This window comes from Alcaligenes sp. SMD-FA (assembly GCF_025960365.1).
Classification (GTDB): Bacteria; Pseudomonadota; Gammaproteobacteria; order Burkholderiales; family Burkholderiaceae_B; genus Alcaligenes; species Alcaligenes aquatilis.
Map to the genome: position 1 here is coordinate 3,488,154 of NZ_CP110108.1, position 57,671 is coordinate 3,545,824.

Consider the following 57,671-nt stretch of genomic DNA (forward strand, 5'->3'; position numbering starts at 1 on the left):
GTGATGGTCAGCAGTGGATGCCATGGATACACATTGAAGACCAGGTCGCTCTCATCGACTACCTTTTGCACAATCAAAGCTGTGAAGGCCCCTATAACGCGTGTGCGCCGCAGCCTGTGCGCAATGCGGAGTTCACCCGCATCCTGGCGCAAGAGCTGGGCAAGCCAGCCCTGTTTCATGCCCCGGCCTGGGTGCTACGGCTGGCATTGGGAGAGATGTCTGTTCTGCTGCTGGGCGGACAACGACTGATTCCGCAACGCGCCCAGCAAGCGGGTTTCAGTTGGCGTCACCCTGAACTGTCCGAGGCCTTAAGGGATGTGCTTAACAAAGCCTGAACGGATCGCTTACAGAGGTGGTCTTGCCATCTTGCCCATCAAAAAACGGCGGACGCTAAGGTTCGGACATCGCCTTGGCCCAAGCCGTCCCGAGCAAAATTCACACACCCCCTGTCCGTGACGTCCAAGCGTCCGGCCACGAGACACTGCCGCGCCGTTCGGCGCGGCCTGAGCCTTGCGCGCTTACGTCAGAAAGTTCACAAAGCCGGTGATAATCACGGCGTTGAAAAAATCGATGAACAAGGAGCCCACCAAGGGAATCACAAAAAAGGCCTTGCGCGAGGGGCCATTATCTTCCGTGAAAGCCTGCATATTGGCCATGGCGTTCGGCGTTGCCCCCATGCCGAAACCACAATGCCCGGCCGACATCACAACAGCGTCATAGTCCTTGCCCATGACATTGAAGGTCACATATCGGGCAAAGAAGTACATCATCACGGTCTGGGCAATCAGGATCACCAGCAAGGGACCGGCCACTTGAGCCAGTTCCCACAACTTCATCACCATCAATGCCATGACCAGGAAGAAAGCCAGCGACACGTTGCCGATAATTTCAAACTCTTTTTCCGGCAAGCGGTAACGACGCCAATCAATCACATTACGGATAACGGCTGCCACCAGCATGGACCCCAGGTAGGCAGGCAGCACGATGCCGCGCTCACCCAACCATTCGATGATGACACTGCCCACCCCAATCGCAATGGACAGCAGAACGACCGCGTAGACCGGCATTTCAAAGCCACCATCATCAAGCTGAACGGTTTCTTTAACCTGGGCTTGCATAGCATGGGGTACGTTTGCACCTTCATGCTGGCGACGATGACGACGGTGTGGTGCAGGGCCGTCAATCTTGTGTTTTTTCATCAGGCGTCGGCCCAAAGGACCACCAATGACACACCCCATCACCAGCCCCCAGGTCGACGCGGCAATGGCAGCGGGCAAGGCCCCCACAGCACCTGCGTTCTCCAGCAAGGGGCCAAAAGCGGCGGAGGTCCCGTGACCTCCTGTCATGGCGACCGAACCGGCCGCCAGGCCCAGCAAGGGATTGGCATCCATCAAAGCGGCCAGGGTGACACCCATCACGTTTTGCAGAATAATCAGGACAACCGCACAGCCCAAAAACAGGGCCACTGCCAGCCCCCCCTTTTTCAACAGCTCGAAACTTGCTGAAAAGCCAATGGTGGTAAAAAAGGCCATCAACAAGAAGTTGCGTATATCGTCGTTGAAAGAGAAGTGAAACGAACCCGTCTCGTGACCCACCAGGGCAATCAATGCAAAAACCAAACCGCCAATAATGGGGCTGGGAATGAAATAGCGGGCCAGCACAGCAACGCGATTCTTTATATATTCTCCCAGCACGAGAAAAACAGCCGCTAAACCGACCGTTTGCGCTATATCGAGCTGAATATTCATCTATCCGTTCCTTACATCTTTGGAATAAGGGGCCTGCACCTATGTGTCTGACAGAGGCTTCAAACCAGTTTGTTCAAATAGGCGTGTCTATCGTTGCTACTTCGTCCTTGTGGGACAAAGGCATGACCACCAACAGCGTAGCAAAACCGAGAAAAATAACATGAACAGACGCCTAATGACGCCTATTTCCGTTAATCGGCCCGCCTTATTAAAAAAAAACCCGCCTGCCGGCGGGTTGGGGAAAAGGTGATGCTTAGCGATCGCGTTCGATGGAAAACGCGCACAAGCTGAGCAATACCTGCTTGAATTCGCTCTCAGGCACATCCGCCAGAGCCTGCACCGCCAATTGGGCTTCCGCCTTGGCCGCTTCGCGGGTGTACGCCAACGCGTCAGTTTGCTCAATGGCCTGGGCCACTGCCGCAAAATCCGCATCACCGGTTTCAATGGCGGACTTGATCAACTGGACTTGTTCGGGTGTCCCCACTTCCATGACACGGATCAGTGGCATAGTGGGCTTGCCTTCGCGCAGATCGTCACCCACGTTCTTGCCCAATGCCTGGGCATCACCGGTGTAATCGAGCACATCATCAACCAGTTGAAAGGCCGTACCCAGGTGACGACCATACGCAGCCATGGCCTCTTCCATCTCGGGCGAAGCTCCGGCCACAATCGCGCCAACTTGCGCGGCCGCCTCAAACAGTTTGGCTGTCTTGTAGCGCACGACTTGCAGGTAACGCTCTAGAGAAACGTCCGGGTCGTGTACGTTCAGCAGTTGCAAGACCTCGCCTTCAGCGATCACCGTGGTGGCTGCTGACAACACAGCCATGGCAGGCATGGAGTTCGACTGCACCATCATCTCGAAAGAGCGCGAGTACAGGTAGTCGCCCACCAACACACTGGCTGCATTGCCATAGACGGCATTGGCCGTGTGGCGACCGCGACGCATATCGGATTCATCAACGACATCGTCGTGCAGCAAGGTGGCCGTGTGGATGAACTCCACAACGCCAGCCAGCAAATGATGCGTGTTCCCCTGATAAGCCAGTGCGCGGGCTACCAGCAACAAAAGCGCGGGACGCATACGTTTGCCACCCGCACTAACGATGTATTCGCCGATTGTGCGTATCAGCACCACATCCGAATTCAAGCGCTCACGAATGACGACATCAAGAGCCTTCATGTCGTCGGCAATAGGTTCAATCAGGGTGGACAGGTTCAAAACAGAATTCCGGACGAGTAAGGGAGGGGGCCCGTAGCGGCCAACCATAACTGAGTGATTATACGATCTTGAATCGCTTTGGGCCCATTGTTACGCGTCCAGCACAACAGTGATCGCAGAAAAAGGTGCCAAATTAGCGATAATAAGCGTTTCAACCTGAAACGGAGACCGTCTTGAGCTCGCAAGACCTGAGTACCCTGATCAGCCGGGCCGAGCGGGTTCTCGCTCAATTGGAAGCCTGGCTCCCCCCTGCTCCCCCCCCTGTCAACTGGGATTGCGTGGCATTTCGCTGGCGCACCAATGGTACGCGTGGCTGGTTGGAAGGTGTCTCGCACGTCGCCACCATCCAACCGGACGATCTGCACCATATCGAACGCCAAAAAAGCATTATTGAGCGCAACACCCGCCATTTTCTGGCAGGCAAACCCGCCAATAACGTCTTGATGACCGGTGCGCGCGGGACGGGAAAAAGCTCGCTGGTCAAAGCCATGCTGGCCAAATTTGCCGACCAGGGCCTGCGCCTGATCGAGGTGGACAAGTCCGATCTAGGCGATCTGGGTTACATCATTGACCTGATCAGCAAGCGCCCCGAACACTTCATCATCTTCAGCGACGACCTGTCTTTTGAAGAAGGCGAAGCCGGTTACAAGGCGCTCAAATCCGTGCTGGACGGCTCACTGGCCTCCCCTGGCGACAATGTACTGATCTACGCCACGTCCAACCGACGTCACCTGATGCCTGAATACATGAAGGAGAACCTGAGCACCTCCACTTCCGCAGACGGCGAGATCCACCCCGGTGAGGCCGTTGAAGAAAAGGTATCCCTATCCGAGCGCTTTGGACTATGGTTGTCGTTTTACCCCTTTAAACAAGACGACTATCTGGACATTGTGTATTACTGGCTGGGCGCATTGGGTTGCCCTGCAGAACACATCGAAAGCTCGCGTACGGAAGCCTTGCAATGGGCTCTGGAACGTGGCTCGCGCTCCGGCCGGGTAGCACGTCAATTTGCTAGAGATTGGACCGCTAGACATGTCTAAACCCACGTTGGAAGTGGCCGTTGGCGTTTTACTGAACCAACACGGCCAAGTGCTACTGGGAAAACGCCCAGCCGATAAACCCTGGCCAGGCTGGTGGGAATTGCCTGGCGGCAAGATTGAAGCGGGCGAGAGCGTCGTACAGGCACTGGTACGGGAACTGCGCGAAGAACTCGGCATTGAAACGACCCACGCACACCCCTGGGTCACCTATACACACGAATACCCCAAGAACTTCGTCAAACTCTCTTTCTGTCTGGTGCGGGAATGGGAAGGCGAACCACAGTGCCTGGAAGGCCAGGAGCTTGCCTGGGTCAACCCTAAAGGTCCATTGGAAGTCGGCCCTGTACTGCCTGCTACCGAACCGCCGCTGAAATGGCTGCAACTGCCCGAACGCTATCTGATTAGCAACATCGACGAGCCAGCCCGCTTACCCGCCTATCTGGAACAACTGGAACAAGCTCTGCAACAAGGCCCGGCCCTGGTTCAGTTTCGTGAGCCTGCCTGGGCTGCCCGACCTGATGCCGAGTTCCATTTGCACCAGGCGTTTCTGCAAGTGGTGAACCTGTGCCAGCGTTACCAAGCGCGCTGCCTGGTCAACAGTCTGCACCCCGAGAGCTGGTGGGACCACGCCGATGGTGTGCACTTGCGCGCCAGCGACGCCCAAGCCCTGTCTGCGAAATGCCACGACACCCTGGCGACATTTCCCGCGATCAGCAAAGGCTTGATCGGCATGTCCACGCACAATGAAAGTGATATTGAAATAGCCCGCAAAATCCAGGCGGACTTTCTGGTTCTGGGCCATGTCCTGGAAACCGCCTCTCATCCCGGCGATCCCGGTATGGGCTGGGCCCGTTTTGCCAGTCTGGCCGAACAAGCTGGCCTGCCTGTGTTTGCAATCGGCGGACAATCGGCCAACACTCTGGCTCAAGCCCGCAATCACGGCGCACACGGCATTGCCGGTATACGCCATATGCTGGACAGCGACCCGGTATGATGCCGCAGGTCTCTATTTCGGAACACGAAGGCGTGCGCTACCTGCACCTGGGCTCGGCCTGGGTGCAGGGCGCCATGCGCCTGGATGCTCCCGATCAGTTGGAGCTGCACTACATCCGTCAAATGATGATCTGGAGCTTGTTCCAGACCGATCCGCGCCGTATTGCCCAGCTTGGCCTGGGCGCAGGCAGCCTGACGCGCTTTTGCTACCAGCATTTCCCCCAGGCGCGTATCGACGCGGTGGAAATCAATCCGGAAGTGGTGCAAGCCAGCCGGCTGCTGTTCAATTTACCGCCCGACGACCAACGCTTGAACGTACACACGGTAGACGCGCTGGACTATCTGGACGCGGTATATGGCGAGCTGGATGTGCTGCAAGTTGATGTCTACTCTGATCAGGCCGAGCACCCTGCACTGGAAAGCGAAGCCTTTTACCAGGCCTGCCGCAAAGCTCTGAGGCCGCAAGGACTATTGACGGTCAATTTACTGGGGTCGGAACGGGTACATGCGCGTAATCTGCATGCGTTGCAAGAGAGCTTCTCTGCCGTGGTCTGGCTACCTGAAACCCATGACGGGAATCTGGTTGCCCTGGCCTTTGTGGACCCGCCACAAATTGATTTTGATGATTTGTACCAACGTGCTGAAGAGATCCACGCCCTCTTGGGTTTGGACGACGGCAAGGAATGGGTTGACGGGCTATATGCCTGGATGGACCAGGACTAAGTTCAAAAACCTCAGCCAAGCTTTAAAAAAATACCCCGGAAACTGACTGGCAACTCCGCTCTTGGGGTATTTTTTTGCCTTCGCAACATTCAAAGTCACAGCGAATTGGCTGTCTCCAAGGTCTGGTTCACCTATTCCTGAAACGGGCTTACATGACATAGCAAACCTGCCAGCCCGTCCTGGGCCTTGGGCATCACTCGGCGGCAGGACCTGATGCGTCTGCGACAGACTCTGCCCCATCGGTTTTCTTCATACCCGCTTTTGTAACTTCCTCTGAAGTCAGCCCGGTTTGCGCATCCCAGCCGCCGCCCAAGGCCACCATCAGTTTGACTGCCGCCCGCAAGCGTTGAGACTCCAGATCCAAGGCCTGCCGCTCGGCTGACAGGGCCGTGGCCTGGGTTTGCGCCAGACTCAGAAAATCCACCAGCCCGGCATCAAACTGATTGCGCGTCAGCCGCAAAGACTCGCGGGCCGCCGCCAGAGAACGCGCCTGACTGGCTTGCTCCAGCTCCAGGCCATTACGCTCCGACAAGGCATCTTCCACTTCTTTCAGCGCATCCAGAACCGTCTGGCGGTAAGCCGCCAATTGTTCGTCATAACTGGCCTTGGCCTGCTCGACTTGTGCACGACGCGCTCCAAAATCCAGCAAGGTCAGGGCGAAGGCAGGCCCCAGGGACCAGACACGCGCGGGTGCCGTCAGCCATTCACTTAAATCACTGCTGCTAAACCCCCCGCTGGCTTTCAGGCTCAAGCTGGGAAACCAGGCGGCTTTGGCTACACCAATCTGGGCATTGGCCTGCGCCATACGACGCTCGGCCCGGGCCACATCGGGGCGACGTTCCAGCAGGCTGGATGGCAAGCCCACCGGAATATCCGGAGCCACTGGCCAAGGCGCATGCGGCACCACCTCGAACTGGGACGGCGCACGGCCCACCAACACCGCCATGGCATGCTGATAGGAGGCCTTTTCACGATTCAAAGCCAGGCGCTGAGTACGTGCGTTTTCAAGCTGACTTAAGGCTGCCGCTACGTCTCCCGGGGCCGAAAAACCGGCGTCCAGACGATTCTGATTAATTTGCAAAGAGCGCTCGTACGCGGCCACAGTTTCATCCAGCACGCGTTCGCTGGATTCCACACTGCGGTACTGCAAATAAGTTTGGGCCAATTGCGACTGCAGGCTCAAACGCGTGGCGGCCATATCCGCAGCACTGGCTTGCAGACCTGCGTCACCCGCTTCTACCTGACGGCGAATCCGCCCCCACAAATCCACTTCCCAATTCACGGTGATGCTGGCATCGTAAGCGCTGCTGCTTTGGCTGGTATCACCCGAGCCGCCGCCCCGTCGCGTGGTTCCGACCGAGCTGTCCACTTTCGGAAACAGAGTCGAGCGCGTGTTGGACAAGGTGGCTTGCGCCTGCCGGACGCGTGCCTGTGCTTGCTGCAAGCTAAAGTTCTGCTCGTTCAGGCTTTGCATCAAGGTATTGAGCACGCCGTCATTAAAGCTTTCCCACCAGGGGCCGCGATCCTTCAAGTCAGCCGGTTCAGCCTGCTTCCAGGCCGTGGAACGCACCTTTTCCCGAAAGTGCTCCCCCACTGGGGCCTCAGGCCGCTGATAATCAGGGCCAACGGCACATGCGGACAGGAGCAGCACCATCCCAGCCAGTGCAAAGCGCGGAAACATCGTGGCAGTAGAAATAGGCATATCAGCTTATGTATTCAAGTTTGTCTGGTTCTTGCGGCGCATGAAGCGATGGCGCAAACGATCCAGATAAAGATAAACCACGGGCGTGGTGTACAAAGTCAGGATTTGACTGAGCACCAAACCACCCACAATGGTGACACCCAGCGGCTGGCGCATTTCCACGCCCGGCCCGGAGGCCAGAATCAAAGGAACAGCGCCAAAAATAGCGGACAAGGTTGTCATCATGATGGGGCGGAAACGCACCAGGCAGGCCTCGTAAATAGCCTCACGCGAGCCCATGCCGCGCTCACGCTCCATTTGCAAGGCGTAGTCCACCATCATGATGGCGTTTTTCTTGACGATACCAATCAACAAAAATACTCCGATCATGGCAATCAGATTGAACTCGCCACTGGTCATCATCAAGGCCAGCAAGGCCCCAATCCCAGCCGAGGGCAAAGTGGACAGAATGGTCAGCGGGTGCATATAGCTCTCGTACAACATCCCCAGCACGATGTACAAGGCCACCAAGGCGGCCAGGAACATCAGGGGTTGCTTGGCCAGGGCATCAAGCATCTGCGCCGTATTGCCCTCAAAGCCGGCCTGAATCTCGCGGGTAGGCAACTGAATCCGGGCCATGGCCTGCTCAATGGCCTCTGTCGCCTGACTGAGGGTGACGCCTTCGGCCAAACCAAAAGACACAGACTCGGCCACCAGCAAACCCATGTGGTTAATGCTGCGCGGCGCGGTGCCCGTCGTAAAGCGCGTAAAGGCGGACAAAGGCACGCGCGTGCCATCTTTGGCAACGACCTCAATCTCCTTCAAAGACTCCAGATCCTGAGCAAAACGCGGCTCGACCTCCATGACAACGTGATACTGGTTCAACCGTCCAAAAATTGTGGAAACCTGACGCTGGGAGAAGGAGTTGTTCAAGGTCCCTGCCACCATGGACATATCCACGCCCAGGCGCGTTGCCATATCCCGATCAATTTCCAGTTGAACCAGGCCAGCCTTGTCATCCGTGCCTGTGTCCACGTCTACCAGTTCAGGCAATTCGGCCATGGCCTGCTGAACCTTGGGCAACCAGGTTTTCAGCAACTCCAGGTCGCTCCCCAGCAAGGAGTAGTCATAAGAGCCACTGCGCCCGCCGCCGCCGCTACCGACCGGAATATCTTGCTGAGGCACCATGAACATGCGCGCACCCGGCGTGGTGGATAAAGGATCGCGCAGGCGATTCACAATATCTGTTGTGCTGGCTTTGCGCTCATCCATGGGCTTGAGCTCAACCAGAATGAAGGACGAGGTGCTACCACTACGACCACCGGCAAAGACAGCCACCGAACGGATGTCCGGGTCCTGATTCAGGATGGAACGGAAGTACTCCAGCTTAGGCTCCATGGACTGGAACGAGGTGCCCCTATCGACCCGGAAAAACCCCATCAACTGACCGGTATCCTGCTGTGGAAACAGCCCCTTGGGCACCACCGCATACAGGTACACATTCAACCCTATCGTGGCGAACAAGGAAAACAACATCAGGCGATGATGCTTGAGCGCCCAATCCAAAGAGCGACGGTAAGCACGCCAACTGACACTGCCTATCCAGCCCAGAAAACGACTAAGGGGATGGGTAGACTCATGCTCTTGCGGTCCTGGGCGCAGCAATCGGGCGGACATCATGGGAGTCAGCATCAAGGAGATCACCAGGGACACCAGCACGGCCGTACACAAGGTGACGGCAAACTCCATGAACAGGCGCCCAGCCAATCCCCCGATCAACCACAAGGGAATAAACACCGCCACCAGCGACAGGCTCATGGCCGTGACCGTAAAGCCCACCTCCCGCGTCCCGCGCAAGGCCGCCCGCATAGGGGACAAGCCTTTTTCCAGGTAACGCATAATACTTTCCAGCACCACGATGGCGTCATCCACCACAAAGCCCGTGGCCACAATCAAGGCCATCAAGGAAATGGTGTTCAGCGTAAAGCCGAACAAATGCATGAAAGCAAAGGTGCTAATCAAGGAAGCAGGCACGGCGATAGCGGGGATCAAGGCAGCGCGCCAGTTTCGCAGGAACAGCAAGACCACCAGCACCACCAGGGCCACCGCAATAATCAGCGTCAGTTGGGCCTCTTCCAGCGTGGCGCGGATACTGGGGGTGCGATCCTGCGCCACCGTCAATTGCGCCTGGCTAGGCAGCATTTCCTCGATATCCTGCAAGCGCGCGCGGATAGTATTGACCGTCTCAATAATGTTGGCACCGGCCTGCCGACGCACAATCAGCAAAACAGCTTCCTGGTTATTCCAATACCCCAGGCTGTGAATGTTCTCGACGGAGTCCTCGACCTTGGCGACATCTCCCAAACGGATAACCTGCCCGTCCTGATTCTTCAGAACCAAGGGCTCAAAAAAACGGGCCTGATTGTATTGTTTCCCCGAATTGATCTGCCACTGGCCCTGCTCACCTTCCAGATAGCCGTTGGGACGCAGGCTGTTGGCGTTATTGATCACCGAGCGCACATCATCGAGCGCAATACCGGCCGAGGCCAACGCCTTGGGGTTCAGCCCCACCCGTACCGCAGGCAAAGAGCCACCGCCCACCTCGACCGAGCCCACCCCCGGAATCTGAGCCAGTTTCTGCTGGACAATACCACTGGCCATATCAAAAAGCTGCGCCTTGTTCGCCGTTTGCGACGTCAGCGCCAGCACCATGATAGGCATGGACGAGGGGTTGACCTTCTCGTAGGTGGGCACACTGGACATACCCGACGGCAACATCGGGCGAGCCTGATTGATAGCGGCCTGCACATCACGGGCAGCCCCTTCAATATCTCGGTCCAGATCGAACACCAGTATGATCTGGGTGGAACCCTCGCTACTGCGAGAACTCATCTCAGAGACACCGGCAATGGAACCTAGTGCCTGCTCCAGTGGGGTGGCCACACTGGAGGCCATGGTTTCAGGGCTGGCACCGGGCAAATTGGCCGAGACCGCGATCACCGGAAAATCCATTTCCGGCAACGACGACACAGGTAATAAACGCAGGGCCAAAGCCCCCATGAGCACCATGGCCAGTGCCAGCAGGCTGGAGCCCACTGGCCGGAAGATAAACAGCCCTAGCAAACGCTTCATGACAACTCGCGTACCGACTGAGCACCACGGCGGGTAAAGCGATCAAAGAACAGGTAGATAACGGGCGTCGTAAACAAGGTCAACACCTGGCTGGCTAACAGCCCGCCCACCATCACCAATCCCAAAGGTTGGCGCAGCTCGGCGCCAGAGCCGGTCGCCAGCATCAGTGGAATGGCACTGAACAAGGCGGCCAGCGTTGTCATCAGAATGGGGCGAAAACGCAGCAAGGCGGCCTGATGAATCGCCTCCTGAGGACTCATACCCTGCTCGCGCTGCGCCTCCAAAGCGAAGTCGATCATCATGATGGCGTTCTTTTTCACGATACCAATCAACAGGATGATCCCGATTACCCCCACCATGTCCAGATCCCGTCCGGCCAACAGCAAGGCCAGCAGCGCCCCAATCGCTGCCGAGGGCAAGGTCGACAAAATAGTAATTGGGTGGATATAGCTTTCGTACAACACACCCAGCACGATATACATGGTCAGCACGGCAGCCAGCATCAGCCACAGTGTGCTGGACAAGGAAGCATGAAACGCCTTGGCGGCACCCAGATAGCGGGTATCAATCGAGGTGGGCATGCCAATCTGGTCGGGCACGGTTTCAATCGCTTCAATGGCATCAGACAAGGAATAACCATCGGCCAGATCAAAGGACACATTCACAGACGGGAACTGCCCCAAGCGCTCCACCGATAGCGTGGTTGGCACCAGATCGATCCGCGCCAAGGACGTAATCGGCACGGGTGTGCCTGCTGCCGTCATCACATGGATATTTTCCAGATCCTGCGGGCCTTGGCGGTACTCATCCTTGACCTCCAGCACGACCCGGTACTGGGCAGACTGCGTGTAGATTGTGGAAATCAAACGCTGTCCGAAGGCGTCATACAGCGCATCGTCAATATTGGCTTTGGTCACGCCCACACGAGCCGCCGCATCCCGGTCTATATCCAGCAGAACCTGCAGGCCATCGTTTTGCAGGCTCATGGACGCCTCTTTAATCTGCGGCAAGGCATTGACGGCATCCAGCCAACGCGGCATCCAGGTGGTCAACACCTCCGTCTCTGGGTCAGACAAAGCCATCTGGTACACATTGCGACTGATCTGGTCGTCTACCGTCAGTTCCTGAATGGACTGCTGATACACCGATAAGTCGGGAATATCCTTCAAGCGCTCATTGAGCCTGTCCATGATTTCATTGGCACTGGCCCGGCCCGAGCCAATCGGCTTCAAGGCAATTTGCAAACGGCCATTATTCAAGGTGGCGTTCGTGCCATCTACCCCGATAAATGAGGTGACGGCCTCTACATCCGGGTCTTCCAGCACAATCGCCACAGCTTGCTGCTGCAAATAGCCCATGGCGCGGAACGAGGCGGTTTGCGGCCCTTGGGTAATGGCCTGAATCAAGCCGGTATCTTGTTGTGGAAAAAAGCCTTTGGGCACAATCACGTACAGCAGGCCCGTCAAGACCACCGTCCCCACCGCAACCCACAAGGTCAAGGTCTGGTGACGCAGCACCACAATCAGGCCACGGTCATAAGCCGCAATAATGCGGTCCATCCGGTTCCCCAACCAGGTGGTGAAGCGGCCATACTGGCGCTCGTTCTCGGGTTTGAGCATGCGCGCACACATCATGGGCGTAAGCGTCAGCGAAATGAACAGGGACAGCAAGATGGCGACGGCCAGGGTAATGGCAAACTCACGGAACAGGCGGCCAATAACGTCGCTCATGAACAGCAACGGGATCAGCACGGCAATCAAGGAGATGGTCAAGGACAGCAAGGTAAAACCAATCTGCGCCGCGCCCTTCAAGGCGGCTTGCAAAGCGGTTTCGCCCTTTTCGATGTAACGGGCGATGTTCTCAATCATCACGATCGCATCATCAACCACAAAACCTGTGGCAACCGTCAAGGCCATCAGGGTCAGGTTATTAATACTGAAGCCCCACATCAGCATGATGGCAAAGGTGGCGATCAAGGAAATAGGCACGACAACACTAGGGATCAGCGTGGCGGTCCACGTGCGCAGAAACACAAACGTCACCAGCACCACCAGCACGATGGCCAGCATCATTTCCTTTTGCACATGGTCAACCGAGTCCCGAATGGTCTGGGTCCGGTCCGTGGCCACGGTCACATCCACACCAACCGGCAAGGAACGACGTATTTCCGGCAGCAGGCTTTGAATCTGGTCCACTACATCAATGACATTGGCCCCAGGCTGTCGCTGAATATTCAACAAGATCGCAGGCACGGTGCCCATCCAGGCAGCCTGACGCACATCCTGAGCGTCCCGCACCACCTTGGCCAGCTCTCCCAGGCGTACAGCCGCACCATCCTTATAGCTGACGATCAGGTTTTCGTAATCCTGTACGGTTTTCAACTGCTCGTTGGCGCCGATACTGGTGGAGCGCTGAGGCCCATCCAGATTACCTTTAGGCTGGTTCACATTGGCTGCAACCACGGCTTGCCGCAGATGGTTCAACGTCAGATTACGCACTGCCAACGCGTTGGGATCGGCCTGAATCCGCATGGCCGGCTCCTGGCCACCCGCAATACTGACCAGACCCACACCCGTCACCTGCGAGAGCTTTTGTGCGACCCGTACATCAATCAGGTCACGTACCTCGTGCAAGGGCATATTGGGGGAGGTCACCGCCAGGGAAATAACTGGGGTGTCAGCCGGATTGACCTTGTTATAGATAGGCGGCGCGGGCAAATCATTGGGTAGCATCGTAGAGGCGGCATTAATCGCCGCCTGCACCTCTTGCTCGGCCACATCCAGGGGCAAGCCCAAATCGAACTGCAAGGTAATGCGCGATGCCCCACCCGAACTGGACGAAATCATCTGCGACAGCCCAGACATACTGCCAAAGCGCCGCTCCAGCGGTGAGGTAATCAAGGCCGCCACCACATCCGGGCTGGCGCCCGGATAAAGCGTAACCACCTGGATGGTGGGGTAATCGACCTGCGGCAAAGCGGCCACGGGCAACATGCGATAGGCCAGCAAACCGGACACCAGCAAAGCCACCATCGCCAAGGTGGTAGCCACCGGGCGCAGGATAAAGATACGCGACATGCTCACGGCTTACTCGCTTGCAGGACGTGGACGGCGACCCTCACCCGAACGTGTGTCTTGCTCTGCTTGAGCGCCTGCATCAGTTGGTGCCGGTTTTTCCTTGGCCTGGCCATCTTGCTGCATCACGTCGACCTCCGAGCCTTCGCGCAAACGGTCAGTGCCCTCCACCACCACGCGATCGCCTTCTTTCAGGCCAGTTTTAATCAGCGTCGATTCCAGGGTGGCAGTACCCAGCTCCACCACCTGAATATGAACCTTATCCTCGTCATCCAGGGTGTACACATAGGTCCCTACCGAACCCCGCTGTATCGCATGCGATGGAATCAGCAGACCTTGTTCCTGGCCCAAAAAGACGCGGGCATTGACGAACTGATTGGCAAACAGGGTTTCGTTGTCGTTATCAAACTCGGCCTTCACTCTCAGCGTGCCGGTATTGATATCGATCTGGTTATCCAGAGCCTGCAAGCGGCCTTTATCCGACAAGAGCTGAGCTTTGCTGTCGATCAGGGACACACGCAAAGGCGACTCGCTTTGTTTCATAGCCTCCAGCAGGCTGCTCAATTGGTTCTGCGGCAAGGAAAACTCCACGCCGATGGGATCAACCTGAGTAATCACGACAATCCCGTCGGTATTACCGGCAGAGACCAGATTGCCCTGATCGAGCTTACGCAGGCCCAAGCGGCCATCCAGGGGCGCCGTGATGCGCGTGCGATCCAGTTGCACTTGGGCTCGAGCGACTTCTGCTTGATTGGATTTGATCTGAGCCTGCAACTGCTGAACAGCCGTTTCCTTGGTTTCCAAGGCCTGGCGAGCAATCGAATTCTGTTGGAACAGGACGCGATGACGAGCCAGCTCCTGCTGCGCCCCCTTCAACTGAGCCTGACTCTGTGCCAGTTGTCCCCGGGCCTGATCCAGTTGCACTTGGTAGGTACGCGGATCAATCTCGGCCAACAAATCGCCGGCCTTCACACGCTGCCCATCCTTGAAGTGAATACGCTCCAGCACGCCATCGACCTCACCGCGTACCGCAACTGTCTGCAAGGGCTTGACCGTGGCAATCGCATTGACTGTTTGGTCGATCAAACCCGTCTTAACTGTGGCTACCTGAACCGGCACTTTGGTGGCCCCCATCATGCCGCGCGGCCCGCGCATGGGGGTAGGTGTATCTGAAGGGGAAGACAAGGCGTAATAAACAAGGCCTGCTGTCAGCAGCAGCCCTACCAACACCCAGACATAGAAGGATCGGGACCGCCGACCTTTGCCTGTGTTCAACTCCGACATGAATACTCCCCGGCTAAAACTTAATTGTCTCTATGCACGGTCTAATAAGCGTTTAAGCACTACCTATCGTGACGGCGACACGCATTATGCCGCCAAAACACGATAGCAATTAGCCTGAAACGATCAAGAGATACAAGCGCTGACAAAACAGCCCCCTTGCTAGACCACGCTGGCCCAGCAAGTATAAAAGCGGCTATCTGAACCTTATATGAACAGCGTTGTTAGCCAAAGTTGCAACGGGCTAGCCTAAAGGGGATATCTACCGTTACGGCCTGCGGTTTCAATTGATTGTCTTGCTGCACAAAGCGTATCCAGATGACGTAGCGGTTAGCGCTCATTTCCGGATAGATGCAGGCACCGGCATCCACCCATACTCGCAACAACTGGAAGGTCTTGCCTGCCAGCATTTCTTGATAAGAGCCGTCGCGAGCTAGCAGGTCAGCCGGGTCGCCCGACTGGCGCAGCAAGCGCAAAATCAAGGCCAGACCATGATAGAGCGGCAGGAAAGACTCCGACCAGCGGCGCAGGTCCTGGACACGATCCGTATCGGGCCGCTGCTGCCAGGAATAATAAGAAGGCATGTCCACCTGAGACGTACCGCCGGGCACCGCTACCCGGCCCCGCAAACTGGTCAACCATTCATTGTCGCGCAGGCCCTGCCCCACCCGCCCTTGGGCCGACAGGTCAGCAGCCGCACGCACAATTTGCTCAATCATCTTGTCCAGCGCCTGCAGCTGAACACCGGGGTGCTCGCGCAGCGCAGCCAGCGCCACGCGCTGACGCTCCAGATCCTGAAGAACGGCAGAACGTAAATCGGTCCGATCCGAGATGTCCAGCAAATCAAACAAAGTCGCTACAGCGATCTGATGCGAGTACGCATCCTGGTTGGCTGAAAAATGAAACAGCCTATCGAACAAATACTCGACTCTCAGTAAAGCCCGGACACGCTCATTGCAGGGGTATTCGTATAGAGTCACGCGTTTAAAACCTTTTTTTGTCGACTGTAGGGTCAGACACGTCGTGGTGTCGGGCCGTCAAGGCACACCAGCGTTGGTGTACTGCCCGCGCCCGCTCTTCCAACAGAGGCAAAGTCGTCTGCCCATCGTTCAGAACCACATCGTCGGCCACGTCCAAGCGTTGCTGACGTTGCGCCTGTGCTGCCATGATACGTTCAATTGTGGCCACTGCCAGCCCGTTACGCTTCTGTACGCGCGCGATCTGGGTCGCTTCATCACAATCGACAACGCAAATCCGATCCACACGGTCGCGCCATCGTCCTGACTCCAGCAGCAAGGGTACAACCACAACAAGATAACATCCTTGCGCTTTCAAGGCCTGTGCTTTTGTTACATCCCAAATCAAGGGATGAATGATGGCCTCCAGGCGATGACGGGCATTGGGGTCAGCAAACACACAGGCCCGCATCCAATCCCGATCCATGGAACCGTCCGCTGCCAAGGCCTGCGTACCGAAGGCGGCACGAATCGGTTCAATGGCCAGGCCACCGGGCGCGGTCAGCTCATGCGCGATCACATCCGTATCCACAACGGCCGCCCCCCAAGAGGCAAAAAAATGGGCCACCTGGCTCTTGCCCGATCCAATTCCACCAGTCAGCCCAATCGTCAGCATGAACAATCCACAGATAAAAAACAAAACTGTAACGTACCCGCGCCAATCCTCCTACCCGCAATAGGCCTGAGACTGTCCCGCCCCCCTGGTCTAGCGTAGAATTCAGCTATCAACCCGTCCACGGAAGCCCGCCATGTCTTTCTCCACGATTTCCCCTCTGCGCTCCCTTACCTTGCTTTCGGTCGTTTTGCTGGCCGCATGTGCCCAGGCGCCCGTTCAGCCCAGCCCTAACGAAGGCCGTGGCTCCACTCAGAAAGACGCCCTGCGCCAAGCGCAAGGCAGCAGTACCGCCCGTGCCCCCTCACAAATCAATTTGGGGTTTGGCAATCAGGAAGGCCTGCACGCCATTACACCGGCCCGCGCTGAACAGCCCGCCGTCCAGGCAGATCGCAGCGTTCCCGAACTGGCTGAACCCAAAACCTTCCTGGGCACCCTATCCTGCCCGCCACAAAGCGGCGCTTGCGAGCCCTACAAAATCAGCGTCACCCTGGCTCCCGCAGGGCAATGGCGTATGCGTGCCACCCCAGTCGGCGCGGGTCAGGAACACCACAAGAGCGGCTGCTGGGTTCCAATCGGTACACAACCCACCCGCATCGCCCTGTTGGCCGATAACGACTCGACGCTGGCAGACCTGAGCTTTGTGAACAACAACGTCTTGCGTATCAACACCTTCAACCAGCAGCGCCCCACACTGGAAAGCCACTTGACTCGCCAAGCCGACATCGACCCAGTCAGCGAACTGGACGGCCAGGCCAACCCAGCTTGCCGCTAAGCTAAGGCGCAGACAGGCCGCCCATCAAGCTGGGCGGTAACACATCCCGCAGACCTGGCTCGCTGAACACAAAACGAGTCAACTCAACCGCATTGCGCACGCGTAACTTCTGGAAAACGCGTGCCCGATGCGCTTCAACCGTACGCTGGGAAATCTCCAATTCAGCCGCAATAACCTTATTCGCCTTACCAATAGCGATATAAGACAACACGTCGCGCTCGCGCGGAGTCAGGCTTGCAAAAAGCACAGAGGCGGGAAGGTGACTATTCAATACCATGTCAGTCTCGTATATCTGTACCAGGCGAACAGGCCGCCTGCGAGGTGAAGAATTAACCATAGACAGAGTTTGTCATTTTAGGCAGGGACTACACGACTGTTAACTTATACGGGATGTTTTTGTCACAGGACTAATATAAAGACAAGAATTTCAATGTGTCGGAAAACAGCCATTTCTGCCGATAAATTAGCGATAAGCCTAGGCAAAACCAGCGCCCTACCGCCCACCACAATCAAATTACTCACCTAGGTCAAAATTATTAAGCGGGCAGGCGCGAGTACAAACCCCACCCATCAACAGCCATCAGAGATGCCGACTCCAGGGCTATGAGCCCCTCTGGCGCGAGGCTCAGGGGGGACGGCGATTCAGACTGCGCCCGGAGCTATCTCTGGCCAAGGGCACCGGTGCACAGCACTGGCAAGTAGTCCGCCTTCCCCCTGAGCCGCGCGCCAGAGGGGCGACGTACTGAGTCCACCTATAGTTTGAAGGAACAAAGACCGCTACTACCCACGACCAGAAAAGCAGGCACAGACAAAGACAAAGACAAAGACAAAGACAAAGACTACAAAATCAAACCACACAGGTATAAAAAAAGCACAGCAAAAGCTGTGCTTTTCTCACCAAATAACACAAGAAATCAGGCTTTAACCATTTCCAGGTTGTCGATCAAGCGCGTCGCGCCCAACTTGGCCGCGGCCAATGCCACCAAAGGCTCACCGGCTGCGATTTGCTCTTCAGTTGGTTCCAGCAAGTCCGACTGACGACGCAAGGCCATATAGTCCACCTTCCAGCCCAGATCCGTCATCTTTTTGGTCGCATAAGCCTCGATCTGCTCGCGGCTTTGACCTTGCTGCAAACGCTCATTCATCTCCTGCAGCGTGCCATAAATCTGCGGGGCCTGAGCGCGCTCCTCGGGACTCAAATAGCGATTACGCGAAGACATGGCCAAACCATCCTCTTCCCGCACCGTCTCGTGAGCCAGAATCTCTACCGGCAACTGGAACTGGCGCACCATCTGGCGCACCACCATCAACTGCTGATAATCCTTCTTCCCGAACACGGCCACACGCGGCTGCACACAGGAAAACAGCTTCAACACAACCGTACAGACCCCTTCAAAGAAATCCGGACGGAAGTGGCCTTCCAGAATTCGACCCAAATGATCAGGCGGGCTGACACGGAAACTTTGCGGCTCCGGGTACATCTCGCGCTCCGAGGGAGCAAACAAGACGTAGACATCGCGCTCTTGCTCCATCTTGGCCGCATCATCCTGCAAGGTACGCGGATAACGGTCAAAATCCTCGTTAGGACCAAACTGCAGACGATTGACAAAAATACTGGCCACCACCGGATCGCCATGCTGGCGAGCCATCTTCATCAAGTCCAGGTGGGCTCGATGCAAATTCCCCATGGTTGGAACAAATGCCACGCGTGTCTGACCCTGGAGCTGATCGCGCAGTTCTTGGATGTTATGGACGACTTTCAAAAAATTCTCCGCTACGGAATAAGATCAGGCCCATCGGCCTGCGCTCGAATATAGGTCAGGCGCAAATAAATAGGAGCGTAGGGCTCGGCCTGCGTGATTTCAAGCAGTGACTCTCGTGCCAATTCCAGCATGGCCAGAAAATGCACGACAAGCACCGCCGCTGGATCACCCTGATCCAGACGTTCATTAAACAGCTCAGTAAACTCCATGAAGCGCACGTGCTGCAAACGTCGCAGAATCTGGCTCATGTGATCGCGTACCGACAACTGCTCGCGCGTAATCTTGTGACTGGCATTAAGCTTGGCGCGCTTCAAGATACCCAGCCAGGCCTGGCGCAAATCATCCGCACTCACTTCGGGCGGAATGGCTTCCACAACCAACTCGGCCTGAGCGTTGGCCAGCAGATAATCGCGTCCCATCAGGGGCAACTCGTCCAGACGACGCGCGCCCTCCTTCATGCGCTCGTATTCCAGCAAACGACGCACCAGCTCCGCACGCGGATCCTCAACTTCTTCACCCGTGTCCGCGCGCCGCACCGGCAACAACATGCGAGATTTGATCTCGATCAGCAGCGCCGCCATCAAAAGATACTCGCCCGCCAGCTCCAGATTCGTGGCGCGAATCTGCTCGACATAAGCCAAATATTGCCCAGTGACCTGAGCCATCGGAATGTCCAGCACATTGAAGTTCTGCTTGCGAATCAAATACAGCAACAGATCCAGCGGGCCTTCAAAGGCGTCCAGAAACACTTCCAGCGCATCAGGCGGGATGTACAGATCCTGGGGGATCGCAAACAGCGGCTCACCATAAAGACGCGCCAGCACATCCTCGGGCTGAGGAGCTGGCGTATCCACAACGGGCTGCTGTGCAATCTCAGTCACAGGCGCGGGCGTACAGATTTAGTTGTTTTCGTAGTACACGTAAGGTTTTTGAGGCGTACGAGCAGCCTTGTAACCATCTTGCAGTTCCTGATCAATCTGCTTGTCCCACAGACGATAGCGGCCTTCACGCTGCCGCGCTTCGGTATCCGCGTTCTGCTCTTTATACTGTTTAAGAAACTGGGTAATTTCGGATTCGAAATTCTTTGCCATAATACCTGTACGCCTAAAATAAATTGGATAACAGAAAAGTTTGAGTTTACTGCACCGCACACCAGAGAGTTCGCCGCATGGCATCTGAACAGACCGAAGCCACCAAACCGGCAACCCTGTCCCCTCAAGAGCGTCGAGCCATACGCATTATTCCCTACATTGTGGGATGTGCATTGTTCATGCAAATGCTGGACTCTACGGTTGTCGCCACTGCTCTGCCCACGATGGCCTTATCGCTGGATACCAGCGTCATCCGCATGAATACCATCATTACCAGCTACTTGCTGGCCGTGGCTGTATTCGTTCCTATCAGTGGGTGGGCTGCAGACCGCTTTGGTGCGCGCAAGGTGTTCCTGGCCGCCATTCTACTCTTTACCGCCAGTTCTGTTGCATGTGCCCTGTCCCAGACCCTGTCACAACTGATCATTTCCCGCGTGATACAAGGCATGGCGGGAGCCATGATGGTTCCGGTAGGTCGCATTATCTTACTGCGACGGGTGCCTAAAGATGAGCTTTTAAGCGCCATGGCGGTGCTGACTTTACCCGCCTTGCTGGGCCCTATCATCGGTCCGCCTGTGGGTGGCTTTTTAGTCACCTATGCCAGTTGGCACTGGATTTTCCTGATCAACATCCCCGTGGGGGTACTGGGTATCGCTCTGGTACTGCGTTACATCCGCGAGGACTACCCCACCGAACGCCCGCCCCTGGACTGGCTGGGCTTTATCTTGAGCGCCATCTGTCTGGCCACGCTGGTAACCAGTTTCGAGAACGTAGGCCACGGCACCATTAGCTGGGCTACCCTGGGCTGGCTGACTTTGGCGGGTCTGGTCGCGGGGGCATGGTACATCTGGCATGCACGGCAAGTAGCCTATCCCATTATTGATTTGTCCTTGCTACGCACCAAGACCTTTGCCATTTCTGTATTGGGCGGCAATCTGTGCCGCTTCTCGCTAGGGGCCTCACCATTTCTGTTAGCGATCATGCTGCAAACCAACTTTGGCATGAGCGCATTGTCGGCGGGTCTGATCACCTTCACCGGGGCGATTGGCGCTCTGGGCATGAAACTGGTGGCTCCACCCATCATCCGACGCTACGGTTTTCGCAAAGTCCTGATCGTCAACGCCTGGCTGACAGGCTTGTTCATCGCCCTGTGCGCCATGTTCCAGGCCACCACACCCATGTGGCTCATGATTGCCGTCCTGACTGCAGGTGGTTTCTTCCGCTCCCTGCAGTTCACCGCCGTCAACACCCTGACCTACGCCGACCTGGAATCCGAAGCCATGAGCCAGGCCAGCAGTTTCGCCGCCATGGCGCAGCAACTGGCTATCAGTCTGGGCGTGGCATGTGCGGCGGTAACGCTGAATGTCAGCATGGCATTGCGCGGCGCCAGCAGCGTAGAGACCCAGGATACGATCTGGGCCTTTCTGATTCTGGGCGCGATTACGGCGATATCGAGCCTGTCTTTTGCCCGGCTGTCAGCCAGTGATGGTGAATCGTTGCAGAAGAAGTAGGTCTACTTTTCTCACATCAAGTGCAGACCGACAAAACTACAGGAGCAAGTCAAGAAGCTCCTAAACCGGCTTATCCTCATCCTCCAGCAACATCACCAGCTTGCAGTCCGGGCGTATTGCCAGGCGAAAGGTAAACTGCTGAAAGCGGCGCACGCCTTGGCTGGGGTGTCGAAAATCCCGCAAGCCCCCTTCCCGCTCCACCACGGTCTGGCGCCCCCACCAGAAGGCGAATACCTGGCTTTGATGCGCCAACTCCTGAATCAGGGCCTGTACATCGGCTTCATCGGCATGGGCGCCCACGTCGGCGCGGAATTCGGCCACGACGCGGCTGGCACGCTGTTCCCAGTCCACCACCAGCTCACGCGCTGCCGGGTCCAGAAAGATATAGCGCAGTAGATTGGGCTGCTCGCTACGATCGGGCCAACCATCGAACAAACCCAACAAGGCTTCGTTGCGGGCCAAGACGTTCCAACTGCGATCCAGAATGTAGGCCGGGGCGGAAATACTATCAACGCATGCGCTCAGGCCTTGCGGCAAGGGTTGAATATCACCCTGCCAATGCTCGGGGTCGGCGCAGTCGGCCAGTTCAAACAGGTAGTGGCGCTCAGCTCTGGCCAATTTCAGGACCGTTGCCAGGCGGGCGCAGACGGTGGGGGACACGGTCACGTCACGGCCCTGCTCGATCCAGGTGTACCAGGTGGTGCTGATATCGCACAGCTGAGCCACTTCTTCACGACGCAGGCCAGGAGTGCGACGACGCACGCCAGGGGCCAGGCCCAGATCTACAGGCCGGATGCGTTCCCGCGCATGACGCAAGAAGCGGCCCAAAGCCTGACGCCGGGTTTGGGACGTGCTCTCGACGCCGCCCGGATTAGGCCCCGTCATTCCCATATCAGCCCAACACGCCCGACAGAGTGCGGCGTACGTCTTCTTCCGTGCGGCCACTGCGTTGGATGTAGTCTTGCAATTGGTCCTGGCCAATATTGCCCACGTTGAAGTACTTGGACTGCGGATGGCTGAAGTAGAAACCCGACACGCTGGACGCCGGAATCATGGCGTAGCTGTCGGTAATGAACATCTCGATGTCCTCACACTGCAAGACGCGGAACATATCATGCTTGACCACGTGTTCCGGGCAAGCCGGGTAACCGGGTGCAGGACGAATGCCCTGGTATTTCTCGTCGATCAGCTCTTCGTTGGACAGGCGCTCGTCGGTGACATAGCCCCACAAATCCGTGCGGACACGAGCATGCAGACATTCAGCAAAGCCTTCGGCAAAACGGTCACCCAGCGCCTTGATCATCAAGTCGGAGTAATCATCGCCAGCAGCCTGGAACCGCTCGGACAGTTTGTCCACGCCAATCCCGCCAGTCACCGCAAACATGCCGATGTAATCGGCCACGCCGCTTTCTTTAGGAGCGATGTAGTCAGCCAGACACTTGCTATCGACGCCTTCACGCTTGACGCCTTGCTGACGCAGGTTGCGCCAGGTGAACAGGACTTCACTGCGCGATTCGTCTGAATAGACCTCGATATCTTCACCATTGACGGTGTTGGCGGGGTAGAACGCAATCACGCCGTTTGCCGTCAACCAGCGACCCTCAATGACTTTCTTCAACATAGCCTGGCCTTCGGCAAACAGGGTCTTGGCCTGCTCGCCCACCACCTTGTCTTCCAGAATGGCCGGGTACTTGCCGAACAAGCTCCAGGTCTGGAAGAACGGCGTCCAGTCGATGAACTGGGCAATATCGGCCAAGTCGTAATTCTTGAAGGTACGGCGACCAATGAATTTGGGGCGTGGCGGCACGTAGGTGGTCCAGTCAATGACTGGCTTGTCTTGGCGCGCTTTTTCCAGCGAGATCAACGGTGTGGCTTTGCGATTGGCATGGCGCTGGCGCACTTGTTCGTACTCCTCGCGCACCTCGGCCAAAAACTCGTCCACGTTATCTGACACCAACTGAGTAGCCACACCCACGCAGCGGCTGGCGTCCGGCGTGTAGATAACCGGGCCGTCGTAATGCGGGGCAATCTTCACCGCCGTGTGTACACGACTGGTGGTCGCGCCACCAATCATCAGGGGGATGTTGCGCTCACGGAAGTACGGGTCGCGCTGCATCTCGGACGCGACGTAGGCCATTTCTTCCAGGCTGGGGGTGATCAAGCCGGACAGGCCCACAATATCGGCCTCCACTTCTTTGGCCTTGGCGAGAATCTCGGCACACGGCACCATCACGCCCATATTCACCACTTCAAAGTTATTGCACTGCATCACCACGGACACAATGTTCTTGCCGATGTCATGTACGTCACCTTTCACTGTGGCAATGACCATACGGCCTTTGGAACGCACATCACCGCCCGCAGCCTCAATCTGGCGTTTTTCTTCTTCGATGAAAGGAATCAAGTGGGCCACGGCCTGTTTCATCACACGCGCAGATTTCACCACCTGCGGCAGGAACATCTTGCCCTGACCGAACAGGTCACCCACCACATTCATGCCATCCATCAAGGGCCCTTCAATGACACTGATGGGGCGACCGCCCTGGGCATCGATCTTCTGACGAACTTCTTCTGTATCTTCCACGATGAAGCTGGTGATGCCATGCACCAAAGAGTGGATCAAACGCTGCTCAACCGTGGTTTCGCGCCAGCTCAGGTCTTCCTCTTTCTTGGCGCCCGAGCCTTTGACGCTCTCGGCCATTTCTACCAGGCGCTCGGTAGGGGTGCGTTCGTCAGCCGGATCGGTTTTGCCTTTGGGTTCGGCCCGGTTCAGGATCACGTCTTCAATCAGATCGCGCAGATGCGGTTCGATATCGGCATACACGCCCAACTGACCGGCATTCACGATGCCCATAGTCAGGCCTTCCTGAATGGCGTAGTACAGGAAGACGGTGTGAATGGCCTCGCGCATGGCTTCGTTGCCACGGAAGGAGAAACTGACGTTGGAAATACCGCCGGATAAGCGCGCGTGCGGCAGATTCTTGTGAATCCAGCTAACGCCGCGAATGAAGTCCAGACCGTAATTGGCGTGTTCATCCATCCCGGTTGCAACGGCAAAGACGTTGGGGTCGAAAATAATGTCCTCTGGCGGGAAACCAAGCTCATCCACCAGCAAGCGGTAAGCACGTTCGCAGATTTCCACCCGGCGCTCGTAGCTATCGGCCTGACCCTGCTCGTCAAACGCCATCACAACAATAGCGGCGCCGTATTTGCGGCACAAACGGGCATGCTCCAGGAAAGGCTCAATACCTTCCTTCATGGAAATCGAGTTCACGATGGCCTTGCCTTGCACACAGCGCAAACCGGTTTCGATCACGTCCCATTTGGAACTGTCGATCATGATGGGCACGCGGGCAATGTCCGGCTCGGAGGCAATCATGTTCAGGAAGCGGTGCATACAGGCTGCGGAGTCCAGCATGCCCTCGTCCATATTGATGTCGATAATCTGCGCGCCGTTCTCCACCTGCTGACGGGCCACCGACAAGGCTTCTTCATAATTTTCTTGCTGAATCAGGCGCAAGAAAGCCTTGCTGCCCGTGACGTTCGTCCGTTCGCCCACGTTCACAAACAGGGTATCTTCGTCAATATTCAGTGGCTCCAGACCCGACAAACGGGTTTTGACAGGAACCTCGGGGACAACGCGTGGAGGCAACTTGCGGCACAGCTCGGCAATGGCGGCAATGTGCTCGGGCGTCGTACCACAGCACCCACCGACCATATTCACCAAGCCAGCTTGCGTGAATTCCTGCAGCAGACTGGACGTATCGGCTGGCGTTTCATCAAAGCCGGTTTCTGCCATAGGGTTGGGCAAACCAGCGTTGGGGTAGACACACACATAGGTGTCACAAATCTTGGACAGCTCGGCCACGTAAGGACGCATCAAGGCGGCGCCCAAGGCACAGTTCAGGCCAATCGTAATGGGACGGGCATGACGCATGGCGTTCCAGAAGGCCTCTACCGTCTGACCGGACAAGATCCGGCCCGATGCATCGGTAACCGTGCCCGACACCATCACCGGCACGCGCTCACCACGCTCATCAAAGACCGTTTCCAGCGCAAAAACAGCCGCCTTGGCGTTCAGCGTGTCAAAAACGGTTTCGATCAGCAAAATATCGACGCCACCATCGAGCAAGGCACGAACCTGCTCGGTATAGGCTACGCGCAACTGGTCAAAGGTGACGTTACGAGCAGCCGGGTCATTCACATCCGGGGAAATAGAAGCCGTCTTGGGCTGCGGGCCCAAGGCACCGGCCACAAAGCGCGGCCATTCAGGTGTGCTGAAGGCATCACGTGCCTGACAGGCCAGTTGAGCCGAAGCCAGGTTCAGGTCATAGCTGATGCCCTGCAAATCGTAGTCACCCTGGGCCACATCGGTTGCACCAAAGGTATTGGTCGTAATTACATCGGCTCCGGCAGCCAGGTATTTCTCGTGAATTTCACGAATAATGTCGGGTCGCACCAGCGACAGCAATTCGTTATTGCCCTTCACATCCTTGTGGTGATCCGCAAAACGATCGCCCCGAAAATCAGCCTCACCCAATTTGTAACGCTGAATCATAGTGCCCATCGCACCGTCCAGAATCAGAATTTGCTGCCCCAAACGGTGCGCAAATTCAGCACCACGCGTATAGGCAGAGATCGGATAAGGCAAAGCAGGATAGGACACTAAAAAGCTCCGTAGCACGAAACGGGACGTTGACGGCATCTGACAGCAAGAGCCGCGAGAATGGTGGATTGGCGCCACAATTGTAGCGCCTTGTACGGCAAATCCACCCCAAACACTTAACCTTTGCGCCAGCGGCATGTAACATTTTCCGCTCGGAAAGAGGTGCTTTCCGGCCCATGCAGCCGTGGGCCTGGGAAAGTCAAATGGGAAACGTGAGCGGTTCCACCCCGGAACTGCCAAACGTGCTGCCCCCGCAACGGTACCTGCTACACGCAAAGCCCGACACCAGCCTGCTTCTCGAGCCTGAATTCATGGCCGTCCCACGGTGGGCGGCTTCGCTTACCGATGTGCGGGGACGCACATCCCACAGGAATCTCCATGACTCTACTGTCCATCCGACCTTTGATGGTCGCCCTGGCGGGCGCCCTGCCCTTCATCGCCACGGCCCAAACTGCCCCTGTCGCCAAGCTGGATCAAATTGTTGTTACCCCTAGCCGCATGGCTCAATCACTGAAAAACGTGGTGGGTGACGTGACGGTGATTGATCAGGAAACCTTGCAGAAAGCGGGTCAAAGCAGTGTGGCTGAGATTTTGCAGCGTCAGCCTGGGGTGGAGATTTACACCGAAGGGGGCCCTCAAACCGTTAGTGGGATCTATTTGCGTGGCACCAACCCACAACATACACGCGTCATGATCGACGGCATGCGCATCAACAGCTCCACCAGTGGTTCAGTGAACTGGCAAGCCATTGACCCCGCCCTGATCGAACGCATTGAAATTGTGCGTGGCGCAGGCAGCAGCCTGTATGGCTCGGATGCCATTGGTGGTGTGGTGAACATCATCACCAAAAAAGGCGGTGGCGACCGTGCCTTGAGCGCCTGGGGGAATATGGGCCTGGGCTCGCAAGACACCTTCAAAGCCAGCGCCGGTTTTTCGGGTGCCGCTCAAGGCTGGGACTACAGCCTGGCCTCCAGCTACGGCACCAGCGATGGATTCAGTGCTACTAATCCACTTGCGGGCATATACACGTATAACCCAGACAAGGACGGTTACACCCAACACGGCCTGACTGGATCCTTAGGCTACGAATGGGCACAAGGGCAACACCTGGGCCTGACCGCCATCAACAGCTACATAGACGGCCAGTTCGACAACGGGACGTCCACTTCTCGCCCCCCTAGCACGCAAACACGTCAGCAAACCTACGGTCTGACCAGCACCAACAAGCTGTCTGAGTTGTGGACCAGCCGCCTGAGCGCCTCGCTAAGCAAAGAAACAGTCGAAAACCGCGCTTTTGCCTCTCGCTATTCCACACTGCAACGCCAATACAGTTGGCAAAACAACCTGGCCTTTGCCCAAGGCCATACCCTGTCCTTGCTGGCCGAGCGTCTGGAAGAGCGCATGACGCACACCACCGTCCACAAGGATGACAAGCGCAACACCAATGCCTTTGCCCTGATCTACCGTGGCGATATCAATCAGCACCACCTGCAAGCCAGCGTGCGTAATGACAATATCAGCGGCTACGGCAATAAAGTGACGGGTGGCCTGGGCTATGACCTGGACATCACCAGCAACTGGACCGTAGGTGTGGCCGCCAATACTGGCTTTCGTGCCCCCACTTTTGCCGACCTCTACACCCCCTACGAGGCATATATGGTCGGTAGTTTTTCGGGTAACCCCAACCTCAAACCCGAAAAATCCCGCAACGTCGAAGGCCATATCCGCTACACGGATGAAACCACTGAACTGGGTCTGGTGGTCTACCAGAACCGAATCAGCGACATGATCAATACCTACGCTTGTGATGCCAATTCAAACTGCACGACGACAAACACCGAAAAAGCACGTATCACGGGTGTGACCTTGACGGCCATGAAGCAACTGGGCAACACCACGCTGAGCGCCAGTGCCGACTTCACCAACCCCAAAGATAGGAACACCGACAAGCAGTTGGTGCGCCGCGCCAAGCAAAACTACAAGGTGGCGGTTGATCACAAGTTTGGTGACCTGAAAGCCGGTGCTGAGTACCTGTTCGCCTCCCATCGTTATGAAGATGCGAAAAATGAACAGCGTCTGGGCAGCTACGGACTGTTGAACCTGACCGCCAGCTACCCGCTGACCTCCAGCCTGGAAGCCCAACTGCGCTGGAACAATGTGTTCGACAAGGACTACACCCTGGCCCGTCGTGGCTATAACAACGCCGGCTCCAGCGTGTTCCTGAACTTTGCCTGGCGCATGTAAGCAGTAAAATCAGCTTTGCTTGATTCTGGCGCGGCTCTTGGGCCGCGCCATTGACTTAAAGGCGCATGATGCCCCCTTTGCCTACGACTTATCGTCTTCAACACCCGAAGCGCTCTGTCTGGAGCGGATTGGAGCGATGGGGATTGCTTTGCCTGCTCGCCCTGCTTTTAGGATTGCCCATCCTGACGCAAGCGCAGGGACAAGACCCGTTGCAGTCACAGGCGCAAATTCAAGCACAGCCCGAAGCACAGACACAGACACAGACACAGACACAGACACAGACCAGCACAAAGCAAAGCACTCAAGAAGTACAGAGCCAGCAGCAAGATAAAAAAGCACAAAACGCCGCAGCCGAACAAGACGCCCCCCCCACAACAACTGTCGCTTCAGCCCGTGCGATTAGCCTTGCTCCCCACATTACCGAGATCCTGTTTGCCGCCGGTGCTCAAGACCACTTGATCGCCGTAGACAGTTCCAGTGACTACCCCCCTGCCGCCAAGGATCTACCCCGCGTTGGGGACGCCTTGCGCGTGAACCCCGAACGGCTGCTGGAACTAAAACCCGATCAAGTCTGGGCTTGGCAAGCCAACCAGATCGGGCCTGAATTACAGCGCCAGCTACAGCAAACCCATATCAGCCTGATCTTTGCCGCCCCTGAAAAACTGGACGACATTCCCGCCTTTGTCCGTCTGGCAGGAGACAGCCTGGATACAGCCGATGTCGCCGTTCCCATCGCTGCTTTGCTGGACAATCAGATTGCCGCCCTGCGCCATAACAGCCGCCTGGGCGAGACCGTCAGCGTGTTTCTGGAAATCGGTTCCGAGCCTTTATATACCTTGGCACGCGATCCTTTGATTCAGGATGTGCTGAACACCTGCAAGGCACAGAACATCTATGCCCACCATGCTGCCGTCGCCCCCACCATCAGTCTGGAAGACGTGCTGCACAAGCGCCCGCAGGTGGTCATCATGGCCTACCGTGATCCGGCCCAATTGCGCGCCCGCCATCTGTTCTGGGAAAAACATCTGGGGCTAAGCCCCCACGCCTTGCTGAACCTGAACCCGGATGCGCTGTACCGCCCCGGCCCCAGGCTGATAGAGGCCACTCGCGAGCTGTGCGAGCAACTGGATCGCTATCGAGCCCAGGTATCCTGAACGGCTTTCTACTCCAGCCTAGAACTGATACTTCACTGCCAGCATCATGTTGCGCGGCTCGCCCCAGGTATACGTGCTGTACCAGGAGAACATAGAGTAATAGCGCTTGTCGAACAGGTTATTGACGGTAAAGGTGGCCGACAAATTCTTGTTGAAGCGATACCGCGCCATCGCATCCACCAGCCAATAGCCCGCAACGGTATGCTGAACCTTACCCGGCGATCCGGGTCGGCTGACATCACCCCAGGTTTTGCTTTGCCAACGGGCACCGCCCCCCAAGGTCAGGCCATTCAGGTCACCCTCCAAATCGTACGTGGTATAGATGTTGAACTGATGCTCGGGCGACAAGGTAGACACTTTATCGCCATCCTGGCGCGATAGCTTGTAAGCGTAACCCGCATGCATTTGCCATTGCGGCGTCAACTGGCCAGCCACTTCCAGCTCTACGCCATGCGTGCGCACACCTTGAGTCGCCTCATACGCGATGCCTCCCGATGGCGTGCGCCCCCCCGTTTCCTTGCCGAAGTTATCCTGACGCAGTTGGAAATAAGCCAGGCTGGACGTCAAACGCCCCCCCATGAATTCGCCTTTGAGACCGACCTCGTAGTTATCGCCACGCAAGGGGTCCAGAGTACGGCCTCCCTCGTCTTGCAGGCTCTGAGGCTGGAAAATGTTGGTGTAACTGGCATAGACGGAGAAATTATCGTTCAGGTCATACACAGCCCCAAAGTAAGGCACCCATATGCCTGTCTCACGCATCTCAAGCTTGTTGTAGTTGGCGTAGCGTGTACCCAGTAGCAACTTCAAATCATCGCGCAGGTTCAGACGTGTGCTGACATATAGACCATTTTCGCGTGTCACTTCACGGTCGTCGCCCAGGTGCTGCCAGTTCATGCGCGGCCAGCGACCATCCCATTCGTAGTAATTCGAGACATCGGCATTGCTGTTTTCACCGTAAGACGTGTTAGTCCAGCGACGGCGCGATACACCTGCGCCAACCACCAGTTCATGCTCACGGCCGAACAGCTCAAAAGGACCAGTCGCATAAAAGTCAGCCGTATTGGAGACTGTCTTGCCCACGTAGCGTCCAGACCATAGGGAAGTACCTTTGCCGGTTAAAGGATCGGGATTGCCAGCCGCTACCGAAGCCAGCTCAGAGTCATAACCATTGATCAAGCGATTGAGCTGCACCTTGGCCATCCAACCGTTGTCGAATTCGTGCTCCAAGGTGGCAAAGGCCGAACGGGTGTACTGGTTCCAGCGACTCCAGCGCGTACCGTTATTAAAAGAACGGTCCATCTCGTTGAAGTTGCCCTGCGCGTCATAAATCGGTATGCCCCCCCAGGTTGATCCTTTGGGATCGTTGTCCTGCAAATCAGCACCCAGGGTCAAACGGGTATCCGGTGTCAGGTCGGCTTCAACAATGCCGTACAACACCAAAGTCTGACGTTGGTAGTGGTCCAGATGGCTTTTCTTGTCCTGATAGGCGCCGACCAGACGGCCCCGTAAAGAACCTGACTCGTTCAAAGGGCCGGAGAAATCGGCTTCACCACGGTAATTACTCCAAGTGCCCAAGCCCGCACTGGCATACCCCTGAAACTCGCGCGTCGGCTTTTTGCGAATCATATTGATCGTCGCGCCTGGGGTTCCACTGCCAGTGAGCAAACCGGAGGCGCCTTTCAATACCTCCACACGATCGTAAATCGCTGTGTCCGTGAGCGAATGGCCAGCCGAGTACGGTGAATCGCGCAAGGTGGGGATGCCGTCATATTGAAAGTTCTGAACACCAAAACCGCGTGCTTCGTAAGCGGTACGCTCACTGTCATAAGTAATGATGCTAAGGCCAGGAGTATGACGCACTACGTCATCGATACTGGTCAGGTTAAAGTCGTCCATCTGCTTGCGTGTAGTCACGCTGATGGCCTGCGGCGTCTGGCGTGGTGTCAAGCGCAAACGGGTTGCCGTGGCAATTGTGCCCGCCGCATACGTGCCTGAACCTTCGGTGATGTCGCCCAGCGCATTGCGGCGTACTTCAATACTGGCCAAAGACTGCACACCGGCGCCGTCAGCCAAGGTGTCACTATCAGGCAGGGCAATCAAGACATAGCCCTGATCACGGCTTTGAACCTGAAACGGCTGCCCGGCCAGCAAGGCAGCAAAGCCGCCCTGCACAGAATACTGCCCTTGCAAACGCGGTGCGCGCAGACCTTGCAGTCGGGAAGAATCCATCACCAGCGCCACCCCGGCCTGTTGAGCAAACTGGCTCAAGCGGCTAGCCAGATCCCCGGCTTCCAGCGCATAAGCTTGGGTCGTCTGGGCCGAGGCCGGTGCCATATTCAGCATCAAGGCCCCTACAAAAGCCAGACCCAGCAAGCGGCGGCAGACATTGGGCATGAACGACGTTTTCACAAGCGCCAAAGGCGGCGCATTCTTCGGGACCATGAAATCTCTCCTTCTTTGGCAAGGTCTATCTGTTAAAGACGCACGAGCCCAAAAAAGCGGCAATCAAGGCCTGAAATTAATCGTCAATCCTTCGTTTGGCGTGTTTTGCACCTGCAATCGGGGATACAAATTCTTCAACAACGCCAAGGCCGACAAGGGTTTGTCAGCAGGCAAGACAGCACTAACCGTCAAGCCATCCATGCCATGCGGATTGATCTGTGTTTTGCCGGCATACTGGCGGGTGATCTGCTCCAGAGCCTGCGTCAAAGGCACATGCTCCAGAAGCAGTTGCCGCTGGTCCCACGTGCGTATGACACTGTTCACATCCGTCTGGCGGTTTACCCCCAGGCCTTGCGCATTGATCTGCACCTGATCGCCCGGCCCCAGTTCGCGAGCCGCTTGTGGGCCTTGGGTACGCGGATACGCCAGAACCCGAGAGGACAGCACGGTCAGCAAGGTGCCTTGAGGCTGCTCCTGCACGATAAATTCAGTGCCCAAGGCTTGCGAGACGGCCTGGCTGCTCAAGACCCGCAACGGTCGATCCGGCTGCTTGGCCACCACCACACGAACCTGCCCTTCCAACAGCTCAATATCCCGGTACTGCTTGCTATATAAAATCTTGACTTGCGATGCCCCAGCCAGCTCCAGACGAGTGCCATCCTCCAGCACCACACTGCGCCATTGTCCAGCGGCGGTAAGGACAGACTGATTGGACCAAGGCAATACAAAGGCCAGAATCGGCAAGATAAGCACCACGGCCCAGAGCAGGAGCATCGTGCCCTGACGCCAATCGCGCAAAAGCTTGGGCCGCGCTGACAATCCTGCATCCAGCGCACTGCGCCCAGGAGGGGTATTAGCCTGTACGGCCAGTTTTCTTACCCTGCACAGCACCGCCTCCATAGCCGCAGCCGCTGCTTCATGACGCGGGTCCAGCACGCGCCAGGCCATGAACTCGGCCTGGGCCTGTTCGGTAAATTGTTCGGGATCGGACAAGAGCACAACCCATTGGGCGGCTTGTCGCTCTATTTCCTCGTTGGACATGGGGCTCAAGCTGGAATCAAGGTCTGAACATGAAGCAAAGCCTGCACCAGATCATTGCGCACGGTGCGCTCACTGACACCCAAGCGCTTGGCCACCGTGAATTGCGTTTCCCCGTCCAGATAGCAGCTCAGGAACACCATGCGAGCCCGCGCGGGTAATTCATCCAGAGCCTGGGCCAACAAGGCCAGCACTTCCAGCGTGTGGGCGCACTGCTCGGCCGAGGGTGCTTGCGCCCCTTGGGCCAAGGTCGCCTCCAAGGCCTCCAGATAAGCTTGTTCGACAGCCATGCGTCGGCTGCGATCAATTAGCAGCCTTCTGGCCGTGGTCGCCAGAAACGCACGGGGGTGGCGTAAATGATGAACGGCACAGGGGGCCAGCAGCAAACGCACAAACGTGTCCTGAACCAGATCTTCTGCCGTAAAGCTGCAATGCAGACGCGCGCGCAACCACCGCAACAACCAGCTACGGTGATCCTGATAGAAATCTCCCATCCCGATGGGTGCTGACGGATAGTCCATAGACCCTGAATGTTCTAATCAATAATCATTCTCATTCCAAAATTATGACATGAAAAGACAAGGATTCTGACGGCGAAGGCCGCAAGCGTCGTCTGGCCACGACAGATCACCACTAAAACAGCTAACCACCCTGCAAGGGTCATCTAAAAAAAACGGAGAGCGGATGCGGGCCGAAATCAAGAAAACGGACATAGCCCAAAAGGCCACGCCCGCCCAAGGGTCAACACAGAGAAGCTTGCAGCGGCGCGGATCACTCCCCAAACTTCAGGGGCATCTACGACGCTGCAAAACAACCCTTACATCACAAAGGACGGCAGGGTCAGCACAGCGTGAGTGGGTTGGCAGCGCAAGCCTTCCACATCGTTCAGACGGGCTTTGGCACGACGGGACAGATGCTTGAGGACCTGGCTGCGCTCTACAGCAGGCAGTGTGGACAGTGCGTTTTCAATGGTGCGACCGGACAGGTCGTTAAGAGCATAGGCAAACTCGCGCGCACCGTGGGTTTGCAGCAGCTCCAGCAGGTAGCCCTGGCGCTGGCGGGATGCAGCCAGGCGCAGAGCGTCTTGCAGCGCATTATTGTGTGGAGTAGAACGGAACAGGTTGAGGCGGAACATAGCATTCTCCTTCGGACACGAGGGCCCAGAAAGAGTGCTCACCTCATCAGAGGGGCCCGCTTTGTGGTCCAGCGTCCAATTGACTGGTCATTAAGAAGGTTTGCCCTTTACAGGAACAAAGCCATATAGAAGGATCAGGGTCCATTTACTTTTAAACGTGAGTAGTTAAAAAAAGGGCAACGGTTTTTGCACCAACGATATTTTCGCACCTGACCCAAGGCTTGTCTGTCAGGCATTGGCACACTTTCCATCACCTTGTGGACATCAAATTTATACTTAGGGATATGTGATTTTGCAGGGCACCCACAAGCCCCCGACTGAAGAGGCTTTACTGCCTGCTGCTCACGCGCCCTTCCCCCCGAACACCAGCAAGCTTATATAAGGGTTTTCCTGCGAGTACCGGCCAAATGGATTATTCTTGCAGTGTTTGCCCAGCAAAAATCACTTATCTCTCCGTCACCAAAGACGGATGCGCAACAAAGCACCACCATGACCCAAACAGTGAACAACGACCCCTTTATCCTGGCCGGAACCAGCTACCAATCCAGGCTGTTGGTAGGCACCGGTAAATACAAAGATTTTGATGAAACTCGTCTGGCTATTGAAGCCAGCGGCGCTGACATTGTGACCGTGGCCATTCGCCGCACCAATATCGGCCAGAACGCCAACGAGCCCAATCTGCTCGATTACCTGCCCCCTTCCAAATACACCCTGCTGCCCAACACTGCGGGTTGCTACACCGCCGATGACGCCGTGCGGACCTTGCGTCTGGCCCGCGAACTGCTGGACGGTCACAAGCTGGTCAAACTGGAAGTGCTGGGCGACTCCGGCAATCTGTTCCCCAATATGCCCGAAACCCTGAAAGCCGCCAAAACCCTGGTGGATGAAGGTTTTGATGTGATGGTGTATTGCGCTGATGATCCTATCCAGGCCCGTATGCTGGAAGATATTGGCTGTGTGGCCATCATGCCTTTGGCCTCCCTGATCGGTTCGGGCATGGGCATTATCAACCCCTGGAACTTGCGCCTGATCATCGATCAGAGCAAGGTGCCGGTGCTGGTGGATGCCGGTGTCGGTACGGCCTCGGATGCCGCTATTGCCATGGAGCTGGGCTGTGATGGTGTCCTGATGAACACCGCCATTGCCGGTGCCCGTCAGCCTGTAATGATGGCCAGTGCCATGAACCTGGCAGTACAAGCCGGTCGCCAGGCGTATCTGGCTGGCCGTGTACCCCGCAAATACTACGATGCCGACCCCAGCTCCCCTACCGAAGGGCTGATTCACTCCCGTACCTGATCGAGACATGATTCCCAATACGCTGACCATTGCCGGAGTTGACCCCTCCGGCGGCGCCGGTATTCTGGCTGATGTCAAAGCCATGAGCGCCCTGGGTGCTTATGCCACCGCTGTCATTGCCGCTTTGACGGCACAAAATACCCAAGGGGTCACCGGCATCAGCCCCGTTCCTGCCGACTTTGTGCGCCAGCAGATTGATACGCTGTTTGCCGACGTGCGCATTGATGGCGTCAAGATAGGCATGTTGGGCCAGGAGGCTGTCACCACCGTGGTGGCCGAACGCATGGCTCACTTCAAACCCAAGCATCTGGTGCTGGACCCGGTGATGATCGCCAAAAGCGGCGACCATTTGCTGGAAAAGTCGGCTGTCCATGCCTTGCGCGAGCAACTGGTGCCCCAGTGCACCATGATCACGCCCAATCTGCCCGAAGCCGGTGTTCTGCTGGACGCCCGCCCGGTAGAAACCGTCAAGGAAATGCGTCAGGCCGCCGAGCGCCTGCGTCGCCTGATGAGTCACAGCGATCAGCGCTGGGTATTCCTGAAAGGGGGCCACCTGCCCGGTTCGGACTGCATAGACCTGCTGCACGATGGCGACAAGATGATCGAAATGCCCGCCAAGCGTATTGATACGGCCAATACACACGGTACCGGCTGTACCTTGTCAGCTGCGCTAGCCGCCCTGCTGCCCCAATACAGCAATGTGCCTGACGCCGCCCTGGCTGCCAAAAAGTACTTGTACGAAGCCATTGCCCGCTCGGGTGAACTAACCGTGGGCAACGGACACGGTCCGGTGCATCACTTCCATAAACTGTGGCCATCTTCCTGATACGTGCCGTTTGATCGGGTCGCTTGAAGGCCCCTGTCTTATGCCTACACTTGGAATTATTGTCGCCATGCGCGAAGAGCTGGAGATTGTGCTGGAACGCTTGCAAGAGCCCCAGACCCTCCAGCGTGCCGGCATGGACTTTCATCGCGGCAGCTATCTGGGTAAACCTGTGGTGGCCGTAGTCTGCGGCGTGGGCAAGGTCAATGCCGCCGCTTGCACCCAGATGCTGATCTCGGAATTTGCCGTGGGCAGCATCATCAATATCGGTATTGCCGGTGCGGTTGAGCCCAGCATCCGGCCAGGCGACATCGTCATTGCCGATACGCTGGTCCAGCACGATGTGGAGCTCAAAGCCCTGGGTCTGGCGCCAGGACAGGTTTTCCGTCTGGATACCTTTGATTTTCCGACAGACCCCGCCTTACTGGCCATTGCCCAAACTGCCGCCCAACAAATTGAAGGGCATCAGGTCCACACGGGCCGAATTGTTACCGGCGACCAATTTATCGCATGTAACGATAAAATACAGTGGTTAAGCGCCACCTTTAATGCCTTAGCCTGCGAAATGGAAAGTGGCGCCATTGCCCAGGTGTGCTATCTGAATACCGTGCCTTTTGTCTGCATACGCAGCATTTCAGACAATGCCAACAACGACGCACACATGGACTTTGACACCTTCTTGCCCATTGCCGTCAACAACGCCAGCACCTTGCTTCACGCGATGGTGCCGTCCTGCTAAGCCCGACTGCGCCTCTTTATCGATGCGCTGGCTTATAATCGGCTCTTTGCCAAGCCTTTAGTTTTCTGGAAGCTATGAACCATATTGCGCTGTCTGAACTCGAACGTGCCCGTTACTACATGGTGGAACAACAGATCCGTCCCTGGAACGTATCCGACGAAAACGTGCTGCAAGCATTGGTCGAGGTCCAGCGCGAACGCTTTGTTCCCTCGTCTTTGCGCTCTTCGGCCTTTTCGGACACCGAACTGCCACTGGTCATCAATGCCGTGGACACGCACGAGACCATGCTCTCGCCCAAAGTGGAAGCCCGTCTAGCTCAAGAGCTGCTTTTGCAGTCTAGCGACGGTGTGCTGGAAATTGGTACCGGCTCGGGCTATCAGGCCGCTTTGCTGGCTCACCTGTCCCAACAAGTCACCTCCGTCGAAATTGACAGCAAACTGGCCGCTTTTGCCCAGGAAAACCTGCAGCGCAACAATGTACGCAACGTCAAGGTTGAAGTGGGCGATGCACATGCCGGCTGGGGCACCACCGAGTACGACGCCATTTTGGTCACAGGCTCCGTGCCCACCATTCCTGATGCCTTGAAGTACCAGCTCTGTATCGGGGGCCGTCTGGTGGTGGTGGTCGGTCAAAACCCGGTCATGACAGCCGTGCGTATTACTCGCACCAGCGCCGCCAGCTTCGATACCACACCGCTGTTCGACACCTGGATCAAACCTTTGCGCGGCACGGCCGTTTCACAATTCCGCTTTTAAGTGCCTATGCGGTTCATGACTTCCTTGCGCCTGACGCTGCTCTGCCTGCTTGCCTTAAGCAGCACGGCCCAGTCGCAAGATCTGCTGCAAGCCTGGAATCAGGCCCTGGCTCGTGAACCGCAATTTGGCGCGGCTCAGGCGGCACATCAAGCCGACCAAGAACAAGTGCCACAGAGTCGGGCTCAATTGTTGCCACAGATCAGCGCCATCGGCACAGCCGAACTGCAAGAGCGCCGCCAAACCAGCAAGCTGTCCAATCAACACTCCAGCGACCGAGCCGCCTGGGCACTCACACTGAGCCAACCGGTTTACAACCGCAACGCCTGGGCTCGTTACGAACGCGCTCAGCTATTGGCGCAGGGTGCCGATATTCAACTGGCGCTGGATCGACAAGACTTGATGCTACGCGTCAGCCAACGCTATTTTGATGTGCTGGCAGCACAAGATGCGCTATCTACCTTGAAAGCCCAGCAAGCTGCCATTGACGAGCAATTGCGCGCCGCTGACCAGAATTTTCAACTGGGCGGCACCACGATTACCGATACCTACGAAGCCAAATCGCGTCTGGATCTGACACGAGCTAGCGTCTTGCAAGCGGAAAATGCCCTGCAAGTGGCTCAGGACAAGCTGGCGGCGCTGACGCTGGAGCGTTATGAAACACTGGCTCGCCTACGTGAGCCTTTGCGTCTGCCCGCCCCACAACCTGCAAATCTACAAGACTGGTTGGATCAGTCCAGCCAATCCGGTTTAAGTGTGGCACTGGCCGATATCAAGGCACGTGCCGCCCAAGAGCAGTTGAAAAGCACCCAGGCCCTGCACGAACCTACCCTGGCCTTGAAAGCCCAGACCGGCAGCGGCAGCGACCAGACCCTGTTTGGCCAAGCTGGCGGTGGCCCACGTTCTCTGAACAGCGCCGTCGGTCTGGAGCTAAGTATCCCCATTTTCCGAGGCGGCGAAACCAGCTCTCAAGTCCGTGAACAAAGCTCGCGCCTGCAACAGGCCCGCTACGATCACCAGTTCGCCATTGAGCAATCCATCCAGCAGACGCGCCAGTACTTCTCCGGCGTCACCTCGGGTCTGGTCCGTGTGCAGGCACTGGAAGCGGCCACCAAGTCCAGCCAAGACGCTCTGGAGGCCAACAAGCTGGCTTACGAGGTCGGTGTGCGTGTGAATATCGATGTGCTCAATGCCCAGCAGCAACTTTACGAAGCACAGCGCAGTCTGGCCCAAGCCCGTTATGACGTTCTGATGAACAGCCTACGCTTGAAAGCAGCCAGCGGCACGCTGAGCGAAAACGACCTGCGGGCCGTGAACGATCTGCTACAACCGGCGTCCTGAAGCGACCCAGGCAAGACTGCAGCAAAGCCCTCCCATTGAATCCTTGAGATTCTGAAAGCCCGAGATATACACGTCGCGCTCTTTGCTCACAGCAGCAATGTCAGATCCATCAGCAGCGCCATCCAAATGCAAACGAAACAACGCCAAGCCCTGCGCGGACAACTTCAGTGCTCATGTCCTTGTCTTTGTGTACAAGACACGATGCCTGGATCAAACAGACAAAAAAATCCCGGACTATGCCGGGATTCAATCCTTCAATACCGCTTGTTTAGTCACGCAGCTTTTTAACCAGGGCCGTGGTCGAGCGCTGAAACTCAAAAGGAATGGCGACCGCATCGCCTCCCCAGCTACGCACTAAAGCCGTTTCTGGCAAGGCTTCCATATCGTAGTCACCGCCCTTGACGATCAGGTCCGGGCGCAGTGCCGCGATCAAGGCTTCGGGTGTGTCTTCGTCAAACAAGACCACCGCATCCACACAAGCCAGCGCAGCCAGCAAAGCGGCACGATCCTGTTCAGGGTTGATGGGGCGCTCCGGCCCCTTGTTCAAACGTCGCACCGAGGCGTCAGTATTCACACCGACAATCAGCGAGGCACCCAGTTGGGCAGCCTCGTCCAGGTAGCTGACATGTCCACGGTGCAGGATATCAAACACACCGTTGGTAAAGACCAGCGGGCGCGCCAGGCGCCCCTGTTCCATAGCCTCACGCAAGGCATCCAGACCTAGCACCTTAGCCTCGAAACGTACGCTCATATCAAGCCTGAACCAGAGTCGAGTCCGAGCCGACCTGGCGTGCCAGATCCTTGCGGTAGCGGTTCAACTCCTGCACGGTTTCAAAGGAGCTACCCATCAACAGCGACATATTGTGCAAGATGCGCGAGCTAACCTTGTGCTCCCATTCCTTGTCGAAGCGAATCTGCGTATCCAGCCAGGTTTCCAGCCAACCGGGCGATGGCAGCTTGGACTGCACCGTATCATCCGGGAACATGGCTTTGTTCACATGCAAGTTGGTGGGGTGCAACGCTTGAGCGGTACGATGCGCCGAGGCCATCAGAACACCGATCTTGGAGAAAGCCAGACGGGCTTGCAGGCCAAATTCCTGACCCTTATGCACCAGAGCACGCTTCATGTAGCGCAGGTAAGCACCGGCGTGACGGGCCTCGTCCTGAGCCACAATCTTGTAGATGGCCTTGATCACAGGCTCAGTGTGCCAGTCGGCGGCACGACGGTACCAGTGATTCAGGCGCACTTCGCCGCAAAAGTGCAGCATCAGCGTTTCCATGGCTGGGGCCGGATCAAAGTCAAAGCGCACTTTATGCAGCTCTTCTTCGGTGGGCATCAGCTCGGGGCGGAAACGGCGCAGGTATTCGATCAAAACCAGCGAGTGCTTTTGTTCCTCGAAGAACCACACGGACATAAAGGCGCAAAAGTCGCTGTCATCTTTATTGTCACGCAGGAACATTTCGGTAGCAGGCAAGGCAGCCCACTCGGTAATGGCGTTCATTTTGATGGTGTAGGCCTGCTCGTCTGTGAGCTTGCTGCCATCAAAGTCATCCCACGGTATGTCATGCGCGAAATTCCAGCGCACCGCTTCCATGGATTTAAATAAGTCATGGTAAAGCATAACGATTCCTAAAAAGAATCAAGCGGTTCCTTGAGGGCGGCCATTTACCGTCCGGAAGGCGCCGGAAAGCGCCAGCTTAACAATCAGCTGGCGGACCTGCGTCTATCGTAGAACCTGCAGTTATCAGAAATATGTCAGCCACAAAAAAACTGACGCGTTGCGGAGAGATCACACTTATCGCCCCACCAAAGCCCAGATGGCCACACCGACCGCAAGCGCCAATACCGCACACAAGGCCGTCAGCAATCGGTTGGTCTGCTGCTGCGACTGGCGCAACAGCTTAAGTTCCTGGTTCAACGCCTGCCCTGTCTCCGGTCTATTCAAGCTGGAATAAACCAGACGCGGAAGCTGCGGCATGATCTGGGCCCACTGCCCGGCTTCCTGTTTCAAACGCGAGTAAAAGCCCGATGGACCAATACGCTGGTACATCCACTTTTCCAGATACGGTTTGGCGGTATCCCACAGATCCAGTTCCGGATCCAGGTCCCGCCCCATCCCTTCCACATTCAGAAGGGTTTTCTGCAGCAGCACCAGCTGCGGCTGAATTTCTACATTGAACCGGCGCGACGTCTGGAACAAGCGTAAAAGCACTTGCCCCAAGGAGATCTCGGACAAGGGCCGGTCAAAATACGGCTCACATACCGCGCGCACCGAACCTTCCAGCTCCTCCTCGCGAGTTTCAGGTGGCACCCAGCCGGACTCGATATGCAATTGAGCGACCCGACGATAATCGCGCCGGAAGAAAGCCAAAAAGTTTTGCGCCAGATAGTTCTTGTCGAACTCGGACAGCGAACCCACGATGCCAAAGTCCAGGGCAATGTAACGGCCCAACGATTCCGGTGCGTCCGAGACGTAAATATTACCTGGGTGCATGTCGGCATGGAAAAAACCGTCGGTAAACACCTGGGTGAAGAAAATCTCCACCCCTTTACGAGCCAGGTCTTTCAAGTCCACATTGGCGGCGCGCAAGCGGTCAATCTGGTTGACCGGGATGCCCTTCATACGGTCCATGGTGAACACAGTCGAGGCGCAATAATCCCAATGCACTTCGGGCACGATCAGCAACTCAGTCCGCTCTACATCTTTGGTGAAATTGCGGCGCAACTGACTGCAATTGGAGGCTTCACGGATCAGATCCAGCTCGTCATTCAAGTACTTGTCGAACTCGGCCACCACCTCACGCGGTTTCAGGCGACGGGCATCAGGGCCCAGGCGTTCCATAAACCCGGCCAGCACACGCATCAAGCGCAGATCTTTGTGGATGACCTCGCGCATACCAGGACGCAATACCTTGACGGCCACTTCGCGGCCATCGTGCAGCTCGGCAAAGTGAACCTGAGCAATCGACGCCGAGGCGATGGGCTCACGATCAAACTTCTTGAACAGCTCATAAGGCGACGCACCCAAGGCCTTCAGAATCGTGGCCTCGGCCACCTCGGAGGGAAAGGGAGGCACACGATCTTGCAACAAAGCCAGTTGCTCGGCGATATCCAGCGGAATCAGATCCCGGCGGGTAGAGAGCACCTGACCGAACTTGACGAAGATAGGCCCCAAGCTTTCCAGGGCCAAACGCAAGCGCACACCGCGCGGCAGCTTGGGTTTGCGACCCAGGCGCACAACGCGCAACAACCGGTAAGCCCAGGGATGGCGGATACTCGACAGCACCAGCTCGTCCAGGCGATAACGGAATACAACCAGCAAAATGGTCAGCAAACGGCACAAGGAGAACATGCTCAGGACTCCCGCCGACGCGTATCAAGACGATTCAAACGCTGGTCCAATTTGTCCAGGCGCTGAGTCAAAACGGCTGATTGCTCGCGCAGCCGGTCAAGCTCGGGACGCGTCACCAGCAAGCCACTTTCTTCAGTCAGGTATTCGCTGGCATTGCCGGCCAGACGCTGGCCCAGATCCCGCAAGCCGGTAAACGCCCGGCGCGCACCGCTAAACAGACGCACTGCCATGACATCACCAACAATTTGGGCCAGATCGTGCTCGGCATCCCAACGCAGATTAGCGGCCAGGTCCGACACCAGATTGGCCAGACCGGCTTCACCTTGCACATGCATTAACTGCGTCACTCGGCTGAAATCGCCGTCTTGCAGGATTTGAGGCAATTCGGGCAGCTTGTTCTGAGGAAGAGTCAGCGTGACATCGGGCACCACGGCAGGATGGCCCTGCTCCAGCTTTCCCTGAGAACTGATGGTGTAGACCAGTTGCAAACGGCCCACAATCAGCGAGACGGTTTTACCTGCATAGCTGCGCAAACGCTCACGCGCCCAATCCTCGCGATCAAGCAAGGCGTTAAGCAAACGCACGCCCACGGCGCCAGGTTCTAGGAATGAAGGGATACCAAGCATGTCCATGCAAGTCTACTGCCGCAGCGAGTAAACCAGTCCAATTAAAACAGCCAGTTTAACCCGACACAGACACGGCCGGATGTACAGGACGACAGGAACACGGGCAAAGGGAATCACAGAGAAGCGAGAGCGCTCATAACAGAACAGCCGCCTGGATTAGAAGGCGGCTGTTTGTATAGACAAAGATCAAGCGTTGGGGTCAACCGGGATCTGCTGAATACCAGCCAACAGCCAGCCTGCGCCATCGGCCTTGAACAGATTCCAGACTTCCTCAAAGCGGAAGGCTTCGGCACCCGCCTCTTCGCGCAACATACCGGAGTAGCGCACGCTGGCCAGATGGCCGTCGGCCACTTTCTCGATGCCCAGCAGCTCGGCATTGAGCAGAACCACTTGGGTCACGTTCTCGCCCTGGCGCTGAGCAATCTGAGGAGAGGCTTCTTTGAGCAAATCGTCGGTCAGGAAGGCACGCAGTTGTTCCACATCGCCTTTGTCCCACAGTTTCTGGATTTCCACGAACTGCGTCTTGGCATTGGCCAGGAAGGTCGGTGTGTCGAAATCACCGGGAATGAACCAGCTTTCGTCTACTGGAGGTGCGGGAACAGCGGCGGCAGCAGCGGGCTGAGCAGCAGGAGCGGCAGCAGGCGCAGGTGCTGGCGCAGCCTGTGGTTGTTGCCAGGGGCTCGGTGCCGGATCGGCATTACGCATCATGGACTGGCCACCGGCCTGTTGCATGGCAGGGCGAGCAGCCGAGCCACGGAAACGACGCACAATGAACAGAACAGCGAAGATAACCAGACCAATCAGCAAGAGGCTGGACATCATTTCCAGGAAAGCGCCGCCCAGACCCATGCTGGACAGCAAGGCAGCAATACCCAGACCTGCAGCGATACCGGCGATCGGGCCCAGGAAGCGGGACATGCCCGACTTGGCAGCGGTACCCGCTGCGGCCGTACCGGCAGCAGCAGCGCCAGCGGCAGGAGCAGCCGAACGAGTGGCATTATTCGCTGCAGCAGGAGGCGTCGCTGCCGAGCGATTGCTGGTGATATTGGAGGATTGGCGGCCAAAGCTGGATCCACCACCCATGCGACGTGCTTCCGCATCATAAGAAACGGTCAGCAAAGCGCCGGTGCTAAAGGCCAGTACAGCAGCCATGAAGTAACGAGAAAGCCGTCCAGACATAGTCACAAACTCCTGACCAGAACACGCGTTTAAGACACAGGGCTTTAAAGCCCGCGGCCAAGCCATCCCAGTCGAATATTCAAGAAAACTTACGATAAGCTGAACATTAACATGACAAGTTCTCATGCACCATGTTTTTTTTACCGTAAATGACAAGCCAAAAAACGAACGGCACCCAAAGGTGCCGCTATATATAGAGAGAGAGGGTAGGCCCGGCCTCAATCCAGGCGGATGCCTTCATGCAGCGCAGCGACACCGGCTGTCAGATTGAAATATTGCACACGCTCTAACCCCACTTCGCGCATCATGTCAGCCAGAGTGTCCTGATCGGGATGCATGCGAATGGATTCAGCCAGATAGCGATAGCTTTCCTCGTCCTTGGCGACGAATTTGCCAATGCGAGGCAGGATATTGAAGGAATACCAGTCATACGGGGCCTGCAAGGGCTTGGCCACACGGGAAAACTCCAGCACCAGCAATTTGCCGCCTGGACGCAACACCCGCTTCATTTCAGCCAGTGCGCGATCTTTATGCGTCATATTACGTAAACCAAAGGCCACCGAGACGCGATCAAAATAACCGTCAGGAAAAGGCAGGTGCTCGGCATCACAGACCGCAACAGGTGTGATGATGCCCTTGTCCTGCAAACGGTCACGCCCCACGCGCAGCATGGAGCTATTGATATCGGTATGCCAAACCTCGCCGTCGGCACCTGCCTGGCGCGCAAAGGTCTTGGTCAAATCGCCCGTTCCCGCCGCGATATCCAGCACTTTCATGCCGGGGCGTACAGCCGCTCGACCGATAGTGAAGGCTTTCCAGATACGGTGCAGGCCGCCCGACATCAGATCGTTCATAATGTCGTAATTATTAGCCACCGAATGAAAGACTTGGGCAACTTTGCCCGCTTTTTCACTTTCAGCGACGGTTTGAAAGCCAAAGTGCGTATCGGCGTGCTGGGCGGTAGGGTGTTGAGGACGCTGTTTTTCCATAATGGCATAATCGTAACGCAGATTTCCCGGTACAGAAACGAAAATCCAGCTCGCTGAGCGCTGCCCTTTTTTACACATTCACAAACCTGAAACATTAACGCCATATGATGGCGTTATTACGTGCAGTCAGGGATTGAAGCGCCCCCTGTGTTTCTCTTGAGTCGCCTGACTACCAGTCGCTCAAGTGCAATACAAACAGCCTGCCTGACCATCTTTTATTTTTATCGGACCAGCCTGAAGCTAACAATGAGTACAAGCATATTAGTCGTGGAAGATGAGCCTGCAATCCAGGAGCTGATCTCTGTCAATCTGTCCTTTGCCGGCCATAAAGTGCTGCGCGCCTTCGATGCCGAACAAGCCCAGATCCTCATTCGCGCCGAGCTGCCTGATTTGATTCTGGTGGACTGGATGCTACCCGGCTCCTCAGGCATTAACCTGGCCCGCAAACTGCGCTCGGACGAACGTACCCGTCATATCCCAGTCATCATGCTGACGGCAAAAGGCTCGGAGCAGGACAAGGTCGATGGTCTGGAAGCCGGCGCGGACGATTACATCACCAAGCCCTTTTCGCCCAAAGAACTGATTGCCCGCATCAAGGCTGTGTTGCGCCGCCGCGCACCTCAGCTAACCGATGACGTAATCTCCATTGGCGACCTGCAGTTGGACCCCAGCACGCACCGCTTGTCCAGCCAGGGTATGGCACTGACCATTGGGCCTACCGAGTTTCGCCTGCTGCATTTCTTCATGACGCACACCGAACGTGTCTTCACCCGCTCCCAACTGCTGGATCAGGTCTGGGGCGACCACGTGTTTGTGGAAGAGCGCACAGTAGACGTCCATATCCGTCGCTTGCGCAAGGCGCTGGAGCCTAGCGGACACGACAAACATATTGAAACGATCCGTGGCTCGGGCTATCGTTTTGCCCTTTCTCCTCTGGAAAAGGCCCCAAGCGCCTGATCCCATGTTCAGCATATTTACGTCTATTGTTATCTGGGCCCTGTTGGGCAGCCTGATCGGCTGGTGGCTCGGGCCATTCATCGGTCTGGCCTTGTTTTGCGGCGGCCTGTTAATGCTGATTTTCATCAGCACCTTGCAGTTGTCCCGCGTTGAGCGCTGGACCCGTAACCTGAGTGATCCCCCTCCTCCCGCCATTGGCCCCTGGGACGCCATTCTGGCCCCCATCTATCGCCAGTTGCGCCGTGACCGGCAAGAAATTCAGGAGCTGAATCGCTACGTGGATGGCATCATGATGGCCGCCGAGGCCCTGCCCGACGGTGCCATCACCCTGAACGGGGAAATGGAGCTGCAGTGGTGCAATCAGACCGCCTGTGAGCACATCGGCCTGAATCTGGCCACGGACCGTCATCACAGCATCTTCAATATCTTGCGCGAACCCGAGTTTTCCCGTTACGCCCGCCAACCCCAATGGGACGGCCCATTGTTGCTGCACCTGAGCAAAGACGGACGCGAACGCTCCTTGCTACTGCAATTGACACCCTATGGCCTGGGCCAGTTCCTGATCGTGACCCGCGATGTCACCCAGGTTGAAATGCTGGAGACCACCCGCAAAGACTTTGTGGCCAATGTCTCCCATGAGCTGCGTACCCCCTTGACGGTCCTGCTGGGGTTTCTGGAAACCTTGCAGGACATGCCGGCCGAGAGCCTGCCGTTGGAGCAGCGTCAGCGTTACGAGCAAATGATGCTGGAGCAGACCCGTCACATGCAGTCGATTGTGTCCGACTTGTTAACCTTGTCGACACTGGAATCCTCGCCCACGGTGGAAGGGGAAACCGTGCAGGTCAGCCAATTGATTGAAAGCGCGCTGAAACAAGGCGAGGCCATCTCCGGCGGACAACACAGCTTTGTCACGGACATTGATCCGCGTATTGCCATTCAGGGCATGGAAACCGAATTAAGCTCGGCCGTCTCCAACCTGATTACCAATGCAGTGCGCTATACCCCCAAGGACGGCACCATCACTGTGCGCTGGTATTTGAATGACAGCGGCGAGGCCTGTTATTCCGTCCAGGACACGGGTATCGGCATTGCTGCCCAGGACATTCCCCGCCTGACCGAGCGCTTTTACCGCGTGGACAAGGGCCGTTCGCGCTCCACAGGCGGCACGGGCCTGGGCCTGGCCATTACCAAACACATCATCGTGCGACATAATGCCGAACTGCAAATTCAAAGCCGTCTGGGAGTAGGCAGCGTGTTTATGTTGCGTTTCCCCAAGAGTCGGGTTCGACTGCAGGACTGCTAGAACATGTGGGGCCATATTGGTCCTACAATAAACGGCTCTGAAGACCACGTTGGCGGATTTATGCCGCACAGGAGCCAAGCATGTCCAATACCCATGAGCTGCGCCCTTTCCACCTTGCTTTTCCGGTCCATGATCTGGCCGTTGCACGCCAGTTCTATGGCCAGACATTAGGCTGTCCCGAAGGCCGATCCTCTGATCAGTGGATCGACTTCAATTTCTACGGCCACCAGATTGTGGCTCATCTGGCTCCTTCAGAATGCGGCAGCAATGCCACCAGTGCGGTAGACGCTCACAACGTGCCCGTGCGTCACTTTGGTGTCGTGCTGGATATGCCCACCTGGCAAACCCTGGCTGACAAGCTGGTTGCCGCTGGCACCCAATTTGTGATCGAACCCTATATCCGTTTCAAGGGCGAGCCTGGCGAGCAAGCTACCATGTTTTTCATGGACCCATCGGGCAACGCCCTGGAATTCAAAGCCTTCAACAGCCTGGACTCCCTTTTCGCCAAATAAAGATGCACAAAACCTGGCTACTTACCGAACAAGGCGACCGCTGTTTGCTCGTGCAATTCAGCGGTGAGCTTTCTTTGGAGACCGGTTTGCGCTGCACCCGCGCCGCACGCTTGCTGCGCGACCACGCGCCCGCCTGTGTCCGTGATCTGGTCCCCAGCTTTACTGCGGTTGCCATCCACTTTTATCCGGATGGCAGCAGCGACCAGCTCGCCCGTTTGCACGACTATGTTCACCAGGCACTGGCCGAGCTGGATGCCAGCCAGGATCAGGCTGCCCCCGGTGCCCTGGTGGATATTCCCGTCTGTTACGGCGGCCCCTTCGGCCCCGACCTGCCCGCCATTGCCGAGCAGTTGAGACTGAGCCAGGAACAAGTCATTGAACTGCACAGCAGTCAAGTACAACTGGTATTTATGGTGGGCTTTGCGCCCGGTGCCCCCTATGTGGGCATCTTGCCCGAACAACTGAATGTGCCGCGCCGTGCCACCCCCCGCACCGTACTGCCCAAAGGCTCGGTAGCCATTGCCAACCAGCAAACCATTATTTACCCCAACGAATCTCCTGGCGGCTGGCATTTGATTGGCCGCTCGCCAGTTAGCCTGTTCGACGCCCGGCGCTCCCCCGCTGCCCTGCTCGCCCCCGGTGACCAAGTGCGCTTTGTGCCCCTGCCTCACGAACAGTTTGATCACTGGACACCTGCATGACGGTACATATCCTCAAGCCAGGCATGATGAGCAGCCTGCAAGACCGAGGTCGGTATGGGCACCAACACCTGGGGGTTTCACCCAGCGGTGCCATGGATGAACGCGCACACCGGCTCGCCCATTTGCTGGCAGGCAATACCGTTGCACAAGACCTGGCCAGCCTGGAAATTACCGTACAGGGCCCAAGCCTGCGGTTTGACGCACCCGCCCTGTTTGTCCTGACCGGCGCGGAGATGAATGCCAGCCTGGACGGTCAGCCCGTGGCAGTGCTGCGCCCTACTCTGGCGCGCGCCGGACAGACACTGACCATGCAGTCCGTCAAACCCGGCCAAGGTGCCCGCAGCTACCTGTCTGTCTACGGCGGTTTTCAAGTCGAATCCTTGCTGGGTAGCCAAAGCACCCATATGCGCGTTGGTCTGGGTGGTTTTGAAGGTCGCGCCTTGAAAAAGGGCGATCAGATTCAACTGGCTCGGCCCCTGCCCAATCAGGAAGCGACACTGAACAAGCTGCAAGCCGTACTGGATGAGCTACGGATTTACATGCCTGCTGCACTGGCCTTGGCCCCGCGAGAACGCCTGCGTGTCATGTTGGATCAAGCCGATTTGTTCACTGACGAGTCACTGGAACTGTTTCAAAGCCAAAGCTACCGTATCAGCCCCGCCTCGGAACGCATGGGCTATCGCCTGGAAGGTCAGCCATTACAGCGTAAAACGGCTAAAGAGCTGCTCTCCGCCCCCACCTGCTTTGGAACGATTCAAGTCCCCAACGACGGCCAGCCCATTGTGCTGATGGCCGACCGGCAAACTACCGGGGGCTATCCACGAATCGGACAGGTTGCCAGCGTGGATCTAGCTCAAATTGCACAGCGCCTGCCTGGGCAGAATCTGGGCTTTGAAGTGGTGAGCCCAGAGCAGGCTCATGCGCTGTCCGCTCGTCAGGAACAAGCCTTTACACGGCTAAATGACAGCCTGGAACCGTTGCGGCAAGCCTTAGAGCAGTGTGTAGCACAGGTTTGACACAACAAGCGTAGACTGCGTGTCTAGGGCTGAACTACGCCTGCTTCCAAGCGGCCCTCAGGCCACAAACCAACAGCGCAACCTGGCACAAGCACCTCTGTTAAGCGTGGCGATGGGCTGCCAGCTAATCCCCCCTTGTTATCAGGCAATACGCCGCTGCACCTGCAATCATCACGCTCAGATTTCAAATAAAAAACACCTCGCCTTAACAAGCGAGGTGTTTTTGTTCTGACAACTCTGCACGACGCCATAGTGGTGGGGCGCCGTCCATTGACTTACAAAAACAACTTGTAAGCCGGGTTGTCCGTCTCGTCCCAGTGCGGATAGCCCAAATTGCCCAGGAAAGTCTTGAACTCTTTCTTGTCCGAAGGCGGCACCTGGATACCGATCAGGATACGGCCATAGTCATCGCCCTGATTACGGTAGTGAAACAAGCTGATATTCCAGTCCTGATTCATGCTGGACAGGAATTTACGCAAGGCGCCAGGGCGCTCTGGAAACTCGAAACGAAGCAGGACTTCGTTCGTAGCCTGGCTGGACACTCCACCCACCATGTGACGCACATGGGTTTTGGCCAGCTCGTTGCCCGTCAGATTCAAGGTACCAAAGCCTTTCTTGACGAAACGATCCTCCAGCTTTTCAATTTCCGCTTCCGAAGAAATCGACATCCCCACAAAGACGTGCGCCTTTTCCATGTTGGACATGCGGTAATTGAACTCAGTCACCGAACGAGTCCCCAGGGCATCACAAAGGCGACGAAAACTACCTTTGGCCTCGGGAATCGTCAAGGCAAACAAGGCTTCACGAGCCTGACCCACATCCGCACGGTCTGCCACCATACGCATACGATCAAAGTTCATGTTCGCGCCGGACGTTACCGCGATCAGTGTCTTGTTCTTGAGCTTGTTTTGAGCTGCGTAGCGCTTGGCGCCGGCCAAAGCCAGAGCGCCGGCTGGTTCCAGCACGCTACGCGAGTCCTGGAACACATCTTTGATAGCCGCGCAAATCGCGTCGGTATCCACAATGACAAAGTCATCTACATACTGGCGCACCAGACGGAAGGTTTCCGACCCCACTTGCTTGACAGCAGTGCCATCGGAAAACAAACCCACGTCCGACAAATTCACACGTCGACCCGCTTTGATACTGCGCACCATGGCACAGGAATCTTCGGTCTGCACGCCAATTACTTTGATTTCGGGGCGCAGGGCCTTGATGTACGTTGCCACGCCGGCTGCCAGACCACCACCGCCAATCGCGACAAAGACCGCTTCAATCGGGCCGGGGTGCTGTTGCAGGATTTCCATGGCCACCGTGCCCTGCCCGGCGATCACATCAGGATCATCAAAGGGATGCACAAAGGTCAGGCCTTCGCTCTTTTGCAGTTCCAAAGCGTGCTGGTAGGAGTCCGAGTAGCTCTCGCCCGCCAGGACCACTTCGCCGCCCAGATTGCGCACACCGTCAATCTTGACTTGCGGCGTGGTGGTTGGCATCACAATAACGGCGCGGCAGCCCAGCTTGCGCGCTGACATGGCCACGCCTTGTGCGTGGTTGCCAGCCGAAGCGGCCAGTACACCCCGTTTTAATTCAGCGGCCGACAGATTGGCCATCTTGTTATAGGCACCGCGCAGCTTGAAGCTAAAAACAGGCTGATAGTCTTCACGCTTGAGCAGTACCGTGTTACTAATTCGTGCCGATACCTGGGGAGCGGGTTCAAGTGGTGTTTCGATGGCAACATCGTACACTTTCGAGGTCAGAATTCGCTTTAGGTAATCGTTCGACATTTCTCAGGCTTCAATTAACAGCCGGTTTGCCACCAAGGCCAGTCGCAGGCCCCTGCCTGAGACTGCTCACCGGGAAAGAAAAACAGAATACCATAGGCAGATGCCCTAACTGGCGTCCATTACTCTCTTCAAACACCCATCCACTTTACTTATGCAAGCCTGGATCTCTGATCTTATTTCGTGGCTCTTGACCACCCTGTCTCTGCCCGAAATCGGTTTAAGTGCCATTTTCATCGTCAGTCTGGTCTCGGCTACTCTCCTTCCCCTAGGCTCGGAGCCTGCGGTGTTCGCCTATATCAACCTGGCCCCGGATATGTTTTGGCCTGCGGTACTGGTGGCCACGGTAGGCAATACGGCTGGCGGGGCGATCAGCTATGCCACTGGCCTGGCTGCCGAAAAAGCGTACGAAGCCTGGCGCGAAAAGCACCCGCAAAACACCGAGGACGGAAACACGCCCAAGAACAAGGCCGCTGGTCGCTGGCACGAGCTGGGGCAACGCTGGCTGACCCGCATGGGCCCGCCCGCTCTGCTCCTGTCCTGGCTACCGGTTGTAGGTGACCCCCTGTGTGCCGTCGCCGGTTGGCTACGCCTGCCGTTTTGGCCCAGCCTGTTTTACATGGCGGTGGGAAAACTGGCGCGCTACATCACCATGACTGCGGGTCTGCTGTGGATTTTCCCCAAATTGGGTTGGTAATTTGCTGCAAACTGGCTGCAAAGCACCTCTTATCCCTGACTTGCCCATGTAGTAAGGGGGCAGCCTGGCTACGATTCGTATACACTTGTCTTTTGCCTATCTGCTCCTCGCTGAGCCGCCCTTGACGGGCCTTGCCAACTATCGCCATGAACGCCCCCATTGCAAGCAAGCACCTGGCTGCCCAGGCACGCAACACCGACACGCCGCGCCTGCGTGAAATCCCCTACAACTACACCTCTTACTCGGACCGGGAAATTATCCTGCGACTGCTGGGTGAGGAAGCCTGGGAAAAGCTGTCTGAGCTACGCTCTGAACGCCGCACCGGCCGCTCCGCACGCATGCTGTTTGAAGTGCTGGGTGACATCTGGGTTGTCAAACGCAACCCTTATTTGCAGGACGATCTGCTGGATAATCCCAAGCGCCAACGTCAACTGATCGAAGCCTTGAATCATCGCTTGAACGAAATCGACCAGCGCCGAGACAGCGCCGTACCCGATCGCGATGCCAAGGTTTTGCGGCTGTTGCACGCTGCCCGTGGCGCCGTGGCCGCATTCGAACAGGAATTTACCGATACTCGCGAGCTACGCCAGAAAATCGTGCGCTCCCTGTCGCGCCTGACCGCCAAGGACAACATCAAGTTCGATGGTCTATCGCGCGTCTCGCACGTCACTGACGCAACCGACTGGCGCGTGGAATATCCCTTTGTCGTGCTCACCCCAGACCACGAAAACGAGATGGCCGCGCTGGTCCGTGCCTGTATTGAATTGAAGCTGACCATCATCCCACGTGGGGGTGGTACGGGTTATACGGGCGGTGCTATTCCACTTAGCTGGCGCTCGGTGGTGATCAATACCGAAAAGCTCGATGCCATTGGCAAGCCCGAACAAACCACGCTACCTGGCATGAACGAACCCGTCACCACCATCCTGACCGGTGCTGGCGTAGTAACACGCCGTGTGGCGGATGCCGCCGAAGCGGCTGGTGCCGTTTTCGCAGTGGACCCGACCTCGGCCGACGCCTCCTGTGTCGGTGGCAACATCGCCATGAACGCGGGCGGAAAAAAAGCCGTTCTATGGGGTACCGCGCTGGACAACCTCGCCTGGTGGCGCATGGTCGATGCCCAGGGCAACTGGCTGGAAGTGACCCGTCTTGAACACAATATGGGCAAGATCCACGACGTGGAAATGGCTCATTTTGAAGTCAAATGGTTTGATGGCCGTTACGCCCCTGGTGCCCAGTTGCTGCGCAGCGAAACCCTGCATATTGAAGGCCGGCGCTTTCGCAAGGAAGGTCTGGGGAAAGACGTTACCGACAAATTCCTGGCTGGCCTGCCCGGTATTCAGAAAGAAGGCTGTGATGGTCTGATCACGCAGGCCCGCTGGGTACTGCACCGCATGCCTGCGCATACACGCACCGTCTGTATGGAGTTTTTCGGCCAGGCCAAACAGGCCGTACCCTCCATTGTGGAAGTCATTGACTACCTGAACGGTGAAGGCAAGCGTATCGGCGCGATTCTGGCCGGTCTGGAACACCTGGACGAACGCTATCTGCGTGCCGTGGGCTATGCCACCAAGAGCAAGCGCGACGGCCTGCCCAAAATGGTCTTGATTGGCGACATCGTAGGCGACGACCCTGATGCCGTGGCCACCGCTGCCTCCGAGGTAGTGCGTCTGGCCAATGGCCGCTCCGGTGAAGGGTTTGTGGCCGTCAGCGCCGAAGCCCGCAAGAAGTTCTGGGCCGACCGTGCCCGTACCGCTGCCATTGCCCGCCATACCAACGCCTTCAAGATCAACGAAGACGTGGTGATCCCCCTGCGCCGCATGGGTGAATACACCGAAGAAATCGAACGCATCAATATTGAGCTGTCCACGGACAACAAGCTGCGCTTGACCCGTGAACTGGAAGATTTCCTGCAAGGCGATCTGCCCGTAGGCAAGATCGAAGACCACAACGACGCCGAGCACACACGCGAAGAGATCCTGAACGAGCGTCGTCACGATGCCCTGCAAATCGTACGCACTGTACGCCAGCGCTGGCAGTGGCTGCAGGACAATCTGGACAAGCCGCTGAAGGACTCGCAAGCTGAGCTGGCCGAGATTGGCGTACCGCTGGAAAGCACCGCTATCGACGCGCGTTTGCAAGAAGACCCGAACACCTCGATTTTCCAACTATTGCAGGATCACACGATCCGCACGTCCTGGAAGAGCGAGATTCGTGAAAACCTGGAACACATTTTCCCTGGTGCCGACTGCGCTGCCGTACTGACCGAACTGCAGGCTATTCACGACCGTGTGCTGAAAAGCCGTGTGTTTGTGGCTCTGCACATGCACGCCGGTGACGGTAACGTACACACCAATATCCCCGTGAACTCGGACGACTACGGCATGCTGCAGCAGGCCAATGTCACCGTGGCTCGCATCATGCAAATTGCGCGTGGTCTGGACGGTGTGATCTCCGGTGAGCACGGTATTGGTTTGACCAAATACGAGTTCCTGACGCAAGAAGAGCTGGATCCCTTCCAGAACTACAAGCGCGAAGTGGACCCGAACAACCACTTCAACGCCGGCAAGCTGATGCCCGGTGCGGATTTGAGCCGCGCCTGGACGCCCAGCTTCAACCTGCTGGGCCACGAATCGCTGATCATGCAGCGCAGCGAAATCGGCTCCATTTCCCACGCCATCAAGGACTGCTTGCGTTGCGGCAAGTGCAAACCAGTCTGTGCCACCCACGTGCCACGGGCCAACCTGCTGTACTCGCCCCGCAACAAGATTCTGGCCACCTCTTTGCTGATCGAAGCCTTCCTGTACGAAGAGCAAACGCGTCGCGGGATCAGCCTGAAGCATTGGGAAGAGTTTGAAGACGTGGGCGACCACTGCACCCTGTGCCACAAGTGCTACAACCCCTGTCCGGTGGATATCGACTTTGGCGATGTATCCATGGAAATGCGTTCCTTGTTAAAACGCATGGGCAAGAAGTCCTTTAATCCGGGCTCGGCAGCGGCCATGTTCTTTTTGAACGCCAAAGATCCACGCGTCATCAAAGCGACTCGAACCGCCATGATCGAAGTGGGTTACAAAGCCCAGCGTGCTGCACACAATCTGCTGGCAGCTCCCGCCCGCAAACAGGTCAGCGCCCCGCCTGCCACCATTGGCAAGGCCCCTATTCGTGAACAGGTCATCCACTTCATCAACCGCAAGATGCCTGGTGGCCTGCCCAAGCAGACGGCTCGTAAATTGCTGGATATCGAGAACTCGGATTACGTGCCTATCATCCGTAATCCTGAAGCCACCTCGGTGGACTCAGAAGCCGTGTTCTACTTCCCCGGCTGTGGTTCGGAGCGTTTGTTCTCACAAGTAGGCCTGGCAACCCAGGCCATGCTCTGGCATGTAGGCGTACAGACGGTTCTGCCTCCTGGCTACCTGTGCTGTGGCTACCCGCAGCGCGGCAGCGGTCAAAGCGACAAGGCCGAGAAGATCATCACCGACAACCGTGTGCTGTTCCACCGCATGGCCACCACCCTGAACTACCTGGACATCAAAACCGTGGTGGTCAGCTGTGGTACCTGTTACGACCAGTTGGCGGGCTACGAATTCGACAAGATCTTCCCCGGTTGCCGCCTGATCGACATCCACGAATACCTGCTGGAAAAAGGCTTGAAACTGGAAGATGTGCAAGGCGTGCGCTACATGTACCACGACCCTTGCCACAGCCCCATGAAGCTGCAAGACCCCATGAAAACAGTCAAATCCTTGGTGGGCGACAGTACCATCAAGGCAGACCGTTGCTGTGGTGAGTCGGGCACGCTGGCTGTGTCGCGTCCGGATATCTCCACACAAATCCGTTTCCGCAAGCACGAAGAACTGCAGAAGAACCAGGATGCTGTTCGCGCCGATGGCTTCCAGGGCGAAGTCAAAGTGCTGACCTCCTGTCCGTCCTGCCTGCAAGGTTTGTCCCGTTACGAGGACGAAACCAAGATGGATGCGGACTACATCGTGGTGGAAATGGCCAAGCACATGCTGGGCGAGAACTGGATGGCGGACTACGTACGTCGTGCCAACGATGGTGGTATTGAGCGCGTTCTGGTGTAAACCATACGCCTCCCCCCCCCTGAACAGGCCGGCTTTATGTCGGCCTGTTTCGTCAGTGGTATGGGGGTATTTTTTTCGCTGGGCCGCTCTCGAGATAAAAGCACCCTCTTGGAGAGCAGCAAGCCGAAGGCGCAACATCAGGGATTTTTTCCTGGCTGGGCCATTCCAACAGTAAATTCGCCCTTCAACGAGCAACACGACGACGGTACTGCGAAGAGCCTTGTCTGCCGGACCGCCCAAGGTAAAACCCTCGGGCGCATCAAGCCCACAGCGCAGTGTGGGAGCTTTTTCAGAATAGGTGTTTTTATGTCTGTTGATGATCCATTGCTAATCAGCCTGCAGGCCCTGCTCCAAAGCGAACGCACTGCGTCTTTGGGCACACTCAGCAATCAGGGATTGCCGGTAGTCTCCCGCGTCCCCTTTGCGATCTGCCCCGAACAAGCCAGCATCATCATCCACATCAGCGAAATGGCGGCTCACACCCGTTATTTGCTACAACGCCCCGATGCCAGCCTGATGATCAGCCAAAGCGAACACGGTCAGGATGCCGTCCATGACCTACCCCGCGTCACCTTTCAGATGCTGGCTCGCAAACTGGAGCGCGAGCAGCCCGACTGGGAACAAGCCAAGCAGGCCTATACCGCCCGCTTTCCCGATATGGAGTTTCTGAGCAGTTTCACGGACTTCCATTTCTTCGCGCTGGACCTGGTCAGGGTGCGCCATATTGCCGGGTTTGCAGCGGCACGGACCTTGAAACCTGAACTGGTACGCGCCTTGCTGGCCGAGCCTGTGGCCTGAGATTCCACGGACTGAAATCACAGCAAGCCTTGAAAGCGTTAGTGCCCGGCTACAGCCATAGCCCCTCAAAAAAGCACCTTAAAACAGCAACAAACTCTGGGGCCTTCGCCTCTTGCAAGGCCCACACCTCGCCCAACATGTTGTGGGCTCTACAACAAAGTCATCACCAACTGGTTTTCAGATACAGAAATCAGATCATCAATTAAACGCCTTGTTCACAGGAAGAATCGCCACTCTCCCTGCAGGCTCTGCCGATTCAGTCGCACGTTTTCGCATGCTTCAAACGCTAAACATGACAAAACGTAAATTTGACCGCTATAAGATTCAACAGCTACGACGTTAAATAGCACGCATGGACCCGACAACACGACCTCACAACGA

46 protein-coding genes and 1 riboswitch (1 of these 47 only partly in view) are annotated in these 57,671 nt (G+C 56.8%); of the genes, 21 read left to right on the top strand and 25 right to left on the bottom strand.

All coding sequences use genetic code 11. The features are described 5' to 3' along the window. Positions 1-335, top strand: the end of a protein-coding gene (locus tag OKX01_RS16125; protein WP_094197802.1) for a TIGR01777 family oxidoreductase. The gene continues 568 nt to the left of window position 1, outside the view; the window shows 335 of its 903 coding nt (coding positions 569-903); its start codon lies off the left edge, out of view; its stop codon occupies positions 333-335. A 183-nt stretch (positions 336-518) separates the two neighbouring features. Here the strand turns inward: OKX01_RS16125 and gltS are convergent, their stop codons facing one another. Together gltS and ispB are read right to left on the bottom strand one after the other, a co-directional pair. Then, the gene (gltS, locus tag OKX01_RS16130; protein ID WP_121739656.1) at positions 519-1,748 is read right to left on the bottom strand and encodes a sodium/glutamate symporter; all 1,230 of its coding nucleotides are present in this window, start codon (positions 1,746-1,748) and stop codon (positions 519-521) included. Positions 1,749-2,001: 253 nt separating this feature from the next. Beyond that, entirely contained in the window at positions 2,002-2,967 is a 966-nt protein-coding gene (gene ispB, locus OKX01_RS16135) for an octaprenyl diphosphate synthase (protein ID WP_094197804.1), read from the bottom strand. A 173-nt stretch (positions 2,968-3,140) separates the two neighbouring features. Between ispB and OKX01_RS16140 the strand changes: the two genes are divergently transcribed. The 3 genes from OKX01_RS16140 to OKX01_RS16150 are packed head-to-tail and all read left to right on the top strand — an operon-like array spanning position 3,141 to position 5,723. Next, positions 3,141-4,007: an ATP-binding protein gene (locus OKX01_RS16140; RefSeq protein ID WP_094197805.1), complete on the top strand. Its 867-nt coding sequence runs from the start codon at positions 3,141-3,143 to the stop codon at positions 4,005-4,007. Further along, a complete protein-coding gene (locus OKX01_RS16145) occupies positions 4,000-5,001 on the top strand; it encodes a Nudix family hydrolase (protein ID WP_094197806.1) in 1,002 nt (333 codons plus the stop codon). The genes OKX01_RS16140 and OKX01_RS16145 overlap by 8 nt, the downstream gene beginning before the upstream one ends. After that, positions 4,998-5,723 carry a spermidine synthase gene (locus OKX01_RS16150; RefSeq protein WP_199827840.1) on the top strand — a complete coding sequence of 242 codons (726 nt, stop codon included), beginning with the start codon at positions 4,998-5,000 and terminating at the stop codon, positions 5,721-5,723. The genes OKX01_RS16145 and OKX01_RS16150 overlap by 4 nt, the downstream gene beginning before the upstream one ends. Positions 5,724-5,916: 193 nt before the next feature. Here the strand turns inward: OKX01_RS16150 and OKX01_RS16155 are convergent, their stop codons facing one another. The 6 genes from OKX01_RS16155 to coaE all read right to left on the bottom strand — a co-directional run bounded on the left by OKX01_RS16155 (position 5,917) and on the right by coaE (position 16,523). Continuing rightward, positions 5,917-7,425, bottom strand: coding sequence for an efflux transporter outer membrane subunit (locus OKX01_RS16155; protein ID WP_094197807.1), 1,509 nt, complete (start codon positions 7,423-7,425; stop codon positions 5,917-5,919). A gap of 6 nt (positions 7,426-7,431) precedes the next feature. Further along, positions 7,432-10,536 (bottom strand): efflux RND transporter permease subunit, encoded by a 3,105-nt coding sequence (locus OKX01_RS16160; protein ID WP_094197808.1) that lies wholly within the window; start codon positions 10,534-10,536, stop codon positions 7,432-7,434. Further along, complete coding sequence (locus OKX01_RS16165; RefSeq protein ID WP_094197809.1) at positions 10,533-13,619, bottom strand: multidrug efflux RND transporter permease subunit; 3,087 nt, start codon at positions 13,617-13,619, stop codon at positions 10,533-10,535. The genes OKX01_RS16160 and OKX01_RS16165 overlap by 4 nt, the downstream gene beginning before the upstream one ends. 3 nt (positions 13,620-13,622) lie before the next feature. Beyond that, positions 13,623-14,894 (bottom strand): efflux RND transporter periplasmic adaptor subunit, encoded by a 1,272-nt coding sequence (locus tag OKX01_RS16170; protein WP_094197810.1) that lies wholly within the window; start codon positions 14,892-14,894, stop codon positions 13,623-13,625. Positions 14,895-15,115: 221 nt separating this feature from the next. Further along, a complete protein-coding gene (zapD, locus tag OKX01_RS16175) occupies positions 15,116-15,871 on the bottom strand; it encodes a cell division protein ZapD (RefSeq protein ID WP_094197811.1) in 756 nt (251 codons plus the stop codon). A gap of 4 nt (positions 15,872-15,875) precedes the next feature. Then, positions 15,876-16,523: a dephospho-CoA kinase gene (coaE, locus tag OKX01_RS16180; RefSeq protein WP_094197812.1), complete on the bottom strand. Its 648-nt coding sequence runs from the start codon at positions 16,521-16,523 to the stop codon at positions 15,876-15,878. A 133-nt stretch (positions 16,524-16,656) separates the two neighbouring features. Between coaE and OKX01_RS16185 the strand changes: the two genes are divergently transcribed. Continuing rightward, positions 16,657-17,295 (top strand): hypothetical protein, encoded by a 639-nt coding sequence (locus tag OKX01_RS16185; RefSeq protein WP_094197813.1) that lies wholly within the window; start codon positions 16,657-16,659, stop codon positions 17,293-17,295. Position 17,296: 1 nt separating this feature from the next. Here the strand turns inward: OKX01_RS16185 and OKX01_RS16190 are convergent, their stop codons facing one another. The 4 genes from OKX01_RS16190 to OKX01_RS16205 form a co-directional block, all read right to left on the bottom strand. After that, positions 17,297-17,572 (bottom strand): response regulator transcription factor, encoded by a 276-nt coding sequence (locus tag OKX01_RS16190; RefSeq protein ID WP_094197814.1) that lies wholly within the window; start codon positions 17,570-17,572, stop codon positions 17,297-17,299. Positions 17,573-18,209: 637 nt separating this feature from the next. Next, entirely contained in the window at positions 18,210-19,058 is an 849-nt protein-coding gene (gene panC, locus OKX01_RS16195; protein ID WP_094197815.1) for a pantoate--beta-alanine ligase, read from the bottom strand. 11 nt (positions 19,059-19,069) lie between these two features. Next, positions 19,070-19,912 (bottom strand): segregation and condensation protein A, encoded by an 843-nt coding sequence (locus OKX01_RS16200; protein WP_094197816.1) that lies wholly within the window; start codon positions 19,910-19,912, stop codon positions 19,070-19,072. A 45-nt stretch (positions 19,913-19,957) separates the two neighbouring features. Further along, a complete protein-coding gene (locus OKX01_RS16205; RefSeq protein ID WP_009458738.1) occupies positions 19,958-20,149 on the bottom strand; it encodes a DUF3460 family protein in 192 nt (63 codons plus the stop codon). A gap of 77 nt (positions 20,150-20,226) precedes the next feature. Between OKX01_RS16205 and OKX01_RS16210 the strand changes: the two genes are divergently transcribed. Continuing rightward, a complete protein-coding gene (locus tag OKX01_RS16210; protein WP_108728511.1) occupies positions 20,227-21,660 on the top strand; it encodes a DHA2 family efflux MFS transporter permease subunit in 1,434 nt (477 codons plus the stop codon). 60 nt (positions 21,661-21,720) lie between these two features. Here the strand turns inward: OKX01_RS16210 and OKX01_RS16215 are convergent, their stop codons facing one another. Together OKX01_RS16215 and metH are read right to left on the bottom strand one after the other, a co-directional pair. Beyond that, positions 21,721-22,551, bottom strand: a complete 831-nt coding sequence (locus tag OKX01_RS16215) for a helix-turn-helix transcriptional regulator (RefSeq protein WP_264672069.1) — start codon at positions 22,549-22,551, stop codon at positions 21,721-21,723. 1 nt (position 22,552) lies between these two features. Continuing rightward, a complete protein-coding gene (gene metH / locus OKX01_RS16220; RefSeq protein ID WP_264672070.1) occupies positions 22,553-26,326 on the bottom strand; it encodes a methionine synthase in 3,774 nt (1,257 codons plus the stop codon). A 143-nt stretch (positions 26,327-26,469) separates the two neighbouring features. After that, positions 26,470-26,635, top strand: a riboswitch (cobalamin riboswitch). 69 nt (positions 26,636-26,704) lie between these two features. Here metH and OKX01_RS16225 point away from each other — a divergent pair. Together OKX01_RS16225 and OKX01_RS16230 are read left to right on the top strand one after the other, a co-directional pair. Further along, a complete protein-coding gene (locus OKX01_RS16225) occupies positions 26,705-28,570 on the top strand; it encodes a TonB-dependent receptor domain-containing protein (protein WP_094197822.1) in 1,866 nt (621 codons plus the stop codon). Between the two features lie 143 nt (positions 28,571-28,713). Beyond that, positions 28,714-29,724 carry an ABC transporter substrate-binding protein gene (locus tag OKX01_RS16230; RefSeq protein WP_264672071.1) on the top strand — a complete coding sequence of 337 codons (1,011 nt, stop codon included), beginning with the start codon at positions 28,714-28,716 and terminating at the stop codon, positions 29,722-29,724. 18 nt (positions 29,725-29,742) lie between these two features. Here the strand turns inward: OKX01_RS16230 and OKX01_RS16235 are convergent, their stop codons facing one another. The 4 genes from OKX01_RS16235 to OKX01_RS16250 form a co-directional block, all read right to left on the bottom strand. Then, positions 29,743-32,166: a TonB-dependent siderophore receptor gene (locus OKX01_RS16235; protein ID WP_264672072.1), complete on the bottom strand. Its 2,424-nt coding sequence runs from the start codon at positions 32,164-32,166 to the stop codon at positions 29,743-29,745. Between the two features lie 63 nt (positions 32,167-32,229). After that, the gene (locus tag OKX01_RS16240) at positions 32,230-33,207 is read right to left on the bottom strand and encodes a FecR family protein (protein ID WP_264672073.1); all 978 of its coding nucleotides are present in this window, start codon (positions 33,205-33,207) and stop codon (positions 32,230-32,232) included. Between the two features lie 5 nt (positions 33,208-33,212). Beyond that, positions 33,213-33,725: a sigma-70 family RNA polymerase sigma factor gene (locus OKX01_RS16245; RefSeq protein ID WP_264672074.1), complete on the bottom strand. Its 513-nt coding sequence runs from the start codon at positions 33,723-33,725 to the stop codon at positions 33,213-33,215. A 296-nt stretch (positions 33,726-34,021) separates the two neighbouring features. Then, entirely contained in the window at positions 34,022-34,339 is a 318-nt protein-coding gene (locus OKX01_RS16250) for a hypothetical protein (protein ID WP_094197826.1), read from the bottom strand. Between the two features lie 489 nt (positions 34,340-34,828). Between OKX01_RS16250 and OKX01_RS16255 the strand changes: the two genes are divergently transcribed. From OKX01_RS16255 to OKX01_RS16275, 5 genes are all read left to right on the top strand, one after another. Then, a complete protein-coding gene (locus OKX01_RS16255; RefSeq protein ID WP_108728504.1) occupies positions 34,829-35,635 on the top strand; it encodes a thiazole synthase in 807 nt (268 codons plus the stop codon). A 7-nt stretch (positions 35,636-35,642) separates the two neighbouring features. Continuing rightward, positions 35,643-36,461, top strand: a complete 819-nt coding sequence (gene thiD, locus OKX01_RS16260) for a bifunctional hydroxymethylpyrimidine kinase/phosphomethylpyrimidine kinase (protein WP_108728503.1) — start codon at positions 35,643-35,645, stop codon at positions 36,459-36,461. Between the two features lie 40 nt (positions 36,462-36,501). Beyond that, complete coding sequence (locus OKX01_RS16265; RefSeq protein ID WP_094197828.1) at positions 36,502-37,197, top strand: 5'-methylthioadenosine/adenosylhomocysteine nucleosidase; 696 nt, start codon at positions 36,502-36,504, stop codon at positions 37,195-37,197. A 74-nt stretch (positions 37,198-37,271) separates the two neighbouring features. Beyond that, positions 37,272-37,952 carry a protein-L-isoaspartate O-methyltransferase family protein gene (locus OKX01_RS16270; RefSeq protein WP_264672075.1) on the top strand — a complete coding sequence of 227 codons (681 nt, stop codon included), beginning with the start codon at positions 37,272-37,274 and terminating at the stop codon, positions 37,950-37,952. A gap of 15 nt (positions 37,953-37,967) precedes the next feature. Further along, entirely contained in the window at positions 37,968-39,290 is a 1,323-nt protein-coding gene (locus OKX01_RS16275) for a TolC family outer membrane protein (protein WP_108728502.1), read from the top strand. Positions 39,291-39,558: 268 nt separating this feature from the next. Here OKX01_RS16275 and rfaE2 read toward each other — a convergent pair whose 3' ends face one another. The 6 genes from rfaE2 to ubiE form a co-directional block, all read right to left on the bottom strand. Further along, on the bottom strand, positions 39,559-40,041 hold the full coding sequence (gene rfaE2 / locus OKX01_RS16280) for a D-glycero-beta-D-manno-heptose 1-phosphate adenylyltransferase (RefSeq protein WP_094197831.1): 483 nt from the start codon (positions 40,039-40,041) through the stop codon (positions 39,559-39,561). A gap of 1 nt (position 40,042) precedes the next feature. Further along, positions 40,043-40,912 (bottom strand): ferritin, encoded by an 870-nt coding sequence (locus OKX01_RS16285; RefSeq protein ID WP_094197832.1) that lies wholly within the window; start codon positions 40,910-40,912, stop codon positions 40,043-40,045. A gap of 174 nt (positions 40,913-41,086) precedes the next feature. Next, the gene (ubiB, locus tag OKX01_RS16290) at positions 41,087-42,643 is read right to left on the bottom strand and encodes a ubiquinone biosynthesis regulatory protein kinase UbiB (RefSeq protein ID WP_094197833.1); all 1,557 of its coding nucleotides are present in this window, start codon (positions 42,641-42,643) and stop codon (positions 41,087-41,089) included. 2 nt (positions 42,644-42,645) lie between these two features. Continuing rightward, positions 42,646-43,275 carry an SCP2 domain-containing protein gene (locus tag OKX01_RS16295; protein WP_094197834.1) on the bottom strand — a complete coding sequence of 210 codons (630 nt, stop codon included), beginning with the start codon at positions 43,273-43,275 and terminating at the stop codon, positions 42,646-42,648. Between the two features lie 180 nt (positions 43,276-43,455). Next, a complete protein-coding gene (locus OKX01_RS16300; protein WP_094197835.1) occupies positions 43,456-44,448 on the bottom strand; it encodes a Tim44 domain-containing protein in 993 nt (330 codons plus the stop codon). 218 nt (positions 44,449-44,666) lie between these two features. After that, positions 44,667-45,437, bottom strand: coding sequence for a bifunctional demethylmenaquinone methyltransferase/2-methoxy-6-polyprenyl-1,4-benzoquinol methylase UbiE (gene ubiE / locus OKX01_RS16305; RefSeq protein WP_108728794.1), 771 nt, complete (start codon positions 45,435-45,437; stop codon positions 44,667-44,669). A gap of 246 nt (positions 45,438-45,683) precedes the next feature. Here ubiE and phoB point away from each other — a divergent pair, with 246 nt between their 5' ends. The 5 genes from phoB to OKX01_RS16330 all read left to right on the top strand — a co-directional run bounded on the left by phoB (position 45,684) and on the right by OKX01_RS16330 (position 49,926). Then, a complete protein-coding gene (gene phoB, locus OKX01_RS16310) occupies positions 45,684-46,394 on the top strand; it encodes a phosphate regulon transcriptional regulator PhoB (RefSeq protein WP_094197836.1) in 711 nt (236 codons plus the stop codon). 4 nt (positions 46,395-46,398) lie between these two features. After that, positions 46,399-47,697, top strand: a complete 1,299-nt coding sequence (gene phoR, locus OKX01_RS16315; protein ID WP_125277788.1) for a phosphate regulon sensor histidine kinase PhoR — start codon at positions 46,399-46,401, stop codon at positions 47,695-47,697. A gap of 80 nt (positions 47,698-47,777) precedes the next feature. Beyond that, the gene (locus OKX01_RS16320; RefSeq protein ID WP_094197838.1) at positions 47,778-48,209 is read left to right on the top strand and encodes a VOC family protein; all 432 of its coding nucleotides are present in this window, start codon (positions 47,778-47,780) and stop codon (positions 48,207-48,209) included. 2 nt (positions 48,210-48,211) lie between these two features. Then, the gene (gene pxpB / locus OKX01_RS16325; RefSeq protein ID WP_094197839.1) at positions 48,212-48,910 is read left to right on the top strand and encodes a 5-oxoprolinase subunit PxpB; all 699 of its coding nucleotides are present in this window, start codon (positions 48,212-48,214) and stop codon (positions 48,908-48,910) included. Beyond that, entirely contained in the window at positions 48,907-49,926 is a 1,020-nt protein-coding gene (locus OKX01_RS16330) for a biotin-dependent carboxyltransferase family protein (RefSeq protein WP_094197840.1), read from the top strand. The genes pxpB and OKX01_RS16330 overlap by 4 nt, the downstream gene beginning before the upstream one ends. 275 nt (positions 49,927-50,201) lie before the next feature. On the opposite strand, the gene ilvA is transcribed toward OKX01_RS16330, so the two are convergent. Continuing rightward, positions 50,202-51,710, bottom strand: coding sequence for a threonine ammonia-lyase, biosynthetic (gene ilvA, locus OKX01_RS16335; RefSeq protein WP_094197841.1), 1,509 nt, complete (start codon positions 51,708-51,710; stop codon positions 50,202-50,204). A gap of 151 nt (positions 51,711-51,861) precedes the next feature. Between ilvA and OKX01_RS16340 the strand changes: the two genes are divergently transcribed. The 3 genes from OKX01_RS16340 (at position 51,862) to OKX01_RS16350 (ending at position 57,290) form a co-directional block, all read left to right on the top strand. Next, complete coding sequence (locus OKX01_RS16340) at positions 51,862-52,404, top strand: YqaA family protein (protein WP_094197842.1); 543 nt, start codon at positions 51,862-51,864, stop codon at positions 52,402-52,404. A gap of 146 nt (positions 52,405-52,550) precedes the next feature. After that, positions 52,551-56,492 carry a DUF3683 domain-containing protein gene (locus OKX01_RS16345; RefSeq protein ID WP_094197843.1) on the top strand — a complete coding sequence of 1,314 codons (3,942 nt, stop codon included), beginning with the start codon at positions 52,551-52,553 and terminating at the stop codon, positions 56,490-56,492. Between the two features lie 306 nt (positions 56,493-56,798). Next, positions 56,799-57,290 carry a HugZ family protein gene (locus tag OKX01_RS16350; protein ID WP_230019310.1) on the top strand — a complete coding sequence of 164 codons (492 nt, stop codon included), beginning with the start codon at positions 56,799-56,801 and terminating at the stop codon, positions 57,288-57,290. Positions 57,291-57,671 lie beyond the last annotated feature (381 nt).

Bases quoted from the DNA above. Each gene is read 5' to 3' on its own strand.
- OKX01_RS16215 (WP_264672069.1), bottom strand. From the start codon at position 22,551: ATGGGAATGACGGGGCCTAATCCGGGCGGCGTCGAGAGCACGTCCCAA.
- OKX01_RS16145 (WP_094197806.1), top strand. From the start codon at position 4,000: ATGTCTAAACCCACGTTGGAAGTGGCCGTTGGCGTTTTACTGAACCAA.
- OKX01_RS16160 (WP_094197808.1), bottom strand. From the start codon at position 10,536: ATGAAGCGTTTGCTAGGGCTGTTTATCTTCCGGCCAGTGGGCTCCAGC.
- OKX01_RS16170 (WP_094197810.1), bottom strand. From the start codon at position 14,894: ATGTCGGAGTTGAACACAGGCAAAGGTCGGCGGTCCCGATCCTTCTAT.
- OKX01_RS16295 (WP_094197834.1), bottom strand. From the start codon at position 43,275: ATGGACATGCTTGGTATCCCTTCATTCCTAGAACCTGGCGCCGTGGGC.
- OKX01_RS16205 (WP_009458738.1), bottom strand. From the start codon at position 20,149: ATGGCAAAGAATTTCGAATCCGAAATTACCCAGTTTCTTAAACAGTAT.
- OKX01_RS16350 (WP_230019310.1), top strand. From the start codon at position 56,799: ATGTCTGTTGATGATCCATTGCTAATCAGCCTGCAGGCCCTGCTCCAA.
- OKX01_RS16345 (WP_094197843.1), top strand. From the start codon at position 52,551: ATGAACGCCCCCATTGCAAGCAAGCACCTGGCTGCCCAGGCACGCAAC.
- OKX01_RS16265 (WP_094197828.1), top strand. From the start codon at position 36,502: ATGCCTACACTTGGAATTATTGTCGCCATGCGCGAAGAGCTGGAGATT.
- OKX01_RS16155 (WP_094197807.1), bottom strand. From the start codon at position 7,425: ATGCCTATTTCTACTGCCACGATGTTTCCGCGCTTTGCACTGGCTGGG.
- coaE (WP_094197812.1), bottom strand. From the start codon at position 16,523: ATGCTGACGATTGGGCTGACTGGTGGAATTGGATCGGGCAAGAGCCAG.
- gltS (WP_121739656.1), bottom strand. From the start codon at position 1,748: ATGAATATTCAGCTCGATATAGCGCAAACGGTCGGTTTAGCGGCTGTT.
- OKX01_RS16340 (WP_094197842.1), top strand. From the start codon at position 51,862: ATGCAAGCCTGGATCTCTGATCTTATTTCGTGGCTCTTGACCACCCTG.
- OKX01_RS16225 (WP_094197822.1), top strand. From the start codon at position 26,705: ATGACTCTACTGTCCATCCGACCTTTGATGGTCGCCCTGGCGGGCGCC.
- OKX01_RS16235 (WP_264672072.1), bottom strand. From the start codon at position 32,166: ATGGTCCCGAAGAATGCGCCGCCTTTGGCGCTTGTGAAAACGTCGTTC.
- OKX01_RS16240 (WP_264672073.1), bottom strand. From the start codon at position 33,207: ATGTCCAACGAGGAAATAGAGCGACAAGCCGCCCAATGGGTTGTGCTC.
- OKX01_RS16185 (WP_094197813.1), top strand. From the start codon at position 16,657: ATGTCTTTCTCCACGATTTCCCCTCTGCGCTCCCTTACCTTGCTTTCG.
- thiD (WP_108728503.1), top strand. From the start codon at position 35,643: ATGATTCCCAATACGCTGACCATTGCCGGAGTTGACCCCTCCGGCGGC.
- phoR (WP_125277788.1), top strand. From the start codon at position 46,399: ATGTTCAGCATATTTACGTCTATTGTTATCTGGGCCCTGTTGGGCAGC.
- OKX01_RS16330 (WP_094197840.1), top strand. From the start codon at position 48,907: ATGACGGTACATATCCTCAAGCCAGGCATGATGAGCAGCCTGCAAGAC.
- OKX01_RS16270 (WP_264672075.1), top strand. From the start codon at position 37,272: ATGAACCATATTGCGCTGTCTGAACTCGAACGTGCCCGTTACTACATG.
- rfaE2 (WP_094197831.1), bottom strand. From the start codon at position 40,041: ATGAGCGTACGTTTCGAGGCTAAGGTGCTAGGTCTGGATGCCTTGCGT.
- OKX01_RS16320 (WP_094197838.1), top strand. From the start codon at position 47,778: ATGTCCAATACCCATGAGCTGCGCCCTTTCCACCTTGCTTTTCCGGTC.
- OKX01_RS16255 (WP_108728504.1), top strand. From the start codon at position 34,829: ATGACCCAAACAGTGAACAACGACCCCTTTATCCTGGCCGGAACCAGC.
- OKX01_RS16300 (WP_094197835.1), bottom strand. From the start codon at position 44,448: ATGTCTGGACGGCTTTCTCGTTACTTCATGGCTGCTGTACTGGCCTTT.
- pxpB (WP_094197839.1), top strand. From the start codon at position 48,212: ATGCACAAAACCTGGCTACTTACCGAACAAGGCGACCGCTGTTTGCTC.
- OKX01_RS16275 (WP_108728502.1), top strand. From the start codon at position 37,968: ATGACTTCCTTGCGCCTGACGCTGCTCTGCCTGCTTGCCTTAAGCAGC.
- OKX01_RS16190 (WP_094197814.1), bottom strand. From the start codon at position 17,572: ATGGTATTGAATAGTCACCTTCCCGCCTCTGTGCTTTTTGCAAGCCTG.
- ubiE (WP_108728794.1), bottom strand. From the start codon at position 45,437: ATGGAAAAACAGCGTCCTCAACACCCTACCGCCCAGCACGCCGATACG.
- phoB (WP_094197836.1), top strand. From the start codon at position 45,684: ATGAGTACAAGCATATTAGTCGTGGAAGATGAGCCTGCAATCCAGGAG.
- OKX01_RS16245 (WP_264672074.1), bottom strand. From the start codon at position 33,725: ATGGACTATCCGTCAGCACCCATCGGGATGGGAGATTTCTATCAGGAT.
- ubiB (WP_094197833.1), bottom strand. From the start codon at position 42,643: ATGTTCTCCTTGTGCCGTTTGCTGACCATTTTGCTGGTTGTATTCCGT.
- OKX01_RS16285 (WP_094197832.1), bottom strand. From the start codon at position 40,912: ATGCTTTACCATGACTTATTTAAATCCATGGAAGCGGTGCGCTGGAAT.
- OKX01_RS16150 (WP_199827840.1), top strand. From the start codon at position 4,998: ATGATGCCGCAGGTCTCTATTTCGGAACACGAAGGCGTGCGCTACCTG.
- ilvA (WP_094197841.1), bottom strand. From the start codon at position 51,710: ATGTCGAACGATTACCTAAAGCGAATTCTGACCTCGAAAGTGTACGAT.
- OKX01_RS16210 (WP_108728511.1), top strand. From the start codon at position 20,227: ATGGCATCTGAACAGACCGAAGCCACCAAACCGGCAACCCTGTCCCCT.
- OKX01_RS16250 (WP_094197826.1), bottom strand. From the start codon at position 34,339: ATGTTCCGCCTCAACCTGTTCCGTTCTACTCCACACAATAATGCGCTG.